The sequence below is a fragment of the Paenibacillus farraposensis genome (genome assembly GCF_020736845.1).
In the GTDB taxonomy this organism is placed as follows: Bacteria; Bacillota; Bacilli; order Paenibacillales; family Paenibacillaceae; genus Paenibacillus; species Paenibacillus farraposensis.
Genome location: NZ_JAFFQR010000084.1, coordinates 130435 through 172041 on the forward strand (window position 1 = coordinate 130435; position 41607 = coordinate 172041).

General features: G+C 48.2%; 37 protein-coding genes and 3 pseudogenes. 27 read left to right on the forward strand and 13 right to left on the reverse strand.

Annotated elements, in window-relative coordinates; genetic code table 11:
* Nucleotides 1-230: 230 nt before the first annotated feature.
* Together JO375_RS14105 and JO375_RS14110 are read left to right on the forward strand one after the other, a co-directional pair.
* On the forward strand, nt 231-431 hold the full coding sequence (locus JO375_RS14105; RefSeq protein ID WP_229525063.1) for a cold-shock protein: 201 nt from the start codon (nt 231-233) through the stop codon (nt 429-431).
* A gap of 132 nt (nt 432-563) precedes the next feature.
* A complete protein-coding gene (locus tag JO375_RS14110; RefSeq protein ID WP_229525064.1) occupies nt 564-779 on the forward strand; it encodes a cold-shock protein in 216 nt (71 codons plus the stop codon).
* A gap of 457 nt (nt 780-1236) precedes the next feature.
* Here the strand turns inward: JO375_RS14110 and JO375_RS14115 are convergent, their stop codons facing one another.
* Nucleotides 1237-1848 (reverse strand): hypothetical protein, encoded by a 612-nt coding sequence (locus JO375_RS14115; protein WP_229525065.1) that lies wholly within the window; start codon nt 1846-1848, stop codon nt 1237-1239.
* A gap of 208 nt (nt 1849-2056) precedes the next feature.
* On the opposite strand from JO375_RS14115, the gene JO375_RS14120 reads away from it, so the two are divergent.
* From JO375_RS14120 to JO375_RS14135, 4 genes are read left to right on the forward strand one after another with little or no spacing between them, the layout of a single operon-like run.
* A complete protein-coding gene (locus tag JO375_RS14120) occupies nt 2057-2473 on the forward strand; it encodes a GntR family transcriptional regulator (protein WP_152380176.1) in 417 nt (138 codons plus the stop codon).
* Entirely contained in the window at nt 2470-3183 is a 714-nt protein-coding gene (locus tag JO375_RS14125; protein ID WP_229525066.1) for an ABC transporter ATP-binding protein, read from the forward strand. Before JO375_RS14120 ends, JO375_RS14125 begins: the two co-directional genes overlap by 4 nt.
* Entirely contained in the window at nt 3180-3947 is a 768-nt protein-coding gene (locus JO375_RS14130; protein WP_229525067.1) for an ABC-2 transporter permease, read from the forward strand. The genes JO375_RS14125 and JO375_RS14130 overlap by 4 nt, the downstream gene beginning before the upstream one ends.
* A 41-nt stretch (nt 3948-3988) precedes the next feature.
* Nucleotides 3989-4474: a CcdC protein domain-containing protein gene (locus JO375_RS14135; protein WP_229525068.1), complete on the forward strand. Its 486-nt coding sequence runs from the start codon at nt 3989-3991 to the stop codon at nt 4472-4474.
* An 84-nt stretch (nt 4475-4558) separates the two neighbouring features.
* Here the strand turns inward: JO375_RS14135 and JO375_RS14140 are convergent, their stop codons facing one another.
* Entirely contained in the window at nt 4559-4804 is a 246-nt protein-coding gene (locus JO375_RS14140; RefSeq protein WP_229525069.1) for a LysR substrate-binding domain-containing protein, read from the reverse strand.
* A 23-nt stretch (nt 4805-4827) separates the two neighbouring features.
* Here JO375_RS14140 and JO375_RS14145 point away from each other — a divergent pair.
* Nucleotides 4828-5058, forward strand: a pseudogene (locus JO375_RS14145) (MFS transporter); the annotation flags it as partial.
* A 299-nt stretch (nt 5059-5357) separates the two neighbouring features.
* Nucleotides 5358-6578: a stalk domain-containing protein gene (locus JO375_RS14150; RefSeq protein ID WP_229525070.1), complete on the forward strand. Its 1221-nt coding sequence runs from the start codon at nt 5358-5360 to the stop codon at nt 6576-6578.
* Between the two features lie 174 nt (nt 6579-6752).
* On the opposite strand, the gene JO375_RS14155 is transcribed toward JO375_RS14150, so the two are convergent.
* Together JO375_RS14155 and JO375_RS14160 are read right to left on the reverse strand one after the other, a co-directional pair.
* Entirely contained in the window at nt 6753-7739 is a 987-nt protein-coding gene (locus tag JO375_RS14155) for a LacI family DNA-binding transcriptional regulator (RefSeq protein ID WP_229525071.1), read from the reverse strand.
* 49 nt (nt 7740-7788) lie between these two features.
* Nucleotides 7789-8576, reverse strand: a pseudogene (locus JO375_RS14160) (GH36-type glycosyl hydrolase domain-containing protein); the annotation flags it as partial.
* Between the two features lie 90 nt (nt 8577-8666).
* Here JO375_RS14160 and JO375_RS14165 point away from each other — a divergent pair.
* From JO375_RS14165 to JO375_RS25055, 5 genes and pseudogenes are all read left to right on the forward strand, one after another.
* Nucleotides 8667-10175: a sulfatase-like hydrolase/transferase gene (locus JO375_RS14165; RefSeq protein WP_229525072.1), complete on the forward strand. Its 1509-nt coding sequence runs from the start codon at nt 8667-8669 to the stop codon at nt 10173-10175.
* Between the two features lie 572 nt (nt 10176-10747).
* The gene (locus JO375_RS14170) at nt 10748-10912 is read left to right on the forward strand and encodes a hypothetical protein (RefSeq protein WP_229525073.1); all 165 of its coding nucleotides are present in this window, start codon (nt 10748-10750) and stop codon (nt 10910-10912) included.
* 298 nt (nt 10913-11210) lie between these two features.
* On the forward strand, nt 11211-12725 hold the full coding sequence (gene arfA, locus JO375_RS14175; protein WP_229525074.1) for an arabinosylfuranosidase ArfA: 1515 nt from the start codon (nt 11211-11213) through the stop codon (nt 12723-12725).
* 138 nt (nt 12726-12863) lie between these two features.
* Nucleotides 12864-13025 carry a hypothetical protein gene (locus JO375_RS14180; RefSeq protein ID WP_229525103.1) on the forward strand — a complete coding sequence of 54 codons (162 nt, stop codon included), beginning with the start codon at nt 12864-12866 and terminating at the stop codon, nt 13023-13025.
* Nucleotides 12964-13693, forward strand: a pseudogene (locus tag JO375_RS25055) (glycerophosphodiester phosphodiesterase). The gene JO375_RS14180 and the pseudogene JO375_RS25055 overlap by 62 nt, the downstream one beginning before the upstream one ends.
* 110 nt (nt 13694-13803) lie before the next feature.
* Here the strand turns inward: JO375_RS25055 and JO375_RS14190 are convergent.
* The 6 genes from JO375_RS14190 to JO375_RS14210 form a co-directional block, all read right to left on the reverse strand.
* Complete coding sequence (locus JO375_RS14190) at nt 13804-14631, reverse strand: class I SAM-dependent methyltransferase (protein ID WP_229525075.1); 828 nt, start codon at nt 14629-14631, stop codon at nt 13804-13806.
* Nucleotides 14632-14777: 146 nt separating this feature from the next.
* Nucleotides 14778-15248: a sugar phosphate nucleotidyltransferase gene (locus tag JO375_RS14195; protein WP_229525076.1), complete on the reverse strand. Its 471-nt coding sequence runs from the start codon at nt 15246-15248 to the stop codon at nt 14778-14780.
* A gap of 74 nt (nt 15249-15322) precedes the next feature.
* Nucleotides 15323-15535, reverse strand: a complete 213-nt coding sequence (locus JO375_RS14200) for a GtrA family protein (protein WP_377570774.1) — start codon at nt 15533-15535, stop codon at nt 15323-15325.
* A complete protein-coding gene (locus tag JO375_RS25060) occupies nt 15474-15608 on the reverse strand; it encodes a hypothetical protein (protein ID WP_377529283.1) in 135 nt (44 codons plus the stop codon). Before JO375_RS25060 ends, JO375_RS14200 begins: the two co-directional genes overlap by 62 nt.
* Before the next feature lie 3 nt (nt 15609-15611).
* Nucleotides 15612-16703 carry a glycosyltransferase family 2 protein gene (locus tag JO375_RS14205; RefSeq protein ID WP_229525077.1) on the reverse strand — a complete coding sequence of 364 codons (1092 nt, stop codon included), beginning with the start codon at nt 16701-16703 and terminating at the stop codon, nt 15612-15614.
* 18 nt (nt 16704-16721) lie between these two features.
* Complete coding sequence (locus tag JO375_RS14210) at nt 16722-19043, reverse strand: glycosyltransferase family 39 protein (protein ID WP_229525078.1); 2322 nt, start codon at nt 19041-19043, stop codon at nt 16722-16724.
* Between the two features lie 287 nt (nt 19044-19330).
* Here JO375_RS14210 and JO375_RS14215 point away from each other — a divergent pair, with 287 nt between their 5' ends.
* Together JO375_RS14215 and JO375_RS14220 are read left to right on the forward strand one after the other, a co-directional pair.
* Nucleotides 19331-20017, forward strand: a complete 687-nt coding sequence (locus tag JO375_RS14215; RefSeq protein ID WP_229525079.1) for a response regulator transcription factor — start codon at nt 19331-19333, stop codon at nt 20015-20017.
* Entirely contained in the window at nt 20014-21504 is a 1491-nt protein-coding gene (locus JO375_RS14220; protein WP_229525080.1) for a sensor histidine kinase, read from the forward strand. Before JO375_RS14215 ends, JO375_RS14220 begins: the two co-directional genes overlap by 4 nt.
* A gap of 83 nt (nt 21505-21587) precedes the next feature.
* Here JO375_RS14220 and JO375_RS14225 read toward each other — a convergent pair whose 3' ends face one another.
* Nucleotides 21588-25889 (reverse strand): S8 family serine peptidase, encoded by a 4302-nt coding sequence (locus tag JO375_RS14225; RefSeq protein WP_229525081.1) that lies wholly within the window; start codon nt 25887-25889, stop codon nt 21588-21590.
* Between the two features lie 363 nt (nt 25890-26252).
* Between JO375_RS14225 and JO375_RS14230 the strand changes: the two genes are divergently transcribed.
* Entirely contained in the window at nt 26253-27188 is a 936-nt protein-coding gene (locus tag JO375_RS14230) for a manganese-dependent inorganic pyrophosphatase (RefSeq protein ID WP_322098738.1), read from the forward strand.
* 138 nt (nt 27189-27326) lie between these two features.
* Here the strand turns inward: JO375_RS14230 and JO375_RS14235 are convergent, their stop codons facing one another.
* The gene (locus tag JO375_RS14235) at nt 27327-27857 is read right to left on the reverse strand and encodes a MarR family winged helix-turn-helix transcriptional regulator (RefSeq protein WP_229525082.1); all 531 of its coding nucleotides are present in this window, start codon (nt 27855-27857) and stop codon (nt 27327-27329) included.
* A 121-nt stretch (nt 27858-27978) separates the two neighbouring features.
* Nucleotides 27979-28941: an ATP-dependent DNA ligase gene (locus JO375_RS14240; protein WP_229525083.1), complete on the reverse strand. Its 963-nt coding sequence runs from the start codon at nt 28939-28941 to the stop codon at nt 27979-27981.
* 147 nt (nt 28942-29088) lie between these two features.
* Here JO375_RS14240 and JO375_RS14245 point away from each other — a divergent pair, with 147 nt between their 5' ends.
* The 11 genes from JO375_RS14245 (at nt 29089) to JO375_RS14295 (ending at nt 41294) form a co-directional block, all read left to right on the forward strand.
* Nucleotides 29089-29364 carry a GNAT family N-acetyltransferase gene (locus tag JO375_RS14245; RefSeq protein WP_229525084.1) on the forward strand — a complete coding sequence of 92 codons (276 nt, stop codon included), beginning with the start codon at nt 29089-29091 and terminating at the stop codon, nt 29362-29364.
* A 254-nt stretch (nt 29365-29618) separates the two neighbouring features.
* On the forward strand, nt 29619-30182 hold the full coding sequence (locus JO375_RS14250) for a DUF420 domain-containing protein (protein ID WP_229525085.1): 564 nt from the start codon (nt 29619-29621) through the stop codon (nt 30180-30182).
* A gap of 254 nt (nt 30183-30436) precedes the next feature.
* Nucleotides 30437-31711: an ABC transporter substrate-binding protein gene (locus JO375_RS14255; protein ID WP_229525086.1), complete on the forward strand. Its 1275-nt coding sequence runs from the start codon at nt 30437-30439 to the stop codon at nt 31709-31711.
* Nucleotides 31712-31774: 63 nt separating this feature from the next.
* The gene (locus tag JO375_RS14260) at nt 31775-32656 is read left to right on the forward strand and encodes a carbohydrate ABC transporter permease (protein ID WP_229525087.1); all 882 of its coding nucleotides are present in this window, start codon (nt 31775-31777) and stop codon (nt 32654-32656) included.
* Nucleotides 32656-33546, forward strand: coding sequence for a carbohydrate ABC transporter permease (locus JO375_RS14265; RefSeq protein ID WP_229525088.1), 891 nt, complete (start codon nt 32656-32658; stop codon nt 33544-33546). Before JO375_RS14260 ends, JO375_RS14265 begins: the two co-directional genes overlap by 1 nt.
* 49 nt (nt 33547-33595) lie before the next feature.
* A complete protein-coding gene (locus JO375_RS14270; protein ID WP_229525089.1) occupies nt 33596-35422 on the forward strand; it encodes a protein O-GlcNAcase in 1827 nt (608 codons plus the stop codon).
* Between the two features lie 94 nt (nt 35423-35516).
* A complete protein-coding gene (locus JO375_RS14275) occupies nt 35517-37058 on the forward strand; it encodes a DUF4127 family protein (protein WP_229525090.1) in 1542 nt (513 codons plus the stop codon).
* Nucleotides 37059-37063: 5 nt separating this feature from the next.
* The gene (locus JO375_RS14280) at nt 37064-37783 is read left to right on the forward strand and encodes an N-acetylmannosamine-6-phosphate 2-epimerase (protein WP_229525102.1); all 720 of its coding nucleotides are present in this window, start codon (nt 37064-37066) and stop codon (nt 37781-37783) included.
* Entirely contained in the window at nt 37761-38600 is an 840-nt protein-coding gene (locus JO375_RS14285) for a MurR/RpiR family transcriptional regulator (protein ID WP_322098739.1), read from the forward strand. Before JO375_RS14280 ends, JO375_RS14285 begins: the two co-directional genes overlap by 23 nt.
* A gap of 125 nt (nt 38601-38725) precedes the next feature.
* Nucleotides 38726-39658, forward strand: a complete 933-nt coding sequence (locus JO375_RS14290; RefSeq protein ID WP_377531984.1) for an ROK family protein — start codon at nt 38726-38728, stop codon at nt 39656-39658.
* A gap of 25 nt (nt 39659-39683) precedes the next feature.
* Nucleotides 39684-41294, forward strand: coding sequence for an FAD-dependent oxidoreductase (locus tag JO375_RS14295; protein WP_229525093.1), 1611 nt, complete (start codon nt 39684-39686; stop codon nt 41292-41294).
* The last annotated feature ends 313 nt before the right edge of the window (nt 41295-41607 follow it).

Here is a 41607-nt window from a genome sequence, read left to right on the forward strand (position 1 = left end):
ATGATTATGGCTAAAAACTCCATAGAGAATAAGAGCACTCTGCATAATTTTAATTTCACCAGTGCTTGCGTTTTCAATACACTTATGGTAATATGAGTATATTGAATTATGACCTGTGATTTCACATATTGTAGAGGGTTATTGTTTAGGTTGAAATAACCTTGTGCAATATGTGAATTTTTATTTGTAAAAAAATAAAGGTCATATAAATATATTTTGGAGGTAATTCCATGCAAACAGGTACAGTTAAATGGTTTAACGCAGAAAAAGGTTTCGGCTTCATCGAAGTTGAAGGTGGAAGCGATGTATTCGTACACTTCTCCGCAATCCAAGGCGATGGTTTCAAAACTTTGGACGAAGGCCAACGCGTAGAATTCAACGTAGTTGAAGGAAACCGTGGACCACAAGCTGAGAACGTTGTAAAACTGTAATTTTACATTACAGTCTACTTCAGATGCCCCGAACATAGTGTTTGGGGCATCTGTTTTTATCTGTTTGCAAGGCCGTTTTTGAACTGATTACATCTTATCGCTTTATAAATCATGAAGAAAGAGGGATGTTATATGTACAATTCACGGAAAAAACCAATGGATGAGATTCCTGAGGAAATTACAGCTGTCTGGAATTGCGCCAGTGATACATGCAACGGATGGATGCGAGATAACTTCGCTTTTTCAGTCGAGCCGACCTGCCCCATTTGCGGTTCTGTCATGGTGAAGGGCGAGAAAAAGCTGACTGTATTAAATAATACGAGCTTTAATCATACCAAGCATTCCTAAACGGATATATGTTTGTTGTAAAAGATGCCCCAAGGCCGCTAACGGCGCTGAGGCGTCTTTTTTGTTTTATAGAGAACACACCGTCTATTGTTGCCTTTACATATGAATGGTCAGCTTTTTAATAATGGCTTGGAGAAGTTGGAGATAGTATGCTCAGTAAGGTGGAATTAAATCCGGGTAGCGCTTCGCAAAATACACCGTGGCCACTTCGTTCGAAAGGAATCAGCTTTGATCTGACTGACAGGGTTGGCAAACAGCAGTTCCCCAAATGAAGTTACGAGTTGCGGGCGATCTGTATAGGCTTGTTTGATGTACACGAACCATAAGCCTGTCCCTTGCTGCTGTGAAAGCAGAGGACAGGCTTATGGTTTTCCCGATCCGTACAGGGAAGCCGGACGGAAATTTATTCACATGGAGTGGCAATGTCTAATTAACAAATGATACTTAATAAAGCAGTTTATCTTTGGAATGCAACTTCTTTAGCGTGATCCTTGGCCGCATCTTCTTTAGCATGATCTTTGAATGCATCTTCTTTAGCATGATGCTTGGCTGCATCCGCTTTAGCATGATCCTTGAATTCATCCGCTTTATCCCATTCTACCGGTGACTTGGACGGTTTAACGCCGTTCACTATATCTGTTACCCTTTGTTCCAGATTAGAGACACGGTGGTTATATTTGGCGTCTGTAATCTTGCCGTTTTGTTTTTCCTCAGACAGTTTTGCTTTTATATCAGAAACCATCACATCAATAACAGAATTCACGCTCACGCCTTGTGCTTCAGCAATTGCTGCGAGTGTTTTACCTGATTTCAACTGTGCCTTCAACTCGCTAGAGGATAATTTCAATACTTCCAGAAGAGCTTTGTGCTCAGCAAAATTTCCCCCTCTGATGACATGCCAGTTAGCGTCGCCATGGTTACCTTTATGTGCCTGGATTTTATCTACAATTGGAGCCTTCTCAGGTGTAAATGAGGCAGCATGGGCTGCGCCAGTTGAGTATAGTGCTCCACCTCCTAAAAATGCCAATGCCATCGTTCCTGCCAAAATCGCTTTCTTAGTGTTCTTCATCTCATTTTCCACCTTTCGGTTATGGTTTGTTTGGTACGAATACATCATAAGATATCAACATGAATACTAACTTAGCGTAAGCTGAGCATTTGCTGAATGAAATTTGGATAATATGACTAGAAGTTTAAAATATACTTGTATTATGTGTATTAAGTGATATAATACACTACAGGCATGAAAGATTCAGCCGATTTAGGGGGAAACACCCATGGAAGAGCAACGGGTTGGCTCGTTTCGGTTTTTAATTGACTTTAGCCAGCCATTATATGAACAAGTATTGAATCAGGTACGAAGCTCCATCGCCAAAGGGGAGATTGAAATGGGGAGCAAAATGCCGTCTGTTCGTGATCTGGCACAGGAATTGCGCATGAATCCGAATACTGTGATGCGGGCATATCAGGAGTTGGAGCGGGACGGACTGACAGAGAAGCGGCGCGGCCTGGGCACCTATGTCACATCGTCCAGTGAGCGGATTAACAGCTTCCGGGAGCAGCTGGCTAGGACGTATATCGATCAGTTCCTCGGGCAGATGAGCAGTCTGGGACTATCCTGGGAGGATGTACAGCAGTATATAAGCAGCAAGCAGAGCGGGAATGATGAGAAAGGAGGCGGCGAAAGGGCATGATGGAATCTATTGTGGTTGCCAGTCATCTAACGAAGCAATATGACAGTAAAAAAGCGCTGGATCAATTGGATGTCGTCATTCCGGCGGGACGCATCGTAGGAGTGCTTGGACCCAATGGCTGCGGGAAGTCAAGCTTCTTTCGGGCGATAACAGGATTGATTCAGCCGGACGGGGGCGAGCTTCATGTGTTGGGGCAAAAGCCCGGCTGGGAAGCCAACCGCGGCATATCCTATCTTCCTGATCGGGCCCGTTGGTATCCCAATCATACGGTTCAGCAGACGTTGGAGTGGGGGCAGTCCTTTTTGCCTGGCTTCAATATGAAGGATGCGCATAAACTTGCTGATCATATGGACGTCGAGCTAGGACTTAAAATGACTGGGCTGAGTCGCGGACAGGAGGCACGTGTGCTGCTGATTTTGTGTCTGGCGCGTGAGGTTCCGCTCATGATTCTGGATGAACCGTTCACGGGTATTGATGTCCTCTCTAGAGAGGCAATTGTAGCCGGGATTATTAATTATTTGGAGGGTCGGCAGCAGTCTATACTCATTAGCACGCATGATATTCAGGAAGTAGAAGGCTTGTTTGAATACACGGTCATGATGGACCGCGGACGGGTCATATGGTCTGGTGATTCGGATGATTTGCGTGCAGAGCATGGCTCGCTGAATCAGGTGTTCCGCAATTTGTACAAAAAGGAGTGGAAGGCGTGAATTCATCAGGGCTGTTCAAAGATTTGATACGCCATGAATTTCGAAATAAAGGAAGCTGGAGAAAGCAGAGCCGCAATCGACTGCCTGGATCGTGGAGACTTGTGTATTTCTTGCTGTTTCTCATTGCGGCATTCGTTATTTCCTTGTACTTTGCACTTCACAACCAGCTCGAATTGACAAGGCTATGGTACGTTACCCTGGGCTTGCCGTATATGATCATTTTCATGGGGGTGGGCAGTCTGAGAAGAGAATGGGAAAATGACACCTATGGATGGTGGCTGACCCTTCCCTATCCGCGAATGTGGCTGATCAGCGCCAAATGGATTGCTGCCATTTTACAAACCATGGTCTTGATATTGTTGCTGTTCGTGACGGGTTCTTTGTTCGCGCTGTTCATCTCATCGACCATAGAGCCTTATACGTTTGCAGATGCAGCGTCCTTTATCATAGCTGGATTGAACTGGTTTGTGATGATTATCGCCTTCGCTCCGTTTGTGATTGCGCTTGGTTTACTGACGGCCAGTACCCGATACAGTACCTTGCGTCCGATTAGTCCGATGCTGTGGGCCCTTTTGATGGGTGGCGGGAGTGTCTTTTACTGGTCAGGTGATCAGCGGATTTATGAGCAGTTTAATCATGTTCAGACGGGACAATGGTTTCCTTTTACCTGGCACTTCCCGGTTGCAGTGTTGATCAGTTGGATTGCTGCCTATGTCTTAATTCGCTTGAACGCTTATTTGCTGGAGAAAAAACTGTCGATTTAACATAGAACAAATGACGATCTATACTAGAAAGGAATTTCACCATGACGACGATATCCATATATGTATTAGTAGCGGTTCTAGTAGGGCTGATGATCTGGCTGAGAACCAAAAGACGAGGAGGTCCGGTTAAAGGAAACGGCATCCGGATTCTGCTGCCCTTGTTTATCGTCTTCCCGGTTATGATGATATCCGTATATCAGTTGATGCATATCCCCGGCCAGACGCATGCGATTCCTGCCTTCTGGGAGCTGCTGGTCGCCGGGCTGTTGGGAGCACTGTTTGGATATATCATTTTGCTGCATACGGCATATGAAAGACGGGGTGATGGCCTTATTTATCCCAAGCCGAACAAATATTTTAAATACATTATTATCGCCATTATTTTGATTCGCGCCGTTCTGACCCAGTATCTCACCAGTTTAGGTACGAGTGAAATCAGCATGCTGGCAATTACGATGGCGCTGGTATATATCTCAATCTGGCGGATTGGAAGCTTCATCAAATTTCGGAGAACGCTGCTGGTATAGATGATATAACGAGGTACAGAAGCGGGTTTCCTGTTCAAGCATTCGCTGCTTGGTGAGGGGACCCGCTTTTGTGAGTTAGTTTCTTTAGTACATTTTATGGATAATAAAATGTTTAAAGTTTATGGCTGCAGAGGGCAAGTATCTTTCATTCATCCATGCCAAGCCGATGGTGCGATGACTTTCAAGTGCCTTCAAACGGATTTGGGCAACCTTATTGGTATCTAGGCCATTCAAGTCAGGTAGCAACGACACGCCCAGACCCGAACCAGCAAGCCCTGCTACAGTGGCGACCTCCTCGCCTCCAAATGTAATGTCGGGGTCACAGGGCACTTCTCTTTTAGGAAAGCGAATGTGCCTTTTTTGCTGCGGGTTTTAACACGTTTGCAATCCTATGCTGCACACAGCCTTTACTCGCTGAATTCACCAAAGAATTCAATATTTCACCGGCTACTGCAAGTCTGGCACTCTCAGGCACCACCATGTCCCTTGCCGTAAGTATGTTGTTTTTCAGCTCTTTATCCGAGAAATGGGGAAGGAAAAACGTCATATTTATTTCCATGCTAACAGCGTCTTTACTCTCCATCTAACGGTGCCGCTATTATGTTTTTCTTGCTGTTGGCTTTGCTATGTACTACACTTCTGATGAAACGGGTTAAAACACAAGGCTACATTCCCGTTGATACGAAAAGGAGACTGAATGCTCAAAGCCCTGAATCCCATGTGTCTTTTATTTAAAAAAGAAGGGAATTGCGGTTTCAAAAGATTAAAATAGGGTTTAAAAATAAAATAGGTGCGAAAAAGTTGCTTATTATGGTAAAGTATAACTGTAATAGTTACATAAACAAAAATTTTTCATTTTACAAGATGAGAGGGGCTTACATTCATGAAAAAACATACGGTTACCGCTGCACTCGCTGGCTTGCTCGTGCTGTCTTCTGCTGTACCGGCCTTGGCAGCCGAGGTGAAACCTGCTACGGGTATCCAGGTCTGGGTGGATGGCAAAAAGGAAGCTTACAAGATTGCTCCTATCGTGGAAAACCAGCAGGTTCTGATTCCTTTGAGGCAACTGGCCTCCAGCCTGGGGATTCCGCTGGATTCCAAGCATATTACGTTCAATACGGCGCGTCAAAGTACGACTATTCGTTATGACCAGGCGACGGTTGTACTGGTGTCCGGCAATCCGGAAGCACAAATCAACGGGATCAAGGTACCTCTGTCCACCTCTCCCATTTTGACCAAACAGGGAGTAACCTATGTTCCTGTCGATGTCATTAAAGAAGCGTGGGGCAAGCAAGTGAAATGGGACCCGGCCAGCCAAACGGTGCAAATCGGGGTGACCAATAAGGAGAAGGTCGTTGAAATCCTGAAAAGCTTTGAAACCGGAGATACGAAAGCGGCGGAGACCTGGATCAGCAAAGATCAGTACATTCAGCACAATCTGAGCTTTGCCAGCGGCAGAGATGCCTTACTGCAAGGCATCAGCCAATTGAAGCAGGCTGGTACAAAGGTTGAAATCCATCGTGTGCTTCAGGATGGGAATTTTGTAGCTGTTCATTATAAAACGACAATTGCAGGCAAATCAAGCATTGTCTTTGATATTTTCCGTTTCGATAACAATGGTAAAATCGTTGAGCATTGGGATAATATTCAGGACTCGGCCCCAGCTAATCCAAGCGGACGTACAATGATTGATGGAGCAACACAAATTACAGATCGCAACCAAACCGAGACGAACAAAGCGTTAATCCGTAAGTTTGTGGATGATATCCTGGTTGGCAAGAACCGCGCTGCACTGGAAAGCTACTATAACGGCGATCATTACATCCAGCATAATCCTTTTTTTGGTGACGGTGTATCCAAGCTGAAGCAAGCATTCTCCGCAGCGGGAAGCCAGGGAGCTTCCTTTGGGTATGATCAGGTCCATATGGTCATTGGAGAAGGAAACTTCGTGCTAGTTGTGAGTGAAATTAAATCCCCACAGGGAACCTCAGCTGCTGTCTATGATATGTGGCGTGTGGAAAACGGCAAAGTAGCAGAGCATTGGGATGTAGGTCAGAACGTTCCGCCTCAAGCAGAGTGGAAAAATACGAACGGGAAGTTTTAAAAAATAAGGATCGTTGAAGGATTTAATTGAGGATTTGTTAGGCTAACGGAGAGTATAACCCAAAGAACTTCCCGCCCGCATTCCGGGGCTATGGAAGTTCTTTTTTTGTCGGGAGAAGGGGAAATGGCAGGATGATGCTCTTGTAACGATGATTACCTACCTCTTCTGCTGATCTTAAGGGATAAATACTGTGCCTGCCGATTCTCTTTGGACAAGCGTAACATACAAGCGTTCATGCTCCACGTCCTCACCTGCGATGATTTTAAGAACCTGCTCGGCAGCCACAGCGCCCCATTTGGTCTTGGAATAATTAATGCTCGTCAGCCGGGGCTGAATATATTGTGCCAGCTCGATATTATCAAAGCCAACGATATGAATATCCTTACCGATAATAAGTTCCGACTCAGCCATTCGATTGTAAAAGCCTACGGCCATTTCATCATTGAGACAAAATACGGCTATAGGTCCCGAATCCGGGCTAACATGCTGCCGCAAGATGGTCTCGGCCGCATGCTCGCCGCCTGATTTCTCGAAATTGCCATGAATCTCGATCAATTCGGCGGTGCCGCTGCGTTCAACGGTCTGCTTGACCGCCTGCATCCGCTGCCATGAGTCGTATGAGCCGTCTGGTCCGGTGACCACATACAGCTTACGGTGTCCCAATTCCAGCAGATGCTCTATCGCGAGTGCGGCACCCGCTTTGTTATCCAGCAGTACCTGATTAATATGGGGATGATTCAGCTCACGGTCTAATACGACAATTTTATGTCCCCGCTCGGCGTAGCTCAGCAGTTCCTCACTATCAAACGTCTGATCCAGCACGATGGCCCCGTCGATCATGCGTTCCGGCAGCATCCGGTGAGATTGCTTGCCGCTGCATACGATGAGATCATATTCTTTACGATTCAAAATTTCCTTGATGCCATACAGTAAATCTCCATAAACGTCCCCGCGGAAATCAGTCAGGAAAACGCCAATAATTTTGGTTTCTCTTTTCTTGAGATTACGTGCCGCGGCATTCGGCACATAGTCAAGCTCTTTGGCAATGGCCAGAATACGTGCACAAGTCTCCTCCGTGACCTTATCGCTGCCGTTCAAAGCATAAGAAACGGTCGATATGGAAACGCCCGCCTGTTTGGCAATGTCTTTAATACTGACCACATCGTCACCTCCTCTTCGTCCGTTTATATAGCTAGATTACTCAGTATTTTCGGATATGGGCATGCACGTATTGCAGCCCGACCTCACGTCCGAAGTTGGCCGCATGCTCTGCGCGCTTGAAGTGCGTGCTGACTCCGCCGTCGTACTGCGCAGGGCGGTTCATTAGACGCACGCCATCCGGGTAGAGGAGCTGCATGTAGCGGTTAAAGTCCTTGGTGGATACTTTCCGCCATCCGCTGCAGGCCCCGGGCAAGCTTGTCGGCTTTGCCGACCATACCTGCCAGGGCCTGCTCCAAGGCAGCAGCAAAGTTGCAGACCGCCTGATAGGTGAGTACGACAGTCCAGCTGCTTGCCATATATTGCTTCAGCTGAGCGTTAGCCGGCTGAAGCGTATCGTCCCAATCGCCGTCGCCGTAGGCCGACAGATACGTGTCATGGAGGAAATTCGCCCGAATATATTCGATTTCCTTCCTGGTATGCTCCATAAGGGTTGCGGTCTCCTTGGTAAAATCGAAAGAATGCCAATGGGTGTAGGGTACATTTTCTCCCAGAATACTGTAATCCAGGGTTGCGGTCAAATAATCGCCAAGTACCTTGAGCGGCCAGACGATAATATCGCCATGGCTTTCTTCCTGCTGCATGTGCGTATAGTCGTCGAACATGAACCATTGCGGCCAGCTTCCGCTATCCTCGTACTGGTGGCTGAATATAGTCAGCAGAATGGAACGGACTTCATCATATTGCACCGCCATATTGCTTAGACCATGAGGCATGGAATTGAACGAGCATATTGTGGGTGTACCACCAAGACAATGCGTTCACACGGAACAGCTCGCTGCAGTTTTTCGAGAACTATACAATTTCAGGGATTAAGTAGGGGCATAGAACATATTCTTAGGGTAAAAAACCAACCTGGGATGTGTATATATGAAGGATAGTTCGCGGTTATCCGGCTCCTTAGAGCGGCCTAACTTTCTTATACTCCTTGTGGATCAGGAGCGTTATCCTGTCGTTTATGAAGACCCGGAGATCAAACAATGGAGCAGACTAAACCTGGTTACACAAGGACTCTTGAGATCTCATGGACTGGAGTTTCACAGACATTATATAGGAAGCGCTGCATGCAGCCCCAGCAGGACTACCCTGTTTACCGGTCATTATCCGTCCCTCCACGGAGTCACTCAGACGGACGGAGTGGCCAAGGGGCCATTCGACTCCGACATGTTCTGGTTGGATAGAAACTCGGTGCCTACTATGGGGGATTATTTTCGCGCAGCCGGATACCAAACTTATTATCAAGGAAAATGGCATATATCCGATGAGGATATAATCATTCCGGGTACGCACAAAGCTCTCCCAAGCTATCATCCGCTGACGGGTGTCCCCGACAGAAAACGGGAAAATTTATATGAGCAAGCCGACCGCCTGGATAACTTCGGCTTTTCCAGATGGATCGGTCCGGAGCCGCACGGGCGAAATCCGCGAAACTCCGGTTCCTCTGCCGGTTTTGGTTTAAGCGGGAGAGACGAGGTATATGCTGCGGATACCGCCCAGCTTATCGAGGTCCTTGACCGTCAACAGGAGTATGATAACGATGCCAAGCCTTGGTTGGTCGTAGCTTCATTTGTGAACCCGCATGACATTGTTTTATACGGTGCGATTACTGCACAATTACCTATGTTTCGATTCGAGGTGGAGCCGATGCCGGCAGTCGCTCCTCCTCCGACAATCAACGAATGGCTGGGTACCAAGCCACGCTGTCAGGCAAGCTATCGGGATATTTACCCTAAAGCGGTACAGCCTATTTTGGATCAGCCTTTTTACCGCAAGCTATACTACCAATTGCAAAAAAATGCGGATCGCCAAATGTTTAAAATATTTGAAGCGCTGACCCGTTCTTCTTTTTACGATAATACCATTGTGATTTTTACATCCGATCACGGAGAGTTGCTAGGCGCTCACGGCAATCTCCATCAAAAATTTTATTGTGCCTATGAAGAGATGGTGCAGGTGCCGTTGGTCATCCATAACAGGCACCTGTTTCCTCAGTATCAAAGCGAGCATGTGCTAACCAACCATGTGGATCTTCTGCCTACCATGCTTGGACTGGCGAACGTTGACAGCACTGCGATCTACAGCCGCCTGCAAAACAGCTTTAGTGAAGCTCGTCCGCTGGTGGGACGTGACCTTACACCTGTTATCCGAGGACAGAACCAAGGTGAAATAGCTGAGCAGCCGGTATATTTTATGACTGATGACGATATTACCCGAGGCCAACGGCAGATCAATATACTGGGAGAGCCATATCCGTCTGTTATTCAGCCCAATCATATCGAGATGGTCATTGCGACCCTGCAAACAGGGGGTGTGAAGGAGTTGTGGAAGTTTACCCGTTATTTTGACAGCCAAGCCCACCCTCAAGGTCTAAATCCATAACATAGCTTTCGACTTCAGTTGTAGCAAAGCCGTGTGTTGTTGGAAATAGGCGAGTAGTTCCTCTGATTTTTGTCAGATAAGAGGTCGAGCATCGTTTCCCCTTTCAGATCATGAATACCTGTATTGTAGGAATATCCTTTTTTTCTAATTCTTTTTTTTCTTGCTTTTAACCAAATAAAATAGAATAGTATCAAAATTGCACTAATCATTAATGACTGAAACTATTAATTGGTGTGAAATATGTAATGATAAATGGAATTAATACTAATAAAACTAAGATCACTGTATTACCTTTCATAATATAATTCTCCTTTATCTAAAAAAGTATAGGTTCAGCTTTATTGTTTAATTTATCCCTTAGCATTAATCCTATCATAGTAGCAAATAGATCAGAATCTTCATTTTTCACAAGAGCATAGCCGTCATAATTATTCGCACATTTCTCCAATTCGAAGTTATGATTCTGCTTATCTTCATCATTTAAATTTAATGCTCCTAAATCAAGATTAGAATTAATACTTAAAATGAAATAAGTACTTAGTAAATTTTCGTAATTATTTTTGATAAAATAATTGAAGAATAATCCGAAAGCTACAGTTCTGTCTGAACAAAATAATGAGAAGGCCGAAGATGAAGAGACTGGCAGAGTATGGACTGAGCAAGAACTTAATACCTATCTGGATTCGTCTAAAGACGGAGCAAAGATGGCGGGGACCAAGGTCAATATCGTAGTCTGATCCAGGCTATCCTGTTCCTGTCAGGTTGATACTGCTGTACAGGTGGAGGGTGCTTCAAGGGAACGTTATGGTTCGTAGAAGCACCCTCCGCTTAGTACTATGGAAAAAGACTGGGTGGAAAATGAAAATGTAACCAATTCCTTAGCAATGATTATTATTGATAATAAAAATATTAAGTATTTAATAATAATATTGACCATTATAATTATGGTGTGTTATATTAACATCGTAATAAAACGGCTTGTTCGTCTTGGAGGTACAACGGAATTTATTTTCGCATTCAGAGAGGATGGTTTAGATGGCAGCAGCTGTAAAAGCAAAAATGATTGTAGACAAATCTTTTCGTATTGCTGAAGTCGATAAACGCATTTATGGTTCTTTTGTAGAGCATCTCGGACGTGCGGTATATGGCGGTATTTATGAGCCCTCTCATTCATCCAGTGATGAAGGGGGTTTCCGTAATGATGTGAAAGAATTGGTAAGACAGCTTGATGTTCCAATTATTCGCTATCCGGGAGGTAATTTTGTATCCGGTTACAAATGGGAGGATGGTGTCGGTCCTGTCGCGTCCAGACCTAGACAGCTGGAGCTGGCGTGGAGAACGGTCGAGCCCAATGAAGTAGGTACGAATGAATTTTTCAAATGGGCCAAGGATGTTGGTTCCGAAGTGATGATGGCGATAAATCTGGGTACGCGTGGAATTGATGCGGCACGTAATCTAGTTGAATATTGCAACCATCCAGGCGGCTCCTATTGGAGTGATCTGCGTCGCAGTCACGGGATAGAGCGACCGCACAAGATCAAAACGTGGTGTCTTGGCAACGAAATGGACGGTCCTTGGCAGATCGGACATAAGACAGCGGAAGAGTATGGCCGTCTGGCTGTAGAGTCTGCCAAAGCCATGAGGCTGATTGATCCTGACATTGAGCTTGTATCCTGTGGCAGCTCCAGTTCGACGATGCCTACGTTCCCGGAATGGGAAGCGACAACGCTGGATCATACCTATGAGGTGGCTGACTATATTTCCCTGCACCAATATTATGGCAACCACGACAATGATACGGCCAATTATCTGGCGCGCTCCATGGATATGGACCATTTTATTCATACGGTCATCTCGACCTGTGACTATATTAAAGCGAAGAAGCGCAGCAAGAAAAAAATGATGCTCAGCTTTGATGAATGGAATGTGTGGTACCATTCCAACGATGCGGACAAAAAAATCGATCCATGGACTGTGGCACCGCCGCAGCTTGAAGATATCTACAACTTCGAGGATGCGCTGTTGGTGGGCAGCATGCTGATTACGTTCCTGCGTCACGCAGATCGTGTAAAAATGGCTTGTCTCGCCCAACTGGTCAATGTTATTGCTCCAATCATGACCGAAAATAATGGCAAAGCGTGGAAGCAAACGATTTTCTATCCGTACCTGCATGCATCCCGTTATGGCCGTGGAATATCGTTAATGCCTGTAGTGGACTCGGAAAAATACGATGCCAGGGATTTTACAGACATCCCTTATCTGGATAGCGCTGTGGTATATGATGAAGAGGGAGACGCGCTGACCATTTTTGCGGTTAACCGTCACTTGTCCGAGTCACTGGAGCTTACGGTAGATGTGCGAAGCTTCGAAGGCTACCGCATTGTGGAGCATACCGTGCTGGAGCATGATGATCTGAAAGCGACGAACAGCCCAGCAGAAGAAAAGGTTGCACCTCATAATGGCGGCAATGCCAAGCTTGATGATGGAATTGTAAAAGCTCACCTGAGTAAGGCATCGTGGAACGTCATTCGTCTTGCCAAATCTCATTAATTCTCTTCAAAATGAATAGGTAGGCCTCCGTGCCAGCTTCAAATAAGCTTGCGTCCTCTCTTGTCATGGCATACAAGAGTAGAATTGCGGGCTTTTTATATTAAAAATGAGCCATTTGTGGCGGAGCGCCATTTGTACATGGCGTTAGACTATGAGAGCGGCTGGAGCAAAGAGGAGCGTACATTGACAGAAATGATTGACCATTTTAAACCTCTGGCAGAGTCGGCAGTAGTCGATTTTGACTGTGACCGAAAAGGTAATTATTTTTGCACATCGCAGAGCCTCGGGGGTATGTCCTGAAAATACGATGGCTGCGTTCCGCCACGCTCTGGAGCTGTGAGCAACAGGCATTGAAACGGATGTGCAGCGTACCAAGGATGGGCATCTGGTGCTGATTCACGATGAATCGTTGAAGTGTACAGCAGGCTCCCCGCTTGATGTAAGGGATATTACACTGGAGGAACTGAATAGCTGGATGCGGGCGCCTGGTTTGATGAGAAATTCCAAGGCAGCAGGTGCCGCTGCTGGAGCTGGTACAATTCTCGGATACGGTGATTAATCTCGAATTAAAAAATAGCATCTATCGCTACCCTGGTATGGAGGAAGAGGTCATTGCTGTGTAAAGCGTTTCGGACTGGAAGAGCGGGTGATCCTATCCAGCTTCAATCATGATTCGCTGGCGCTCTGTGCGCAAATCGCGCCCGAGATCAGGACTGGCGTGCTGTATATTGAGGTTATGGTGCGTCCATCGGAGTACATCCCAATTTGGGGCCACAGCGCTTCATGCCTGCAAGTATACTGTTACACCGGAGGCCGTATCCGAGGCTTTGACGTAGGTGTGGTCTACCAACCGTGGACTTGTGAATGAGCCGGAGGAAATGAAGCGTTTGCTGGAGGCCGGGATGAGCGGCATGATAACAGACGATCCTGATCGGCTGGTGCACATTTTATCTGCCCGTTCGTCCTGATCCGTCTTGGTCGTAAGCAAACTGAACTGAAGTGAAAAGACTATCCAGCACGCTCCCGTATTTACGAGGCAAAAGGAGAGTCTTTTTTTGACAGTGAACCTGATCTTTTCCTACTTGATGCCAAGCCGCATACGGTAGCTGAACAGGGTATCCCGCGTTTTGCCCTGAAAGTGATCCTCTACCTGTTTCACAAAGCGGGCCACATCGTCATCCAGTGTTCGATTGCCGAGCTTGAAGACACTCTGGATGCCGCCTTGGCTTAGAGCAAGCCCTATATAGCCGGCGGCGTCACACTGTTCATGGTTGTGAAAGACAATTTCCCGGGTGTAGCGAAATTGTCCGCTGCGCTGCAGATTAGCCAAATGCTGATCTTTGCTCCATTTGTGGGCTTGTTGCTCTACAGGGGTTACCTGCTCTAAAATGGTATCCGCTTTGGCAATTAGCTCAGTATAAGTCTGCTCTATCTGCCATTGCAGCACCGGAGGCCAGTCACAGTCAAAGGCTGCGAACACGCCGCCCTGAGCCAAGACTCTGCCTGCTTCAAGAAGCGTGCTCTCGGGTTCCATCCAGTGAAAGGATTGAGAGCAGGTGATGACATCTACAGTTCCATCCTCAAAAGGCAGGCTGTTGGAGAACCCGCTTTGGAAGGAGATGGCTCCTGCCGTGGTCGTTCCTGCTGCTTTCAGCTTGTGCTCAGCCTTTTCTCTCATGTCCGGGTTAGGCTCGATGCCGACGATCCGCCGAGCTGCATCTTTCCAGATGAAAGTCGAAAGCCCTGTACCGCAGCCAATATCGGCTACAAGATCTACATTTCGTTCCAGGTAGCGGCTAATGATTTCCACGACGAGTGACGGTGCTTCCGGGCGAAACTGATCGTAGTTGTCGGCAAAACCGCTAAAACGGTCAACGTTGCTTTGCAGATTTCCTTTAGGTATCATAAGAGCTTTTTCCTCCTTGGCTTCGACCGGGTGGCCGAGCAAATTCCAATGCTGCTGTACTCTTACATTGTACTGTTTTATATGTTTATCTATCTACTGTTGTGATTGTACAGCAACCATCGGATTTCGAAGGGGGGGTTCATGTATTATCGTGGAGCAAGCGCCTCGCGTATCATGGAGTCCAGCATAGGGCGCAAATCTTCATGCTGCATGCCCATGTGGAGTACGGCTTCCAGATATCCGGCTTTATCGTCAATATTATAACGAGTACCTTCCAGTTCCAGAGCGAGCAACTGGTTCTGCAATGCTACCTGATGCAGAGCGTCTGTCAGCTGATATTCGCCACCCGCCCCGGTGGACATATTTCCCAATATGGAGAAAATGGAAGGCTCCAATACATACCGGCCGATGACGGCCTGCCGTGATGGGGCATCTGCCGGGGAAGGCTTTTCGACAAGTCCGCCGACTTCGTGAATCAGGCCATTCTGGCGGGAGGACTCAATAATGCCGTATTTGCTCACATCCTGTTCTTCCACTGTGCGCACGCCAACTACTTGCTTGGCGGTCGCCTCGTAAACATTCATCATTTGACGAATGGCAGGAGTGGAGGAATTCATATAGCCGGTTTGTCTACGATGGGCAGCATCTCTTTGGGTAAAGCTTTTGTGGCAGGAACAAAATGGTTCATAGTCTAGCGACTGGAATAACGGATTTTGTAATTTTTCTCATAGCGATTCACTTTCCTTCGAGATAGAGAACCAAATACCCAGTATCGACTCCCGATATAATTAATGATCATTCCGGCTGCGGTAGCGATCAGCTTGCATAAGGCAAGGGGCAGCTCAGTTCCAGTGTGAAGCAGTTGGAACTCCGGCCCAGGCCAGCAGCATAAATACGATATAATCTACGCCCGTATTGACCAGTCCTGCCATGCCAAAACGGATCATAGGAAGCAACGGGGCTATGCGGTTTTTCATGGATTATGCTCCATGACCGGATCGGGGACCAGTATAGACCGCGCTGTTGCCGCGTGTTGTGCGTCCGGCGGAAATCAGGCTTTCACGGGTTCCCTGCATGTACAGGGAGTCACGCTGTTCAGGAACCTTCATGGCATGTGTCGGTCCGTTTTCGTATTGTCCACCCAGATGCTCGCGGACAATGTAGAGTGGGCGAGCTTTGATCTCATCATAAATACGTCCAATATATTCACCCATAATACCGAGAATAATCAGGATCACTCCGTTAAAAATCAGGCTGATGCTAATCATGGACGACCAGCCCTTCATCACGTAGGAATCGGTAAAAAAATTGAGGAATAGCACGTACATCAGGTACAGAAAGCCAGACAGGGACAGCAGTGCTCCGATGTACCCCGCGAGCTTGAGAGGCTTGATGGAAAAGGAGGTGATCCCGTCCAGGCTGAGCTTGATCATGCGTTTCAGCGGGTACTTGGTTTCGCCTGCGAGCCGCTCATCGCGCTCATATTCGACCGCAGTTTGCTTGAACCCGATCCAGCTAACCAGCCCGCGGACAAACCGGTTATTTTCCGGCAGCCGCTTTAGTTCATCGACAACCTTGCGGTCCATCAGGCGGAAGTCTCCGGTGTCCACCGGGATATTGATATCCGTTGAGGCTTTGAGCACACGGTAGAAGAGGCTAGCCGACCATTTTTTGAAGAGAGTTTCGCCATTGCGTTTAAGCCGTTTGGCATAAACCACTTCATAGCCTTCCTTCCATTTGCTAGCCATCTCAACAATCAGCTCCGGCGGGTCCTGGAGGTCGGCATCAATGACGACGACCGCCTCTCCCACCGCATAATCCATCCCGGCGGTAATGGCCAGCTGGTGACCGAAATTACGGGAAAAATCAATCAAGACAATCGTATCATCTCTGAGACTGAATTCCTTGATGAGCTGGACGCTACGGTCGGAGCTTCCATCATTTACGAAGATCAGCTCGTAGGGCTCACCCATCGAGCCCATGACCTGTTTTAGCCGCCGATAGGTTTCTGTAATGACGGCCTCCTCGTTGTACATCGGTATAACTATGGAATAACGAATTTGTTTACTCATGAGTAATTCCTCCCTAATTTATAATGTGACTTCATATAAAGTGCCGCTTCCGCCACGCTCGCCTCCGCCAGATCGACCTTGACCATCCTGGGCATTCGAAGGACTATTCGTTTTGTTGTTTTCGCTCGTTGATGTTTTCCATTCATCGGTAGGGATCACTTTGCCGTGCTCTTTGATCCAGGCAGTGACTTCGGAGTTGCCGCTGTCCGGTCCACCGCCGCCTCCGCCAGAGATCATGAAGTATTTCACTTGGCCGCTTTCCACCAGTGCCTTGATCTTGTCTACGTTATACACCGGATCGGAAGATACAAAGCCGTTCATAATAATTACTTTTTGTCCGGCTTCAATCATGTAAGGAGCAGCTGTCGAATAGTTGCTTGCCGCGAAAAGATAGGTTTCACCTGTGTTGTGCTTTTGCAAATAGCTTAGTGTTTTTTGGTCCAGGCTTTGGCTGCCGTTCGGGCCTCCCATTCCTCTGAAGCGCGATGAAGATCTTCTTTCGGTATCTGTGTTTGATTCGGTGCTTGCAGCATTGCCATTAGAGCTGATTTGTTCCGCATTGCCAGATGTGCCATTCGGTTGAGTTCCTTTAGCTTGTTGATCGCTGCTGTTTGAACATCTTTGTCCACCTGGCATTTCACCGCCGCCGAATTGACTTGGTCCGGCTTGTGGAATCATGCTGTTCCCCCCGTAGGTGATCGGTGTCAATGCCCAGTACATAGGGCCGATAAACATGGCGAGCATGCTTGCCATGATCGCGAATTTAGTCCACTTCTCAGATGTCAGTCGTGCTACTACCAGCAATGCTGTTCCAATGATTCCTAGAATCAAGACCACGATGGACCAGCCGCTACCAATGGTGTCGTTGTAATTTTGTAAAATAAACCAGCCGAATGCCGAAGTTGTCAAAATCGCAATGGGGAGCAGCCAGGAGAGCCAGCCGGAACGCTCGCGATACTGCTGCCACAATTCTACGAATCCGGCTCCGAAGAGCGCTGAAATCGGTGGTGCGAGCATAATCAGGTAATATTGATGAAAGAAACCTGCTACGCTGAAAAATGCAGCTGCGGGAAGCAGCCAAGCGAGCCAGAAGATGACCTCTTTGCGCTTTTGGGTTATATTGCGACGCCGAATGCTTGCAAGCAGGCCGATCGAAGCAATCAGAGCGAATGGAAGCAGCCAGCTGGCTTGGCCTGACAGTGCGGATTGGAACAAGCGTAAAGGTCCCTTTTCACCAGTGCCGAACATGCCGCCGGAATTTCTGCCCGGCCCGCCAGGACCACCGGGACCTTCAGGACCGCCACCAGGTCCACCCTGCCCGCCGTCAGGGTGGCCTTGCCCGTTGCCGCCAAAACCGCCCGGCGACATTTGGTCACCGACGCCGAATCCTCCTGCTGCCATGTTATTGGCACCAGAGTCACCGGCCGTTGGAGTATCGTTCGATGAAGCAGCTGTTTGGGCCTGATTCGAATGGGTATTGCTGCTGCTCTCTGAGGAGTTCTGCCTCCACTCCGAGCGCTGCCCGCCACGAGTGCCGCCGGTTCCCCGATCTCCTGTCAGACGGGAAAGACCGTTATAGCCAAAGGCCAGATTCAGGACGGAGTTCGTACCGCTGCTCCCCATATAAGGGCGCTGGTATGCCGGAGTAGAGTCGACCACGACTGCCCAAGAGAGCGATACAACCAGAAGAACGGCTGCTGATCCCGCCAGGATGACCACTTTGCGCTTCCAGTTGAACTTGGAGGCCAGCAGATAGAACAATCCCAAAGCGGGAACGATCATATAGGCTTGCAGCATTTTTTCGTTAAATCCGATGCCCACAACGGCGAAAGCTGCGATAATCAGCCCTGTTCTGCTATTTCCAATTCCTCTGAACAGCAACCATGTTGCGAGCAGCAGTGTGAAGACCAGCATAGCGTCGATGTTATTCGTGCGGCTGACGGCTACTGCTATTGGTGTAGTTGCCATAGCGAAGGCGGCCAATCGTGCAGCCATCGTACCGAAGCTTGGTTTCACGAGCAGGTATATGAGCAATACTGATCCGACCTGAGCCAGTGCCTGCGGCAGGATAACGCTCCAGCCGTGAAGCCCGAATATATAGGCGCTCGCGGTCTGAATCCAGAACACGACAGGCGGTTTGTCTATCGTTACCGATCCGGCAGAATCAAGTGAGGCGAAGAAGAAATTGTGAAAGCTTTGCAGCATGCTTGCTACTGCCGTTGTGTAGTAGGTGTTGGCGTATTTGTCTTGCCAGATGTTGTATCCGTTCAAAAATGCAGATATCAGCATGATGATGATCAGGGGAATATCGGCCCTGGTCTTGAACCATTTCTTAATCATGTACATTCCACTCCCTGTGAAAATTGTTGTATTTATTCCGTTGTTCTAGCCGCTATCTTCAGAACTGCGGAATGATCAGTCGCTTCTGACTCTGGCCCGGTGAACTACCGGCTTGCTATTATCTTGCCAAACGTATCTTAATTGGTTATGAGCGCTCCCTGAACGTTAGCTGAAAGCTGCGCGGGGGTGCTTTTTTTACGGCAGGATTCAGGTATATTAAATACAGGTAAAGACGGGCCAACCTTTAGAAGAGAAAAAACGTAGCGTTATGAAAGGGAAGATTAATCATGAATCCAATACACGGAGTTAGAGTTATGCTGGCGGACGATGAGCCTCATATTTTACAATTTTTGGAGCTTGGACTGATTAATGAAGGATATGAAGTTAAAACCGCTGAGAATGGGAGCGCAGCGCTTGATCTGGCAAGAGGGTTTCGCCCGCATGTCGCAGTGCTGGATGTGATGATGCCGGAAATGAGCGGCTTCGAGGTGTGTCAAAGCCTTAAGGAGACGGAGGATAACATCGCGGTCATTATGCTGACAGCCAAGGATGATGTAGACGATCGGGTCAAGGGGCTGAAGCTGGGTGCGGATGATTACGTGGTAAAACCTTTTAGCTTTAATGAGCTATTGGCACGCATTGAAGCGCGTCTGCGCAATCAGTTTCCCGATCTGCTGGGCGAGGTGGTTCACGGTCCCTTTCAAGTGGATGATCGGCGCAAGGAAATTCGTTATCAGGGGCAGGTGCTGGAACTGTCGCCGACCGAATATGAGCTATTGAAATTTCTGGTGCTGAATCACGGCATTGTCCTGAGTAAAAGTCGTATTCTGGATCGGGTATGGGGATACGATTTTGGGGGCGAGGATAATATTGTCGAAGTGTATATCCGTTCCCTGCGAGAAAAGCTTAAAGATAAAGAACACCGGGTTATTCGAACGCTGCGTGGAGTGGGATACCGGTTGGACCTGCTATGAAGACAGGGAGGCCAAATCGCAGAAAATATGCCCTCCGTTCACTTCGCTCGGAGCTTTTAGCCAGAACGTTGCTCATTTTGGCTTTGTTGCTCGTATTGATCGGTTTTCTGCAATATTTTCTGATGAAGGATTTTCTGTACCGGAGCCGGGCGGACGCTATGAAAACACAGTTAAATTCAATTCCTGCTGATTTATTGCTCAGGGACTGGAAAGATCCGAACGGGGGGGCTGCTCCCTGGGGAGGAATCAATCGGAGGGACAGTCGGCCGGGGCCGTTTCTGTTTTGGTCGGATGTGTCGCTTGCATTTATAGATACGGACGGAACCTTTCGAAGCTTGTCCAGTGAAAACGGACTTAACCCACCGCGTCTCACCACTCAGCAGTACCGAGCGATGCAGCAGAACAAGCGCATGCTTCATGGCTATCAATTGATTACGGATGCTCAACGGAATGAGCAGCTGGTTGTATTCCGTTCGCTGGGTCCGCCCGACCGCTCGTCAGGTATGCTTCAGATGGGCGTATCCACGACTTCCATGCAGGAGCAGCTAATAAATCAGCTTCGCACCTTTATTTTGCTGTCACTGATCGCACTTGCGATTGGTCTGGCGCTCATGCTTCCAGTACTGCGTCGCACGCTGGTACCCCTTTCGAGAATGGTCGAGGCGGTCAAACGTATTGATGCCGGCAATCTGGACGAGCGCTTCGATGCAGATCAGGGGCAGTATGAGGTGGATCGTTTGGCGATTTCATTTAATGGAATGCTGGAACGACTGGAGCATTCGTTTGCTGCTGAACGGGAATTGCAGATGCAGATGAGACGATTTATAGCAGATGCTTCCCATGAACTGCGCACACCGCTCACGTCAATTCACGGGTTTTTGGAAGTGCTGCTGCGCGGAGCGGCATCCAATCCGAATCAGCTTCAATCTGCACTAGAGAGTATGTATGGTGAATCCAAGCGAATGAATAAGCTGGTTTCCGACTTGCTGTTACTGGCGAAACTGGACAGAACACCGGAGCTGAAACTGGATGATATATCGCTGGATGAGCTGCTGCTGGAAATGAAACCGCAGCTGCTGATGTTAGCAGGCACGCGCAAGGTGGTTTTCGATATGACAGCAGGTGTGCGGGTGCTGGCTGAAGGGGATAAAATCAAGCAGGTGGTGCTCAACCTGTTCCATAATGCTGTTCAGCATACGAATGCGGAAAAAGGCGTGATCCATATGAATTTGTCTGCTAGCAAGAAAATGGCAGATATCCAGATATGCGATAACGGTCCAGGCATGAGTCAAGAGCAGTTGGAGCGGATATTTGAGCGATTTTATCGCGGAGATGAATCACGTACGCGCAGCTCGGGCGGAGCAGGTCTCGGTTTGGCTATTACAGAGTCTATCGTGAAAGCGCACGGGGGGAACATTGCGGCCGAAAGTACACCGGGAGTCGGCAGTGTATTCAAAGTAACGCTGCCATTGGCAGGTAAGGTATAGTATTACACATGATGGCGTAACCTAAAAAAAGCCTCCCGAACTGCAGCTTGACTCGTTACACGGCTCGGGAGGCTTCGGAGTTGTTAGTTAATCAGTGCAGCTTTTTGTAGAAACAGATGCAGCACATTGGCGGATGCCTCACGTGTTGCAGGTGCATTGGGCTTGAAATAGGAGGAGCCTTGAATCGCTTCTCCGCTGATAATACCTGCGGCACTCGCCTTTTCGATGCTGTCCTTGGCATAGCCTGCAAAGGATGAAGCATCATGATAAGGCGTGCGTGCAGGACCATCGACAGCTGTTTTGATTTGAAGCAGGTCCACCGCTTTACCCAATATGACAGCAATTTCCTGACGGCTGATATTAGCGTTTGGATCAAATTTGCCGCTGTTGCGGCCTGTAATCAATCCGGCTTCATACGCGGCTGCCACATCGCCGGAATACCAGCTGCCTGCAGGGATGTCACTGAATGGGGCAGCAGTGCCTGATGTCAGGCCAATGGCCCGGGTAATCAGGGCTGCAAATTCCGCACGTGTCACGTTCTTCTTCGGTGAGAAGGTCGTGTCAGTTGTACCGTTAATCAGCAATTTGTTCGCTAATGATTGAATTTCGGATTGCGCATATGACGATGAAATGTCTTCAAAGCTAACGGGACGCGTTGCAGCCGCATATGTCGAGAAGCCCGGACGGCTCACCTTGACAACGGTCGACCCATCTGCCTGCTTGGTGAAGATGGATGGAACCGGGTAGACGTTTCCGTCTGCGATATAAAGCACACCGGCTGTATTTGGCTCAATTTGTCCAGGGATGGTAAAGGAACGGCTAATGAACTGTCCCGGAGCCACCTGAAGGGGTTGGCTTTTGCCTCCAGTGATGATGTTAGCTTCAAACTCTACAGGTGTACCAATGACAGTCGAGCCTTTCAGCTTGCCTGTAAAAATGCTGCTTTCCTGTGCCTGGCTGCTGATAACCATCTCAAGGTTTGCACCCGCAGGAGCATTTTTCAGAGCAGTTATTGGCAAAGCCAAGGAGGAACCCGTATTGCTCACAATTAGGCTGCTTCCTGCCGGAGCCTTGCCCAGCGTTGCCAACTGTGCGGTAGTGAGCGCTGCTTTGGTTGTTTGCCCTGCCTGACTGGCAGCCGACAACACGATCGCAGTTGGGCTGGAGCCCGCTGCGGTTACAGCAGCCTGCAGGTCAGCATCGGTTACGGTCAATGACTGTACATTATTGTTTACCGCAATGGCTGTAGTCACAGCTTTTATAGTCTGTCCTTGCTTCACTACAGTTTGAAGTGAAGGAGCAGATGTATTGGATGCAGCAGATGTAGCGACAGGAGTGGATGAATTGGATGCAGCAGCAGAAGGTGTTGTATTGCTTCTGCCGCTACCGCCACCACCTCCCCCGCTGCTACTGCCGGAAGATGTATTATCCACTCGGATAGATATCATAGCGACGAAAAATTTAGGGCCGTTTGTATTGCTTTCAACTTCCCCTTTTGCATTCAGTTCCGGAGCCTCGACTTCCAGCTTATATATGCCGTTTTTCAAATGCTGAATTACGAGTTGGCCGTTTGCATCCAGAACAGGCATTCCATTGTCATCTAATGGAACGTAACTTCCGTCAATACCCTTAAAGGAGTATGCGCCTTGTTTGAGGCGGGCATTGCTGCCCTGTTCCTCGGAAGTTGTAATCCCATCGATCTGGCCAATGAGCTTATCATCCAGACCGTATACATAAAGCCCAATCTGGTTGGTTTTATCCGTGGTCAGGCGGAGAGTCAGGTCTGTTGAGCGTTTGGCACCCGTTTGATTTGGATAAATAACCGGGTTGGTGAGACTCAGTTCCTGCAAGCCGAAGCCTGTGGCCGGATTTTCTTTGCCGACATGAACGACAAACGGCAGATGCAGTGTTGGCAGTCCGGCGCTTTTCAGAACAACTTCCCCTTCATATACACCTGTGGCTGCACTCGAATTTGGCTGCACAGACAGGAAGAACGGTTGTGATTTGCCCGGTTCTGCCGAGATTGCGCCATTCGCGCCGACACCTTGCAGCTGCACGGCAATGTTGCTTACGTCAGGTGTGGCGATTGGCTTGGTAGGATCAGAGGTTACATTATTATGCAAAACGTAGCTGGCTTCATACTGTACAGGGTTAGCGGACAAATTTTTGAGCTGCAGCTGAATTTGCTTCGCATCACTACCTGGTTCCATCACCCCGAAGCTGGCGGAAGGATTGTAATTCACAACTTCCTGCCGATTAAAGTTTTTGTCAAGAATCGTAATCTTTTCAACAGTTTCCAGCAGGGCTGGCGTCTGAATTGCATTCGCGATGTTTACAAGGCCTGCACCTTGGGAATACACATCATATCGGATTTTATTCTCATCAAAGAGTGCAACCGAAGTGTTTGCGAGAGCAGCACGGATATCGAACGGTGTCCAGCTTGGATGCTGCTGCTTCAACAGCACAGCAAGTCCAGCCACATGTGGAGAGGCCATACTGGTTCCGCTGCTGCGTTTGTAAGCATGCTCGTAAGAAGCATCTGGATGGAACTTGGCGAAGGCAGGGTAAGTTGACATAATGTTAACTCCCGGTGCGCTCACATCCGGCTTGATGCTCAGCAGCTCATCTCCGTTTGGTCCGCGGGAGCTAAAACCGGCCATTGTATTGCCGGGGTTGTCGGTGCGAAGATAATCGGCACCAAAGGTAATAAAGAATTTTTGTTTGCTGTTTTGACGCTCAATGATTTGTCTTGCCAGCGCGCGGCCTTCTTTTCCTACCATGTCAAAGGCAGGAATATGATCCACGCCGTCACCTTGATTTGAATTAATGTAACCGTCATAACCTGGTATGCCATTGCTCAGATTGGCTTGCGTGATGTCATCAGATTTAGCTTGACCATTAAAAATAATAATAGCCTTCGCACCATTTAGTTGTGCAATCCTGATTTTGTCAACATAGCCCAGGACGCCACGTGAAACGATTACAACTTTACCTTTTACATCTTTAGAAGTGAAATCGTCCGGAAACCCCAAATTGGCATACACTAACTCCAATGGTTCTGTTCCTAAAATGGAAGCAAAATCCTCATGGAACGTTTGCCAACTCATCGTGTTCAGATTGTAATAGGTATCTGATGCAACGCTCATCCGCTCTCCATGATCTCCATAGGTGGCAATACTAACCGATGCTCTGTTAGAGTAGCTATGGCTCGGAGAAGTAGCGGCACCGACGGAGATGGCCAGCTGGGCTGTCGCAGGGGAACCCATTGAATAGTAATAGTTCTGGTCTTGCGCAGCATTACCGTTCGCAACGACCGCAACTACCCCGGAAAGCACGGCATTATTGATAGCAATGGAGTCCGGGGAGTTCGGGTCCTTTTCGGAATCAGAGCCGAGTGACAGGTTAATGACGTTCATGCCGTCTTTGACAGCATGTTCAATACCGTCAATTACCTGTGCAGAGGAACCGGAGGAACGACCTGTTTTGGCGTTTCGCCCAAGCACTTTATAAACGTATAAGTTCGATTTATAGGCAATACCTTTTTGCACAATTTCCGAGGATTTATTCGCTGCTTGACCAGCGATCGTACCGGAGACGTGAGTACCGTGTGTTGTTCCGCTAAAACCTGTGCCATACGGGTCGTCCTTTTTATCAAGTAACGGTTCCTCGTAAGGATCGTTATCCTGCTCAAAAGAGTCATATCCCCCCTTGTAAGCTGCTTTCAAATCCGGATGCTCATAATCGATACCGGTATCGATAACCCCGATGTTGATTCCTTCACCTGTTAATCCTTTTGCCCAGGCTTCGGGAACACCAATTTGATCCAATGGCGCGTTGTCATAGGTTGCTTCACTGGCTGTAAGTGTTGGTGGGTCTTGTACGGGGATAGAATAATACGTTTTGTTTTCGTGAATGGATTTCACGCCTGGCAGTTTAGCCAGTTCAGGAATTTTATTGGCTGGGAGCGTGACCTCCAAGCCATTAAGCACCGTGTTGTATTGGTAATTCACCTGAAGAGAAATACCGTGTTTTGCGGCTTGGTCCACGAATGCTGTTTGCTCTGTAGCAATAGCCGATTCCGCATTTTGCTCAGATTGGGCAGTGAAGGTGCGGGCGACTGACCGTGCGGCAAATTTGTCCACAGCTATGGGGTTGCCATCCAACTGCACGATAACCCTGACCTGGCGGGCAGAGTCGGTGTTCAGCTCTGGCGAAATGAAGGCCGGAGTCGCCTCAACAGTCAGTGCTTCCTGCGCCTTCAAAAACGAACCGGCTTGCAGGTCTACAGTAGCAGCAGAACTGACGGACGGCAGAGACAAGCTTACCGTCAGAGCAAGAGCGAGTGATACGCCAGATATTTTTTGTATAATGTTTGGCTTTTTCAAAGTTTTTCCTCTTTTCAATCAAAATATAATAGGTTTACAAACTAGGATTTGGAGTCACTGCCGCTGTTCCCACGCCCCCTCTTGGTATCTGGAATAATAGAATTGACCACTGATGACGAACTTGCCAGTTTTGAGGAATATCTTACCATACGAATGGAATATATTACTATATGTTTTTTGTATTTTAAGAAAAAGCAAGAGGGGCATTCATAGATGTATTTCATGGTATGTTATGAGTTTACTAGATTATTTTTGTAATCACTCGAAAGGGAATGGGAGAATACGAGATTTAATGATATAATCTGCATTGGAATTGTTGAGATTTCACAATCATGTAAAATGCTTAATGAAAAGGAGTCGATTATGTTGGCAAAAACGTTGATTTTCGGGCATAAAAATCCGGATACGGATACGATCTGCTCAGCTATTGCTTATGCACATCTGAAAACCAAACTGGGTGCGGACGTAGAACCGATTCGTCTCGGTGAGGTTAATGGGGAAACGCAGTATGCACTGGATTATTTTAAAGTGAGCGCACCGCGACTGGTTGAGCTGGTAGCTGAGGAAACCGACAGCGTCATTCTGGTCGATCATAATGAACGCCAGCAAAGCGCGACTGATATTGACAAAGTAACGGTAACTGAGGTGATCGACCATCACCGGATCGCTAACTTTGAAACCAGCCAGCCGTTGTACTTCCGGGCAGAACCTGTAGGTTGTACAGCTACTATTTTGAATAAGCTTTACAAAGAAAACGGTGTTGCCATTCCGAAGGAAATCGCAGGCTTGATGTTGTCGGCGATCATTTCGGATTCCCTGCTGTTCAAATCTCCTACCTGCACCGATCAAGACGTAACTGCTGCTCGTGAATTGGCTGAAATTGCTGGTGTGGATGCAGACCGTTATGGTTTTGACATGCTTAAAGCGGGTGCTGATTTGAGTGCTCACACCATTGAGCAGCTGGTAAGTCTGGATGCAAAGGAATTCCAGATGAACGGACGCAAGGTAGAAATCGCGCAAGTGAACGCGGTGGACGTGAACGATGTGTTATCTCGTCAAGCTGAACTGGAAACTGCGCTGTCCCAAACCATTGAAGCCAAAAACCTGGATCTGTTCCTGTTCGTGGTCACCGATATTGTGAACAGTGATTCTGTTGGCATTGCGCTTGGAAGCCAGGCACAGGCGGTCGAAAAAGCCTATAACGTGAAGCTGGACGACAACAAAGCCGTTCTGAAGGGCGTCGTATCCCGCAAATCGCAAATCGTCCCTGTATTGACAGACGCTTTTAACAGTCTGTAATTGGATAGACTAAAATCGCAAGCTGGGTGCGGCGGTTACGGATCACTGCACGTTTTAGCTGCCATATGAGAATAAGCCTCTTGAACCCCACTGCGCCAAAGCGGTGAAGGCGGGAGGCTTTATTTTTCAGTCCTCCAATCATTTGTCTCTTCTATTTATGGGATCTGTTAGCCCGGAGATCTTGGCATCTTCAAATGCAGAGCGTACGTGTGATAGATAGGTTTGAAACTGGTTAATTTCCGTTTCACTAAAGTCCGACATCAGACGTGAGGCCAGTCCTATGAAAAAAGGGTCCATTTGTTTAATCTTGCCTCTCCCTTTATCGTTCAGGGAAACAAACACGCCTCGTTTGTCATTGGGGTCGTCGTACTTGTTAATGTATCCTTCCTGTTCAAGGGAAATGACCATAGAACTGATTGCGGCCCGGCTTACACCCATCTTTTCAGCCAAACTGGAAGGAGAGGACATTTCATCCCTTTGCGCGGAGAGTACACACAATGCGATATATTGTCCGTAGGAAAGACCAAATTCACGCGAGCGTTTCTCCATGCTCTTGCGTATTTCGTATGTTATGGAAAATAAATCCACTAATACACCAATCGGTTTATTGCCATCTGGAAATAGATTATAGGCCAGTTGACGAATTTCGGAGTCCAAGAAAAAAAACATGCGATTCACCTCGATGCAGTTAATTAGTTAACTGTAATTTAATTAACCACTGGTTGCAATGATTTGAATAAACTTTATTCCGCATTATTCCGTATTTTTTTTGAAATCACCTCGCAAAGTGTCACATCCAGGGTCCGATGCACTGCCTAATGTCTTGATCAACAAAGGCTTGTATGGAGGGCTGGCGCAGGGTACGTCCTTCTTGCCATCGCCACTCGCTATATTGAATTTTGGCAGTGTACATGGGCTGTACCCAAATGGCATCTTGCTGACGATCCGGCTTATTGACAAAAGGGCGCTTGGAAATCGTATGCGGCATGAGGCGCACGGTAAGCTGCCGCCAATCTTCTCGAGTCAGCTTGCCTGTACCTGCATGTCCGATGTAGCGCAGCTCCCCTCGCTTGTCATACTGACCCAGCAGCACAGCATTGATAATGCCTCCGTTTAAAGTATAACCTCCGATAACGGCGATGACATCACCATAATTTTTGATCTTGATCCATCGTTCGTCCTTCCCGCCCAAAGTGTACGGGCTATCCAGTCTTTTACACACAATGCCTTCCATGCCTTGAGTGCACATGACCTGGAATAGAGCTTGTCCATCAGGATGAGCAGGAGCCAGCTGAATCCGTTCATTCGGGATGATAACCTGCTGCAGCAGTTCCAGCCTTTCCTGCAACGGCCTGCGATGAACCCACTCCCCGTTCAGATAGATGATATCAAACAGCATATAGGTGGCGGGCACAGCCTCACGGGCCGCTTGAATTCGATCTGCTCGGCGAATCAGATCACGCCGCATGATTTCATGAAATGATGGTTTGCCATCGGCGCCGAGTGCGATCATTTCTCCATCCAGTATAGCTGAATCCGCCCGGCAGTAAGAGGGAAAGAGTGCAAGTTCCGGGTACAAAAGTGTTCGTTCATGTCGCTTGCGGTTGAACAGACGCGTGCTGCTTTGGTCGTGATACGTCAAAATTCTCGTGCCGTCCCATTTTATTTCGTAACGCCAACGCTCGTTATCCGCAGGGATTTTTTTACTTTGCATCGGTTCAAACGGGATGATCGGCTTTATTTCTGTACACAAATACAATACCTCCTCTTGCCTTTTTCCAACACCCGTAGTTTCGACGACAGGTCTTTTTTTATGTACAGGATGTTTCATTGGTCTGCCAATCGGGGAATGATAAGGATATCCAGCACAGGATTTTTTCAGGCAGAAAGGGGAATGCTTATGAGACAAATTTGCGAAGAGGATCATGCGGTAGTCATGGTAGATGATGGACAGGTGGTTGCAGAAGTCGGCTATAAATCCTTAGATGATCACGCTTTGGTTATTGACCATACATTTGTATCGGAACAGTTGCGAGGGCAAAAAATCGGCAAGGAGCTGATTGATAAAGTGGTTGATATGGCCCGGGATCAGCATAAAAAAGTAGTCCCGGCTTGCTCATACGCGTTGGCCTTGTTCAAGCGTCATCAGGAATATAGTGACGTTTGGCAGCAATAATGGGGTGTTTTGTGTCTTGGATATATCATTTGCACAACACCGGATCGGTAATCACAGGTAATCAGACCTTCCGGTGTTTTTTGGCGTGGATAAAGTGTGAAGCACATTTTCGGATATATAGCTGTGAAATTGTTCATACTGTTGTCACTTCACATGCTGTCCATGAGTTCTATATAATATATTAAGGCTATGAACATGACAGAAAAAAGACAGAAAAAATGAAAACCTGAATTTATACGAAGGAGACGCTTATTATGAGTAAAGCGAGAGAGGACAAGCAGTATGTTCCAACGAGCAATCGTAATTTTACAACTTTGATTATCACCGTTTCCATTATAGCTAATGTGATTATTTTGCTGCTATTCTTTTCGCCGATCGGATATCAGGGCAGTGTAAGTTTCGACATTACTATTTTTCCGAGGCTGAATGCGATTTTTAACAGCTTCACCTTTATATTTCTGGTAGCTGCGCTGATTGCTATCTTCAAAAAGAATGTCAAGGTGCATAAGGCTTTTGTTCTGTTGGCTTTTGCCAGTACGGTTTTATTTTTATTCTCCTATCTGACCTTCCATTATATTTCACCGGAAACTGCAAAATATGGCGGGGTGGGCATTCTTCGGCCGATCTACTTTACGCTGCTAATCTCTCATAGTATTCTGGCTGCGATTATCGTACCACTCGCGCTGTTCACCGTTGTTTGGGGATGGACCATGCAGGTGGCCAAGCACCGTAAAATTGCTCGTTGGACCATGCCGATTTGGCTGTATGTCAGCTTGACCGGAGTGCTGGTGTACGTATTTATGGCCCCGTATTATTAAGCATTAAATCTTGATTCTACTGTTATAGATTCAATGGGGAAAGAAGACGTCTCTGTAAAAGAGGCGTCTTTTTATGCTTATATAAGCAACATCCGGCTGCGCAGTGGCGCAAGTAAGTAACTTTTCAGTGCAACTCATGTCCAATAAAAGAAAAATTATTCCTTCTTAATTTATTTTATTGAAAAAACGTTCCTTCTCTACCGGTATTTCTGTTATAATTTACCTTAATCAACTAAGAATAAGGGGGTCACCATGTGACAAAGAAAGCAAAAGGCAGGTTGAGGTTGCTTGTATCTCTGATCGCGCTGGTAGTACTGCTGAGCAGCTGCGGTGGCGGAAGCTCAAAACCGGAGAACGTAAACGGTGGGAAAGTCACACTGCAATTTTGGACGATTGCATTACAGCCCACATTTACTCCGTATTTCAACCGGGTGATTGCCGATTATGAGCAGAAGAACCCTAATGTCAAAATTGATTGGAAGGACTACCCTTACGATGCGGTGACCAACAAGTTGTTGACGAGTATCGCAAGCGGCAGTAGTCCGGATGTGGTCAATCTCAATACGGAATTCGCCAGTCAAATGGGTTCCAAGGGGGCTGTTGTGGATATGAATGAGTATCTGTCCCCGGAGGAAAAGGCTGCTTATTTCGAAGGTATCTATAATTCGACAGTCATTAACGGAAAGGCTTACGCGTTGCCTTGGTATACGGGCACGGAAGTGCTTTATATGAATACGAAGCTGGTAAAGGCTGCCGGACTGGACCCTGCCCATCCACCGAAAACACGGGAGGAATTGTCGGAATGGGGCCGTCAGATTAATAGAAAGCTCGGTAAAGCCGGATATGCACAGCAGCTTGTATCCAAGCTTTTTGCTATCGATGGTATTCCTATCTTGAACAAGGATAAAACAGCAGCCGCGTTCAAAACGCCAGCAGCAGTTGTTATGATTGATAATCTGAAAAAACAGATGGAAGATGGCGTCATCCTCAAAGAGGACGCTGATTTCGCACAGCAGGTCAAATATTATGCCGGCGAGCAGGTTGCTTTTGAGCTGGCAGGCCCAACGTTCATCAATTTTATCAAAACGGCGGCGCCGGACGTATATAAGAACACGATCGCTGTTCCCGTACCTACGGGTAAAGCCGATGTGCGGTTATCCAACTCCATGAATCTGGTCGTGCCCACCAAGTCTGCACATGTGAATGAAGCGGTGAAGTTTGCCGTTTTCTTGACGAATGCAGACAGCCAGACGGCTTTTTCCAAAGTGGCTAATACGTTGCCTTCCACGAAGGAGTCCATTAAAGACCCGTATTTCACTCAGTCGGATAAATCGTTGGAGGCACAAGCCAAGGTCGTATCTGCGCAAAGCCTGGATAAGGCGACAGACTATATGGTTGGTGTGCCTAATGCCAAAGACGTGAACAGCGCTGTTACACGTGCTTTTCAAAATATAATATTGAATGGAACGGACACGAAGCGGACGCTTGCCGCTTTGGAGAAAGAAGTAAACGACATTTTAAAGCAATAGATTCAGCAGGGGAGTTGTGAGAGGACTCCCCTGTTCATTATCAAACTCGGGTGGTGATACAGCATGATCAAATGGTTGAGGTCTGAGTCTTTTACAGCCTGGGCCTTTATGACGCCGGGACTGCTGTTGCTTGCCGTCTTTGTATTTTGGCCTATAATTTACAGCATTCCGCTAGCGTTGACAGACTACTCGGTCATTTCGGATACCCATTATGTCGGTCTGGCTAATTTCGAAGCAGCGTTCAAGGATCGCAATTTTCTCATTTCGATCTGGAATTCATTGGTGTATGTGCTCATTGTTCCCTTTCTTCAGGTTTTATCCATTTTAATGGCCGTTCTGGTGAACAGCCGTATTCCAGCAATTAAAATATTTCGTACGACCTATTACATCCCTGTCGTCACTTCCATGGTTGCAGTAGCTTTAATTTGGAGCTGGCTGCTGGGTAATAACAGCGTTGTCAACTATCTGTTGATTAAGGTTGGTTTAATCAGCAAAGATATACACTGGTTATCGGACAGTAATTTAGCTTTGTATGTTCTTATGTTTATCACGCTGTGGAAGGGACTCGGGTATTATATGATGCTGTATCTGGCAGGTTTACAGAACATTCCGCAAGATCTGTATGAAGCCGCCAGAGTAGATGGAGCAGGTCGCTGCCGGTTGATCGTCCATATTACCCTCCCGTTATTAAGACCCTACATCCTGTTCTGTACACTCATTTCACTCATGGCGGCTATTCGCGTATTCGATGAGGTGTATGTACTGACCAAGGGGGGACCAGGAACAGCCACGTTGACCTCCAGCTTGTATATTTTTCGAAAAGGAATGGAGCAGTTTAATTTCGGGTACGCTTCGGCGCTTGGCTTAATTGTCGGTGCAGTGATCGCAGTTCTTAGTATTATCGTATTCCGATTCAATAGGAAAGGCGGTGTCAATCCCTATTGATGAATCTACAAAATGACCCAATGCTGCACTCACCCCTTCCAAAGAACAAAAATAGCCGGATCATTCGCAGCCTGGGACGAATGGTGAAGATGACGGTGATCTATGTGCTTCTGGTACTGCTCGCTCTCTTTTTAATGGGCCCTTTCCTGTGGCTGCTCAGCGTATCCCTTATGCCGGGGCGCAACATTTTTTCAACGCCGCCCGCCATTTTCCCGACTTTTATTAATTTTGACAACTATGTTCAGGTGTGGCATTTTATGAATTTTCCGAAGTATATCCTGAATACGGTAATTATTACAGTGCTGGGCGTTGTGCTTAATGTGATACTTGCCAGTCTGACGGGATATCCCTTGGCCGTATTTCGCTTTAAGGGTAAAAATCTGGTATTTACACTGCTAATTTCCACCCTGATTATTCCTTCATACACTGCATTTATTGTGCATTATTTGACCATTCAAGGGCTTCATCTGGGCAACACCTATCTGGGTGTGGTATTGCCCGGGTCGGTCTCTGTATTCAACATCTTTCTGATGCGGCAGACATTTATCCATATTCCCACCGATGTGCGTGATTCCGGCAGAATGGATGGCGCTTCGGAGTTCCGTATTTGGTGGCAGCTGGTGCTACCGCTAGTGAAGCCGGCACTCGCCGTGATTTCTTTGTTGGAGGCCATGTCGTTCTGGAATAGCTTCCTGTGGCCGATTGTTATTCTGAATGACACGGAGCTGTACCCGCTGGCAGCTGCACTCACATATCTCAACGGCCAATTTGCCTATAACTTCGGCTGGATTGCAGCTGGCACGATGATTTCAGTGCTGCCGATCATTATATTGTTCCTGTTTACACAGCGCTATTTTATGGAAGGCTTGGCAGGAGCGGTAAAAGGATAGTCCGGGATATAGGCATAGAGAGCCGTGGATGAAAGGAGAGACGATTGTAATGAAATGGTCGAAGGGAGTATGGCCCAACTCGCATGAGGGATTAACATCGCGTGAGATTCAATATTATTTTCGGGATGTATATGACAGTGGAGAAAAGCTGGTGATCCCGGAACCGCGTCTGACCTGTGAACTATCCTCCCGTTTCGCAATGAATCAGGAGTATGAAGGTGTGCTGGACCCTGAGGGACCGATCAAGCTGATTTTACCTCCGGGACCGGGTGTGTCCACCGAAACACGCGGAAGTGTTCAACTGCTGCTGGAGTATGATGGAGCGCTCGCTGCAGACGGATATCGGCTGGAGATTCAGAAGAAGGGCCGGATTGAAATCCATGCTTCCAATAAAAGAGGGCTCAAATACGGCATGGATGCCCTGCATCTCCTGCTTCGCGTTGAACAGGAATGCTGTACGCTGCCGGTGGTATCGCTTCGAGATGAGCCTTCTTTTCCGGTCAGAGGGATTATTGAAGGCTTTTATGGGGAACCGTGGAGCTTCGCAGACCGGCTGGATGCCGTCGGTTTTATGGCTGCGCATCGGCTGAACACGTTTATGTATGCTCCCAAGGATGATCCGTACCATCGCGAGCTATGGCGGGAGCCGTATCCTGAGGATACATTTGCACAGATTCGTGAACTAAAAGAAGCCTGTGACCGAGATGAGGTTGATTTTCATTACTGTATCAGTCCTGGGAATGACCTGAACTTTGGCAGCGAGGCCGATTTTGCCAGCTTGACGGAAAAGTTGGCGGCTGTGATGGCTATTGGTGTAAGGCATTTTGCTGTTTTGATGGACGATATTGACTATGTACTCAAAGGGGAAAATCGGCATTTGCTTGGCCGCTCGGGTCACGCGCATGTTTTTCTGACCAACAAGGTGCATGCCTGGCTGACCGAGCAATTGCCTGAATTTACACTAACGGTCTGTCCTTCGGAGTACTGGTCCTATTGGGACACGGAGTACAAAAAGGATTTTCGTGAGCGGCTGCACCCGGATATTAAAGTGTTTTGGACAGGATACTTTGTTTTTGCCCCACAGATTAGTCGTGAGCATGCCGCTGACAATCATGCATTTTTTGGGCATGAATTGTGGCTGTGGGATAACATCCCGGTTAATGATTGTGATCGTGATCGCTTGTTTCTTGATCCGCTGCGCGGACGGTATTCCCGATTGCCGGACTGTGGACATAGCGGTATGGTGGCCAATCCTATGAACCAGTGGGAATGCTCGAAGGTGACGCTCATTACGATGTCCCATTATATGTGGAACAGTGAGCGGTACATGCCGGAGCTCTCTTGGGAATGGGCTGCACGCGAGCTGGCGGGCGAGCGTGAGGAAGAATTCATGTTTTTCTGCCGTCAAAACAGGAACAGCCGCTTGGGCGGCAGCACGTATGAGGATGTCGATTTTGCCTTGCAATCGCGCGATATTCCTGCGCTGGATAAGTATTTTGAGCGGCTGCTTCAGGCCGTGAATGTCCTGCGGAGCATACCGGTCGATGAACCCGCGGCCGGATTTGTAGCTCAGGCTGCGCCGTGGCTGGAGCGTGCCGAGTTGGATGTGAAGCTGTGGCAAGTGCAGCGGCGTGCCGCTCTCGGTAGCGGGCGGCAGCATAATGCGCAGGCGCGGGAGAGCGGCACGCAAGGCGAAGTGACCGGACAGCAGGAGGTATTGCCGTTGCCGGATGATATCGTAGCCGAACTGCGACGCAGCATTACCGCTTGCCTGGAAGCGAAGGCTCGGCTGGGCAGTGATCCGGCGATCCGTGCTGCCGAGCGGTGGGGCTATGTTCATCAGGTAGAGCCGGGCAAATATCATTTAGATCTGTAGGGCTTTAGCCGATAGAAAGAAACCAGGAGCCTAGTTGCCCTGAAATTCAATATTGCTGTTAGCATAACGGTAATTTTCAGGAGAGGTGGAGTATATGGTGAAGCCAAACGCTCGATTGCTTTTTATACCGCTGGATGAGCGGCCCTGTAATTATCAATTTCCTTACTTACTGGCACAGGGCACAGACCTGGAAATGGAGCGACCCCCACTGGAATGGATGGGACAAAAGAAAATCCCCGGTGATACCAACAGACTGTGGGCATGGCTTGAGGAGCGTGCAGCGGCTGCTGATGGAGCCATTATTGCGATGGACACGCTGCTATACGGTGGCATTGTACCTTCCCGCTTGCATGATATGACGAGCGAGCAGGTCAGAGACAGGGTGAATCGTCTTCGCAGGCTCAAGCAACTTTATCCGCAGCTGACTTTGTATGCATTTCAATTGATCATGCGTTGCCCGCAATACTCTTTGGCCGATGAAGAACCGGACTACTATGCCGATTGGGGGCGTGAGATATTCAGAAAAGGCTTCATTGAGCATCGTCGGGAGCTGGGGCTTGCTACCTCAGAGGAGCAGCTTGAATTAACTGACATTAACGAACGTTTGCCAGCAGAAGTACTGAGGGATTATCTGGATCGGCGCCGTGTGAATCTGGAGGCCAATGAAATGACGCTTGAACTGGCAGCGGAGGGAATCATTGATTTTATGATCATTCCACAGGATGACTCGGCTCCCTATGGCTATACCGCCAAGGATCAGCAGCGGCTAAGACGTCGTATTTCTGAACTTGGGCTGGATTTGAACGTGTACATGTATCCGGGGGCCGATGAAGTGGGATGTACGTTACTGGCGCGTTGGGTTAACCAGACGAATAAAACTGTGCCGCTGGTGTATCCGCGCTTATCGGCTTTGCAGGGGGCATTCGTTGTCCCGCTTTTTGAGGATCGCTATTTTTATGAAACTCTAAAATATCAGATTATGGCAGCGGGCGGGCTGATTGCATCCTCAGCGTCGGAGGCTGATTTGATTTTGCTGGCTAACACCCCTGGCGACACGATGGCAGAAGCTTCGTCCCAGCAGCACCCAATGACCGGATATGACGTGCATCGAAATGTGGTAGAGCTAGTCGAGTACGGTGCTCATATGCTGCAATATGCAGGCAAAATCATTGCAGTCGCTGATGTAGGCTATGCCAACGGCGCCGATCTCAAGCTGCTCAGACTATTGAAGCAAAAAAGGCTGCTGTTTAAGCTGGCCGGTTATGCAGGCTGGAATACCAGCTCTAATACGCTCGGTACGGTCATTGCCCAGTCTATGCTGTATACCCGCTATGGACCTACGGCGGAGCATCTGGACTTTCTGGCACTGCGTTACGCCGAAGACGCCTGTTATTGCGCTGTGGTGCGTACGGTTATGAATAATGGAGTGGTGGAGCAAATGGGCTTTAACAAGTTCATGCTCGATGGGCAGAGAGGGTCGGTCACCGCGGTTATTCGCGGGCGGCTGGAACAGGCGCTTGAGGATTATGTGAACGGGCCGGAGGGCTGCGTGAAAATTACAGATTGCTATATGCCGTGGAACCGCACCTTTGAAGTTGGATTGACTGTAAGGCATGATGCCGAGGAGAGAGGGTGATCCCCATAGAAACAGAAGGTGTTCTATCACAAGTGCAGCACGGCCTGATCGTATCCTGTCAGGCGCTGCCGGGCGAACCATTGCATGGAGCGGATTCGATGGTTAAAATGGCGCGTGCCGCACAGCAGGGCGGAGCCGTAGCGATTCGTGCCAACGGCGCAGCAGATGTGCGTGCGATGAAACAAACGCTTTCCTTGCCGGTCATCGGCTTGGTTAAGCGTGATTATGATGACTCTGATATCTACATTACTCCTACTCTTCGTGAGATGGAGGAACTGGTGGAGGCGGGCGCGGATATCATTGCACTTGATGCCACGCTGCGTCCACGCCCGGGGGGATGCAAGCTAAAGCAGCTTATAGATTACGCCCATGAGCATGGAGTGACATCCATGGCGGATATATCGACACTGGAGGAAGCACTTCATGCGGCTTCCCTTGGTATAGGCTGCGTATCTACAACCTTATCCGGTTATACGCCATATTCTACCCACATTGATGGCCCTGATCTGGAACTGGTTCGGAGAGCATCGGAGCTGCTCCCTGTTCCTTTGATTGCAGAGGGCAAAATCCATGCCCCGGAACAGGTAGAGGAAGCCTTTCGACTGGGGGCATATGCAGTGGTTGTAGGCTCGGCGATTACCAGACCCCAATTGATTACACAGCGGTTTGCCGATGCCGCAAGGAAGGCAGTGAACAGCATCTATGGAGATGAACGACAGAATTAACACGTATTATCCTTCATTAACAAAATCGGAGCAAAAAGTCGCCTTGTGTGTGTTGAAGCATCCCGTAGACATTATATATTTCTCGGTGACGGAGCTTGCTGATTTCGCAGGTACAGGCGAGACAACCGTCATGCGTTTTTGCCGGAAGATCGGGTTTAAAGGCTATCAGGATTTTCGTCTGTCCCTGGCACAAAGCCAAACATATCGCAAAACGGATATCGCTGAGGAAAACTTTGACATGGATAACGAACATGATATTACCCGCACCGTGTATCACAACATGCTTGATATTTTGCACTCCAGTATGGGGCTGCTCGACCATTCGGAGCTTGGACGTGCGATAGCATGCCTGGATCAGGCGGGCTATGTCCAATTTTTTGGAGTAGGCGCGTCGGGAATTTCTGCGCAGGATGCCAAAAACCGCTTCTTGCGAATCGGGCGGCGCGCCGAGGCTGTAGCAGACGGTCATATCCAGTCGATGATGGCGGTGTCCATGAGTCCTGGTGATGTGGCTATTGGCATCAGTGTATCGGGAAGTACGCTGGATACGAATGACATGCTGCGCAAGGCCAAGCAAAATGGCGCGACCGTTATCGCGATTACGAATTATGCCAAATCGCCAATCACCTCTATTGCAGATATCGTGTTGTTGACTGCAGGTAAGGAAGCGCCGACAGAGGGTGGCTCGATTGGCGCGAGAATCTCACAGCTATTCGTGATTGACCTTATCTGTGAAGGACTTGCACGCAAGCACACCAATCGCACGAAGCAAATGAAGGAAAGAACGGCGCGGGCGGTTATTGAACGAAGCTATTGAGATTTTGAAGCAGGGCATCGTGGTCTACTTCAGTTTTTTTGCCTGTTACGGTCTGGGGACATGGCTTGCTTCAATATAAGAAGGGTAAATGTAAAAAGCCTATATCGTAGGCGGCAAGGAGGACGCTGGTGGCAGTTGGGGTGAACAAAGTCATTGGAATCGATATTGGGGGTACATCTGTAAAAGCCGCCGTAGTAGCACAGGATGGGGCTGAGCTTGATGAAATCCGACTGGATACAGATGCCTCCCGTGGGCGTGATTGGGTGTTGTCGCGAGTATCGGAGTCTGTATTCAGGCTGATGCGTTCTTTTGAAGACACTGGCACTAATATGGGTATATCCGCTCTGGGAATTGCCACTGCTGGCAGAGTAAATGTGGACAGCGGTGAAGTTGTATACGCCACGGATAACCTGCCTGGTTGGCAAGGTACATCCTTGGTCGCATGGGCCAGAGAAAAGTTGTCCCTGCGCGCCGTTGCTGATAATGATGCGAACGCTGCCTTGCTTGGAGAGGCGTGGCAGGGAGCTGGAAAGGGCAAACAGCGCTTGGCTATGCTCACCTTGGGAACAGGTGTCGGAGGTGCTTTTATGGAGCATGGTCTTTTGTGCAGAGGAGCTCATTGGAGTGGCGGTGATTGGGGCCACAGCCTTCTGTATCCGGGTGGCATTCCTTGCAATTGCGGGAAAAAAGGCTGCGCCGAACAGTATGTATCGGGTACCGCCCTGTTACGCAGAGGGAACGAAAATACGGGCAGACTCTATCGTTCGGGAAAGGAGATCATGCAGGAAGCCGCTCGTGGCAGCCTGAAGGCCATTCGGGTGCTGGATGGCTACACCGCAGATTTGGCTGTGCTTTTGGCTAATATTTCGGTGACCCTTGATCCAGAGGCGATCATTGTTGGCGGAGGAGTAGCAGACGCGGGAGAAGTCTGGTGGTCCTTGCTGAATAAGCATCTGCACTTGCTGGGGGTGCAAACAGAGGTAAGCCGGGCGTTGCTGGGCAATCGCGCGGGAATGATTGGTGCCGCACGGCTTGCTTTTGAAATAGTAGAGGCTTAGCACAAGCATGAAAGGGGAAGGGACCATGACGCAAAATCGGGTTGAGGCCGACATTATTGTGATTGGCGGAGGACTCGGTGGAACATCGGCAGCACTTGCGGCAGCGAAAGCCGGCATGAGAGTCATCATTACGGAGGAGACGGATTGGTTGGGAGGACAGTTGACTTCCCAGGCTGTTCCCCCGGATGAGCACAGATGGATTGAACAGTTTGGTTGCACAGCAACATACCGGGAGTTTCGTAATCGTGTACGGGATTACTATCGTCAGAATTATCCGTTAACAGAAGAAGCTCATAATGACCCCATTCTCAATCCTGGCAACGGCTGGGTCAGTCGTCTCGCTCACGAACCGCGAGTCGCTTTGCGGGTACTGGAAGATATGCTCGCTCCCTACCTGAATACGGGACGCGTTCGTGTATATTATCACACTGTGCCTATTGCTGCGCACACGGATGGGGACAGTATTTCCTCCGTAACGGTCCGCACCTCCGATAGCCCTGATCATATGTGTGGGGTTAAAGTGCTGCACGGGACGTTTTATCTGGATGCGACAGAGTGTGGGGATCTTCTTCCGCTGGCGGGCGTGGAGTATACAAGCGGGGCGGAGTCGCGACATGCTACGGGTGAACCTCATGCGCTGGAGTGTGCTGATCCTTTGGATATGCAATCTATCACACATGTGGCTGCCGTGGACTATATTCCCCAAGGCAACTTCATTATAGAGCGGCCGCAGCAGTATGACTTTTGGAGGAATTACATCCCTTCCTTCTCGCGGTTCCCGATTTTAAGCTGGTTTGCTACCGATGCGGATGATACCAGCAAGCTAAAACAATTCACTTTATTTCCTAACGATCAGGGGATTATATCCTTATGGGATTATCGTCGTATTGTAGATCCCTCTATATGGAGCAAGCCGCTAAATGATGGTGAGGTAACTCTTTTAAACTGGGCGCAAAATGATTATTATCTCGGTCCATTAATCGGTGTCACAGCACAGGAGCAGGCAAGACATCGGGAGGGAGCGCGTGAGCTGACCCGGTCATTAATCTATTGGCTTCAGACGGAAGCACCCCGGTTAGATGGAGGGTTCGGCTTTCCAGGAATTCGGCCGCGGGGAGATTTTCTCGGCACCTCGGACGGACTGGCAAAAACGGCATATATTCGCGAGTCGCGCCGCATTCAGGCCAAGTACACCATATCTGAACTTGATGTAAGTCGTGAGCTTCGGGGCGTGGAGGGGCCTAAACGCTATGCAGACAGTGTAGGTGTGGGCAGCTATCATCTGGATCTCCATCCGACTACGGTATCCCAGAGGACCTTTTACATTCCAAACTATCCTTATGAAATTCCACTGGGCTCTCTTATACCGATAAGGGTGCGTAATCTGCTTCCTGCCTGTAAAAATATAGGGATGACCCAAATCGCAAATGGTTGCTACCGCCTGCACCCTACAGAATGGAACATAGGGGAATCAGCGGGGAGTCTGGCAGCTTACTGTGTCTCTAACAGCGTATACCCCAATGAAGTGAGGGAATCGGCAGAGCATCTGGGACGTTATCAAAACATGCTTCTTCGCCAGGGTGTGGAGCTGCATTGGCCGGTGGAGGTATTTAAGCCAGAGGGAATCACTAGCTAATACAAGGGGCCAATAGCCCCTTGGCTGGACTTGAATGAATTATTAGAATAGAGGAAGAAAATCGGGCGATAATAAAAAAATAAAAAGAGGCTTGCTAAGTTACTTGGATTTATGATATATTATTTTGGCTGACAACAAAACAGCATTTTCAAAAGTGAATAACTTGGGTGAAATGATCTTGATAAAAAAGAAAAAAATAACCCTTGCATTTCTGAAATAAACATGATATGATCTTATAGCTGTTGAAAAATGCAGCGAAAAAGAAAAGTTTGATCTTTGAAAACTGAACAACGAGTGAGTACGGATTTTGTTC

What these genes read in the sequence shown, in the direction of transcription:
- JO375_RS14105 (WP_229525063.1), top strand. Translation starts at nt 231, where the DNA reads ATGCAAACAGGTACAGTTAAATGGTTTAACGCAGAAAAAGGTTTCGGC.
- JO375_RS14110 (WP_229525064.1), top strand. Translation starts at nt 564, where the DNA reads ATGTACAATTCACGGAAAAAACCAATGGATGAGATTCCTGAGGAAATT.
- JO375_RS14115 (WP_229525065.1), bottom strand. Translation starts at nt 1,848, where the DNA reads ATGAAGAACACTAAGAAAGCGATTTTGGCAGGAACGATGGCATTGGCA.
- JO375_RS14120 (WP_152380176.1), top strand. Translation starts at nt 2,057, where the DNA reads ATGGAAGAGCAACGGGTTGGCTCGTTTCGGTTTTTAATTGACTTTAGC.
- JO375_RS14125 (WP_229525066.1), top strand. Translation starts at nt 2,470, where the DNA reads ATGATGGAATCTATTGTGGTTGCCAGTCATCTAACGAAGCAATATGAC.
- JO375_RS14135 (WP_229525068.1), top strand. Translation starts at nt 3,989, where the DNA reads ATGACGACGATATCCATATATGTATTAGTAGCGGTTCTAGTAGGGCTG.
- JO375_RS14150 (WP_229525070.1), top strand. Translation starts at nt 5,358, where the DNA reads ATGAAAAAACATACGGTTACCGCTGCACTCGCTGGCTTGCTCGTGCTG.
- JO375_RS14165 (WP_229525072.1), top strand. Translation starts at nt 8,667, where the DNA reads ATGAAGGATAGTTCGCGGTTATCCGGCTCCTTAGAGCGGCCTAACTTT.
- arfA (WP_229525074.1), top strand. Translation starts at nt 11,211, where the DNA reads ATGGCAGCAGCTGTAAAAGCAAAAATGATTGTAGACAAATCTTTTCGT.
- JO375_RS14180 (WP_229525103.1), top strand. Translation starts at nt 12,864, where the DNA reads ATGGCGTTAGACTATGAGAGCGGCTGGAGCAAAGAGGAGCGTACATTG.
- JO375_RS14190 (WP_229525075.1), bottom strand. Translation starts at nt 14,631, where the DNA reads ATGATACCTAAAGGAAATCTGCAAAGCAACGTTGACCGTTTTAGCGGT.
- JO375_RS14195 (WP_229525076.1), bottom strand. Translation starts at nt 15,248, where the DNA reads ATGAATTCCTCCACTCCTGCCATTCGTCAAATGATGAATGTTTACGAG.
- JO375_RS25060 (WP_377529283.1), bottom strand. Translation starts at nt 15,608, where the DNA reads ATGAAAAACCGCATAGCCCCGTTGCTTCCTATGATCCGTTTTGGCATG.
- JO375_RS14205 (WP_229525077.1), bottom strand. Translation starts at nt 16,703, where the DNA reads ATGAGTAAACAAATTCGTTATTCCATAGTTATACCGATGTACAACGAG.
- JO375_RS14210 (WP_229525078.1), bottom strand. Translation starts at nt 19,043, where the DNA reads ATGATTAAGAAATGGTTCAAGACCAGGGCCGATATTCCCCTGATCATC.
- JO375_RS14215 (WP_229525079.1), top strand. Translation starts at nt 19,331, where the DNA reads ATGAATCCAATACACGGAGTTAGAGTTATGCTGGCGGACGATGAGCCT.
- JO375_RS14220 (WP_229525080.1), top strand. Translation starts at nt 20,014, where the DNA reads ATGAAGACAGGGAGGCCAAATCGCAGAAAATATGCCCTCCGTTCACTT.
- JO375_RS14230 (WP_322098738.1), top strand. Translation starts at nt 26,253, where the DNA reads ATGTTGGCAAAAACGTTGATTTTCGGGCATAAAAATCCGGATACGGAT.
- JO375_RS14235 (WP_229525082.1), bottom strand. Translation starts at nt 27,857, where the DNA reads ATGTTTTTTTTCTTGGACTCCGAAATTCGTCAACTGGCCTATAATCTA.
- JO375_RS14245 (WP_229525084.1), top strand. Translation starts at nt 29,089, where the DNA reads ATGAGACAAATTTGCGAAGAGGATCATGCGGTAGTCATGGTAGATGAT.
- JO375_RS14250 (WP_229525085.1), top strand. Translation starts at nt 29,619, where the DNA reads ATGAGTAAAGCGAGAGAGGACAAGCAGTATGTTCCAACGAGCAATCGT.
- JO375_RS14260 (WP_229525087.1), top strand. Translation starts at nt 31,775, where the DNA reads ATGATCAAATGGTTGAGGTCTGAGTCTTTTACAGCCTGGGCCTTTATG.
- JO375_RS14265 (WP_229525088.1), top strand. Translation starts at nt 32,656, where the DNA reads ATGAATCTACAAAATGACCCAATGCTGCACTCACCCCTTCCAAAGAAC.
- JO375_RS14270 (WP_229525089.1), top strand. Translation starts at nt 33,596, where the DNA reads ATGAAATGGTCGAAGGGAGTATGGCCCAACTCGCATGAGGGATTAACA.
- JO375_RS14275 (WP_229525090.1), top strand. Translation starts at nt 35,517, where the DNA reads ATGGTGAAGCCAAACGCTCGATTGCTTTTTATACCGCTGGATGAGCGG.
- JO375_RS14285 (WP_322098739.1), top strand. Translation starts at nt 37,761, where the DNA reads ATGGAGATGAACGACAGAATTAACACGTATTATCCTTCATTAACAAAA.
- JO375_RS14295 (WP_229525093.1), top strand. Translation starts at nt 39,684, where the DNA reads ATGACGCAAAATCGGGTTGAGGCCGACATTATTGTGATTGGCGGAGGA.